Below are 57,671 nucleotides of genomic sequence, written 5' to 3'. Positions count from 1 at the left end.
GAGAGCCCAATTATCTTTTCTAATACAATGACACGGCAAATACCCGCAAGAAATTCCAGCACTACGTAAGCCCACATCACGTATTCGAGGTTCCGACGGAAATTCAGCATCAGTATAGCGCACGGAACTATCAGCAATTTTATAAGGCCTACTGTGAGCATGTAAATCTTTATCTTCCCGCTTGCCTGAGCCGCGGAATCTAATCCTATAGTTGCTTGGTTAACCATTACTGCAATCAGCACCAGAGAACAGAACAGCACCGCATTATCCGGAACATTCCCTAACCAGAGCGCAAGAATTTTTGGCATTTCTAACAGACTTGGAATACCAACGAAGGCTAAGAGAACGAATCCAAATTTGCTGGCCGTTATAGATAGCCGGATCATCCTCGAACGATCATTACTTCCTTCACTTTTCATTATCTGCGGATTGATTGCCCGCAACATAGTGGAGGAGAAAAAATTCAGCTGACCTGAAACCTGGTTCGCAATACCGTAGGAAGCATTTATAGCGGCGCCAAACCGTGTGTTCAAAACAACCGCCAAACCTTGCGTTTTTCCGATTCCACACAAGGCACCCACTAAGTTCCATCCCGCAAATGAACTCAGGCTTTTAAGAACCTCTTTTTCGACCTTACTTTTATTTAAGGGAAAGATGGAGCACTCTTCATATTTAAGAAAACAAAAGCTTGCATACAAAATAAGCGTAATGATACTAATTCCGGCAGTTAACAGTCCGTACAAAACTAATTTATCGACGGAAACGACAATAAAAAGAAGTAACGCAATGCCTAGCTTCAATAAAGTTTCAACGATATTGACGATGGCTATCCATAGCATGTTTTCATGCGCTACCAAACTACCATTGAAAGGAACGGCTAATATTGTAAAGAATACGGTTCCTCCCATAAAGTGGTAAATAATTCTGGCTTCTGCTGTTCGATCAGTTGGAATGTTAAGCGCGCCATCAAAAAGGAAAAATCCCATGATCTCTAATACCAAAACTATCAGAAGCCCTAACATGACGTGAAGCGCCAAGGAGTTGAAAAAAACCTTTTTCTGCATAGGAAGATCATTTTTCCCTTGATAGAAGGATAAATATCGCTGCGTTGAAGTTGCCATAGCTGAATTAAGAAATGACAACATTAAAATCAGGCCGGATACGAGATTGAAAATTCCGTAATCAACACTTCCTAAAGCATTCAGTACAAGGCGCGTTGAATACAGGGTAATTCCCATAGTGATCACCATACGGGCATATAGAACAAATGTATTTGCAACAACGCGTTTACCAGGGTTCATCTTACTATTACAAATTTTTGATTAAGGGATAGTTGCCTTTAAAATCGACCTTGATCGAAGTGGCTGACCCTTTGATTTCCAAAGTGGAATTGACCAGAGTTATGGGGTTACTTTCAATAATTCCCCATTCGCGATAGGGTTTCTCTTCCAGATCATTAACTGTGAAACGAGGAATAGCATTTGACAAGCCATCATCGTCAATAGGCAGGCCTTTATTAAATTTCATGTCTAACTTATTTCCCGCTAAAGACCGGTAAACTACATGTCCCAAATCACGTTCATACAGAAACTTCGAATTTACAAGCCGCTTTTGGAAGGTCGGAAAATCACCTGTAGCCGCTTCGTCGCTGACTTCGAATATGAAACCTCCCTTATGGTCATCACTTCTGAGAACCCGGAATCCATCTAAACCCCATCCGCCTTTACTTTCTTCCCACGTATAATTTTTTAATGGACGAATGCCTATGTAGACATCCTTAGCTCTTATGAAAATCCATCCACCTGACTCGGTAATTTCATCTACAGAGTCAGGGATGCGGACCATATTTCTACCCAATAAGGCATCGCCTCTCTGATCTCGCCAAGCCCAAACTTTTGGAGACGGTTTCCCCGCCCAGGGGTCTTTTTTTGGAATATCAAATAATACGATAGCTGCATTTTCATAATGCCCTATCTGCTGAAAAGGTGAACTATTACCCTTATACCAGGTGTCCGGATCGCGACTTGAATCGGATCCACCGCCGTACCAATACGGCGACATTATACTGATGTAATTAAACCGGTGATCACTATGCCACGCTAAACTGAACGTATTGATATTAAAATCTGCGTAATCGCCCCCGGGATACCATCTCAGATTTGCTGTTCCCAAACAGTAAAGAGGACTACGGAATACTTTGCCTAAAAGCATGTGCTTTCGTGCACGTGGGCCACCGTACTGACCGAAGGAACACGTGGAGAATAAGGAAGTAGAATTTTTGCCCTTACCCGAAGCAATGGTGAAGAACTCTTTCGGAGGATCTATGTTAGACAGTGCTGCATAAATCGTATACGTGCTTTCTTGCTGCTTCTCGAACAAATCGGATGTCACATATCTGTTTTTAGCCCCCCATCCCCATAAGAGCCAGTTATAGATCGATGTGGCGGCAATGAACTCGATATCTGGGCTAGCGGGTCTGAAATCTTGCTGCGTATTCATCCTGCAATAAGGAGCGCTTATGAGACCTTCAAAATTGTTCAAAGAAAGTAATGACCATTTATATAACAGGTAGGCGTGGGCCAGATCCTTAATCTCCTGGTCCGCTGCCAATTCATAAAGGAAAAGTACAGGAACGTCCATCACGACTTCGTATGTGGTGGACAGATATTCAGCATAACCTTTCGCATATACGTTCTTTATGGTCTTTCGTAATCTCTCTTTCATGTCCCGCCGCAATGCCGAACTGCTCATTCCGTTTTTCCACCTCGCATTTGGCAATTCCTGCGCAAATAAATAGGCACTGCACCACATTATCAATGCCTGATTTTCGGTACCATGACCTAAGAAGCCTTCTCCTTTTCCTTCTTTATCGCCTACCTTCGCCAACCGTTCTAAGTGGTGTTGAATTACCTCGACTTGATCGGCGCTAAAACTTAATCTATAGCGGGAAATTGCAAGCGCTATGCCTGGAAAATCGAAAAGCGACTGTCCTTTATGACCTAAGGCATTGGTAATGTAGTTGATTGCAATACTGTCTTTAGGATTGTTGTACAGGCGTGCAAGAGCGCGCGGCAAGCCATGTTTACCGCTCCCGTTTACATGGATATCAGCAAGACTAGATAAAAGCCATTTCTTCCTTTCTACGTAGTCTTCGAATGACTGTGCGGCTGCGCAGTGGCATACAAAAAAAATGACTCCGAAGAAAAAGCTATACCTGATTACTGACATTTTCGGAAATTATTAAGTCCTGGCAGAAGCGCATTTATCTACCCTGCCAAATGTTCCCACTGCGTTTTATTATCTTTTTTAAATATTTCCACATCGCATGCCACCATCTCTTTACAGAGTGCCGCTAAATCGTATTCAGGCTCCCAGCCTAATTTGGTCTTGGATTTAGTAGGGTCCCCGATCAATAGCTCCACCTCGGTAGGACGGAAATAGGCAGGATCTACGGACACGACTTCTTGGCCAACGCGCAAATTCTCAAACTCCGGATTGGAAACGGATTTGATAAAGCCTTTTTCCTCTACACCTTCGCCTCTAAATTCAATTTCCGCGCCGACCTCCGCAAAAGCCATCTTCACAAAATCGCGGACGGGCGTTGTGATCCCGGTTGCAATCACGTAGTCTTCTGCCTGCTCTTGTTGCAATATAAGCCACATCGCTTTTACATAATCCTTGGCATGCCCCCAATCCCGTCTAGCCTCCAAGTTTCCTAAAAACATCTTTTCCTGCAAGCCCAAGGCAATCGCTGCGACCGCCCGTGTGATTTTTCTAGTCACAAAGGTCTCCCCGCGTAAAGGGCTTTCATGGTTGAAGAGAATACCATTGCAGGCGTACATATTATAAGCTTCCCGGTAGTTCACCGTAATCCAGTAAGCATATAACTTCGCAACTGCATAGGGACTACGTGGGTAAAAAGGAGTGGTTTCGCTTTGTGGTACCGCCTGTACCAAACCGTATAATTCGGAGGTAGAGGCTTGATAAATCCGCGTTTTTTTCTCCATGCCTAAAATGCGGATCGCTTCCAACAGACGTAACGTGCCGATGCCATCCGCATTGGCAGTATACTCTGGCGTGTCGAAACTCACCTTTACGTGGCTCATAGCCGCTAAATTATAGATTTCATCCGGCTGTGTCTCCTGAATGATGCGGATTAGATTGGTGCTGTCGGTCATATCGCCATAATGTAAGCGGAAACGTACATTTTCACTGTGGGGATCTTGATAGAGATGGTCGATGCGGTCGGTGTTGATCAAGGACGAACGCCGCTTAATGCCATGGACCATATAGCCTTTCTCTAATAAAAGTTCTGCAAGATACGCTCCATCTTGCCCATTTACACCGGTTATCAATGCTGTTTTCATACGTTACATTATATATTTTTATTCTGCTGGAGTGATTGAACCAATTTGAAGATAGCGCTGGATAACATACGCGGCCTGACCTTCATCACTTAACAAACCACTTTCCCAACTTGGAGATTGGTCCATCGATGTGATGCGATAACCCGGTGCTGTAAATTTCGAGGTAATCTTGTCGGAAAAGTTTGCTTTATCAGAAATACGCATAAGTTCAGCACTAAGTTCAAAAATCACCTAATTTGCGCTAAAATACATATTCCATGTGGTATTTTTGTGCACATTTTTATGAATTTTTGTTAAAAAATCAATCCTTTTGTTAACCGAACGTTAACGAGAACCCGTTCTAGTTGATTTTTATCGAATATAAATGCAAAAAAGGAGTTTGACAAAAGTATTCGTTTCTCTTGTGTACAAACTACACAATATTGTGTAAATACGAATGCAAGATCAGATTAAACAAAGGAAATTATCTGATATTAGGAATAAATCTATTGCAGAAAATATAATCAGCCTTAGAAGTTGCGAGAAACAATTCCTAAGGCTGAAGCGGGAAAGCCACTGTGCAAACAAAGGCTTTTACAACTCTTTCGTGATTAACGTCATGTATTCTCCGTCAATCTCAAAGTCGTCAAACTGAGTCAAATGCCTCAACACGAAAAAGTGTTCGGAATTTCCCCTGTTCCTATGTTGTATTCGCTGGCGGTTCTTTGAGTTGCAGGATGACCTAGGCCCCTGCCTTAATAAGGCGGGCGTGTTTAACTTCGCTTTCATTTACAAAACAATTAGGTGCTTACTGTATTTCGCTTCAAATGTACGTTTTAATTCGTCTTTTGTTTCTTACGGCAACTATAATAATGTTCTTGATCTCCTCATTTTAACATTTTTTAACGTACAGATGATATTAGTTTAATTGGTAAGCACTGGTTCTTAATTTCTTCAGGCTTTTAACGCAAATATGAGTAAAAGGATGGCAGTCAACGAGATAGAAAGGAATAAATGTGTATCAATGGTTTAATTGTGAGTATGATGATGTTTCAACTGATCTCTCCAGTCCCCGAAGTTTCGGGGTCGGTAGAGAGAACGTAGGGGTACGGATCTCTCCACTTCACTACGTTTCGGTCGAGAGGACGAGGAGTGGTATAGTATAGGTCGAGAAGGGATATAGTACAGGTCGAGAGAACGTAGGGGTACAGGTCATATAGGGAAGTTGATAGAACACAGAAACGTCTAATAACCTAGCAACCAACGTCGTACTGACCTCGAGTGCTCGGGAAGGCATCTATTGTGTTAATCATATATGGATCTCTCCACTTCACTATGTTCCGGTCGAGAGGACGAGGAGGGGTATAGTATAGGTCGAGAGGACGTAGGGGTATAGGACATATACGGAGGTCGACAGATCACAGGAACGTCTAATAACCTAGCAACCAACGTCGTACTGACCTCGAGTGCTCGGGAAGGCATCTGTTGTGTTAATCATATATGGGTCTCTCCACTTCACTACGTTTCGGTCGAGAGGACGAGAAGGGCTATAGTACAGATCGAGAGAACGTAGGGGTACAGGACATATACGGAGGTCGACAGATCACAGGGAACGTCTAACAACTAATAAGCCTGCTTGTCGCCAATGATCATTCGCCAAAAGGTGAGAAAGATAATTTTAAGATCAAGAAGGAAGCTCCAGTGCTCAATATACCAGATATCATGCTCGATACGGGCTTTTAAAAGGTTCGGATTGCTCGATTCGCCCCGTAGTCCGTTCACCTGAGCCCAACCTGTTATGCCGGGTTTGGCCTGATGCCGAACGAGGTAATTTTTCACGACATAGGCGGCCTCTACATTCATTAAGGACGCATGCGGCCTGGGGCCTACAACCGACATCTCTCCCGAAAGTACATTCAAAAACTGTGGAAATTCGTCTAAGCTTGTTTTTCGCAAAATACGTCCGATAGGCGTAATACGGGGGTCGTTCTTTTTCGCCTGCTGAAATTTGCCCTCCTGATTCGTATCGGGCGCTTTCACATACATCGACCGAAACTTGTAACACAAAAATGGTCGGTTCCGTTTACCCCAACGTTCCTGCTTATAAAATACCGGTCCTTTGGAGCCCAACTTAATAAGCAGCGCAATGATGGGAAACAACCAAGAACAAACAAAAACCAATACGAACAGACTGAAAAAAATGTCAAAGGCCCGTTTGGCAGCCCGGTTATAGATATCTTCCAAAGGTTCATTACGCACGCTCAACAGCGGAAAACCACCGATCATGCTGAAGGCATAGGAACCGGGACTATTCATTTGAAAAACATCGGGAATAACACGTAAGCGAACCGCGTATTCGCTTAAAACAGAAGCAATCTCCTTGGTGCTATAAGGCGTATCGGGGCCATCCGCAATGAACACTTCGTCAATATCATGAATATCGCCCAAGGGCTGATCGCCCACCATTAATACACGCCTGCCCATAGCACTGTCGGACTCGGCAAAACTGAGCGCCCCCTTTATATGCCGGACCACCTCGTACCCATAATACTTGTTTTCTTTGATGTATTTACAGAATTGTTGTCCGTGCTCCCCTCCGCCGATTACCAATGCTCTTCTACGCAAATAGCCGTGACGAAACACCATGAGGTATACGCGCTTTAATGCGATCTTGCTGAGTGGGATGAAAAAAGCAATGAGGCAACCGTAAACGACAACAAAGCGCCGGGAATAATCGTCCTCTTTAACGGCAAAGATGAATAAAACGACCAGCATGATTTGCCATAAAATGGTATTGGCAGTCTTAAACAGCTCGCGCATCTGGTTTTCCTGTATCTTATCTTCGTATAGGCGATTCGACCGGGCAGTAACGTACCAACCGCAAAGCAAAAACAACAAAAAGCCGGCGTCATATAAACCGAGCTCATAAAAATACGCGTAGTTACTAAATCGTACGGCCAGAAGGAAGGAAAGGATAATAAAGAAAAAATCACTTACCACATGGGTAAAGTGGAATAGGTAACGGCTACTTAAATCCATATGATCATCGCGAGAAAAAATGAACAGTTCTGTATATTTACGTGAAAGCGCCCTACAAATACCGTACCATTCGATGATTTTCAAAAAAACAACAACTTCCTCTTGAATCTGTTAGAAAATTGTGCTATTACCCGCCCAATCCTTAAAAAATGCTCGTTTTCGCACGATTTACACTAAATTACTCCTCAATAAATTATCGGTTTAACAATGTTTAAAGCTTAAATACTCAATTTTTCTATTTTTTTCCACAATCCGTGAAAAAATGGCATGATTTTTCGCTATACCTATTGTTTTCGCAGTGGACTTTGAAAAACAGGACGCTGTCTTAAAAGCTCCACCATGCTGAACGATGATTTTTGACTCTATTTCATGCTGCCTGCAACGATGAAAATTAAATGCTTTTTAAACAGCTTAACAAGTAAATGGCTTTTTATTTAACAAAGATTTTGTTGATTTCAAACATGATAAACGGATTTTCCAGTTCCACATTTGCCTTTAGTCTTTCTGGAAGCGCGGTATGGCTCAATTGGGATGCCCCTTGGATTGTTTGTGCATTTCTTGTGCTGCTAGTCGCCCTGTTTATAGGCCATCGGAATAACAAATTACGCATTAAAAAATTAACAGAAGTTCACAAACAGCTGGAAGAAAAATATACAGCGCTCATTCAGGAACGTCATTCGAGTTCCCTTTTACCGGACGAATCGTATCACCGCGTTAAAAACAACCTGCAATTTGTGTCCTCTTTACTGAACATGTACCGTCGCTCGAGCGATCATCCGGATGTGAAATTAGCGCTTCAAGACGCTGTAATGCGCTTACAGTCAATGTCGCTGGTGCATCAAAAACTATACACTGACCATCGCGAAGGCCTTATTGATTTAGCACACTATACCAATGATCTGGTAGATTACATCCTTAAAAGTTACGCCGAACATGGACGCGAAGTGCGCAATGAAATCGACGTCTGTACGGCGCTTATGACAGCGGAGACGGTGATCCCTTATGGGCTTCTCATCACAGAATTGATAACCAACTCGATCAAATATGCCAAACCCACAGAAGAGCAATTAAAACTACACATCCAGTTATCGTCCGAAGAGGGAGGGCGCTACCACTTGCTTTATAGGGATAACGGCAAGGGGATAAGCTCCGACGTAAACTGGCAAAGCCCGGGCACGATGGGCCTACGGTTGCTAACCAACCTGACTAAACAACTACAAGGAACAATCGATTACGAATTTAACGATGCCTCCATTTTTAACATTAAATTTATTGGAACATAGATGCAAAATTTACGAATTCTTATAGTTGAAGACGAGCTTATCATTGCGATGGATACGCAAGCTATGCTCGAAGAAATTGGCTACACCGTTTGTGGCATTGCCTCCAGTTACGAAGAGGCTGTTTGTGCGATCAGGGAAAAAAGACCGGATCTTTTGCTGCTAGACATCGGACTTCGGAATAGCCGGACGGGCATCGACATTGCGAAGGTTGCGCGCGCAAAAGAGATTCCTTTTATTTTCACCACCTCTTACGCCGATCCGGCCATGATTGAACAGGCAAAAGAAACACGCCCTTATGGATATTTGATTAAGCCTTGCACAAAAATAGACCTGTACGCGGCGATAGAGATGGCCATCAGTCACTTTCAAAAAGAGGAAGAACCGGGATTATTCTTACCCATGGGCAGGAACAAGCATCGTGTATCGCTAAAAGATCTCGTCTTCATAAAGGCGAACGGGAATTACGTAGAACTTAAAATCGGTGATCGCCGCGTAGCCCTCCGGAAGAATTTAAAAGAGTTTGAAGCAAAGCTTCCTTTGGGACATCCTTTTATGCGAGTACATAAATCGTATCTGGTAAATCGCGATCACATCCAGTCCTTCAATCAGTTAGAACTGCTGCTCCTGGATGGAACGCATCTCCCTATCGGAAGAACTTTTTTCCCCGATTTGAAGGCTAGTATGCTGATTGTTTGAGGCTTTTATAATAAATCAAACCATTTACTACCATTTACATACCGAAAACAGCGTTTTAAACACAAAGTCACGATTAAAAAAGTATCACAGCAAGAATTATCGTAAATTTGGGTAAACACAGAGGTTAAACATTTTAAAATCGTATGGACATGTTTTCAATATTACCTAAGCACTCGGCAACGTATCCGGCCAACGGGATTGGAAGCATACTCTTTGCCGATATACATGTCGATCTGCTGAAACCAGGTTTCGGCTATTTCAACACCAATGAAGTGACGGAAGAACTGCGCAATTCGGGCTATGACTACATCATAGGCGCAGTGAATAAAGAAACGATAGATGCCTCTACGTTCAACATGGCGCTGCCGCTTCGTACAGTACGGCTTTATCACTTGCAGGAGGACGGCTCGGAGCTGAACGGACCAAAACTGGAGTCGGTAAGAGGTAAATACATCTTCATAGAAGCCGATAACGACATCTTAAGCAGCGATCTGGAAGATGCTGTTGCTTTCTTGGTGAATAAAAATCTTATACCGGTGCTCACCAAAGCGGAAACTTACAGCTGCCTGCTGGACAATTACCGGAACATTCATCGGATCAGCACCCTGGGCTGCTTGTTGCAGACAGATATGAACTCGCTCCTGGGAACGAACGGAGCGGAGGCAAAACGCTTGGCCCAAAAACTATTAAAAGACGAAGACGTCAGTTTTATCGGATCGGGCGCCCGGAATGCAGATGAGCAGATGATGATTAACGAGCTTTTTCTTTCGAAAAGATTGCAGAAACTGCTGAGCTCATCCCAGATAAAAAACAAAGAGATTCTTTAACCAATACCCTAAATAATGAGGCGTCCTCGAGACTGCCGCCACCCACCGTCAGATTTCTCCCTGCATAGGCAGGGAGGTATTTGGAGGTATGGCACCTTCTTACTTCCTCATAGCAAAGAAGTGCTGCTGTCGTCATGTCGACCAGCGCCCGGGACATCTGTAATCTCCAGTATTAAAGAAGTACTAAAGTATAGTAAGATAGTACTAAACCAGTATCAACTCCAATCTCAGCGCGTTTCCTTTTTACTTGGAGCCTTTTCTTTTTTAAAAAGAATGAGTTTTCCATTTCTTAGCTCGTACTTAAAATCAGTTCCGTCGAGCTGCTCTTCAAGTACGTCCTTTACAGCCGCCGCTTGGTAGTCCGCCGGCTTGGCCTTTAACGAGGCAAAGTCGAGGACGTTAAACTCGAGCCTGGCGCCCATATGGGATTCTAACCTAAAGAACACACTTTCTAAGCGCTCGGCGGCATAAACCTTGAAAGTCACCTTCTTGTCCAATGGATTTGGCGCCTGAGCGCTCGTTGCGGCACTGCATAAAAGAACCAGGCCGATGACGGCATAGCATGGTAATTTGTTGAATTTAAACATCGCTTTCGTGGTTGAACACGTGAAGGTAACATTTTTTTTACGCTAAAGCAAAAATATTTACACATCATCCGTTCAGCCAATTTTTTGTGCTCCTTCCATATATCTCGCATACAGAGCAGCTAAGATCTCTGCAGGCAAAGGCTGGAATTCAACAGCGGCGCATTTTCCAGCATCCGCCGCATTTTGCGATCAATTTTATAATTAAGCAATTTTTGTAGGTGACGATCATGATGTAAATCGGTACCGATTAAATCTACCAGCCCTGCTTCTAAAAGGCTTAAAGCCGTTTGCTTTTCGTATTTACCGTAATAACCGGTAAGCGAGAGGGCATTGACCTGTAAAAGGGCACCTCTACTTTTTAAATCTTCCGCCTTTGCGAGGTTACCAAACATAAAGTGATAGCGTTCGGGATGGGCAATTACCGGCTTATAGCCTGCCGTCTGTATCTTGAAAAGGACATTCGAGAAGTTGGGAAGCTCTGAAAAAAACATGGTTTCGACCAGTACCAAATCGCCCTGCAGTGGTAAAAGTGCTTCATTCCCCAGCTTAGCCTCAAACTGCTCGTCCAGCATATACTCCGCAGCATAGCGGATTGGCACTTCCAGCTGCTGCCGTTCCACCTCCTCTTTCAACCGCTCATAGGCAGCGCTAATACTTGCGGCCGTATTGGGATGGACTTCGGCATAGATATGTGGCGTCGCGATAAATTGTTGATACCCGATACTTTTCAAACCGCCTATAAGCTTCAGGGAGCTTTCAAGATCCTTCGCACCATCGTCAATGCCTGGAAGGATATGGGAATGCATATCAGTATGGAGCAGTTCGCCTAAAGGAAAATGGACGGGAGCAGACTTAAATATAGAAAACATAGCATTCACATTTATCAGGATACCAAAGTTTTAAGAGAACCTTAAATTTGGCGCAACACATTTTTATGTAAAAATACATAATTTTCGCGGTCATCGTACCATTGAACTGATTCTCTTACTACCATAAGACAGCGTTCTTGTGCATACTTTATGGATCCATTAAGCGCTGGAGCGAGCAGCTATAAACGTGCATCCACCAACGACTTATCTAACACGCTTTTACAATCAAAAAGAATACCGTTTTGACTTTTCAGCCTGCGATAATTCAGCTCATTAAATTCGTCATGGGCTACGGCCAGAATAATTACATCATAACACTCATTATCCTCCGGCTTCGCCCGTAGCGAGATCCCGTATTCCGTTTTGGCAATCTCCTTCGACGCCCAGGGATCATAGACATCAACCTGTAAGCCGAACTGTTTCAATTCGATATAAATATCGACAATACGGGTATTACGAATATCCGAGCAGTTCTCCTTGAAGGTAAGCCCTAGGATTAAGGCCCGCGCATGCTTAATCGGTCGATCCTTTGCTATCATCATCTTCACAACCTTATTGGCAACGAAAGCCCCCATTTGATCGTTCACCCGACGTCCGGACAAAATAACCTGCGGACTGTAGCCTACTTGTTCTGCTTTGTACGAAAGGTAATAAGGATCTACACCGATACAATGCCCTCCAACCAAACCCGGAGTAAATCGTAAGAAATTCCATTTAGTAGACGCCGCTTCGATTACATCCTGCGTATCGATATTTAACTTGTCGAAAATCAGCGCTAACTCATTCATAAACGAAATATTAACATCTCGCTGTGCATTCTCTATGGCTTTGGCCGCTTCTGCCACTTTTATTGAGGGCGCTAAATGGGTGCCCGCTTCAATAATGGAAGCGTATAAATCGTTAATGTAAGCAGCGATCTCAGGCGTTGATCCGCTGACCACTTTTTTAATTTTGGTGATGGTATTAACCTTGTCACCGGGATTGATGCGCTCGGGGGAATAGCCAACGAAGAAGTCCTCATTGTATTTGAGTTTCGAATACTTTTCTAAAACGGGTACACAATCCTCTTCTGTGCATCCCGGATAAACGGTGGACTCATAAACAACCACATCGCCCTTTTTCAACACCCTGCCCAACATCTTACTGGCCGTCAATAACGGACCTAAATCCGGCTTTTTGAAAGCATCTATGGGAGTCGGAACGGTGACAATGTAGATGTTGCAATCGGCTATACTAGCGACGTCGGAACTGAAGGCCAGCATCTTTTTGGCTTTTAAATCCAATATATTGGTTTCTCCGGTGCGGTCGCAACCTTGCTTTAATTCTTCTATCCTTGATGTATCGATATCAAAACCGAGCACGTTAAATTTTCTCGCAAAAGCCAAAGCCAAGGGAAGGCCGACATAGCCGAGGCCTATTATCGCAATCTTCGAAGTTTCCGTGAGCTTCTGTACCATTTATAATACTTCACTTTCCTCATCCAGCTCTTCAAAAGGAGAATTCTTACTCACAAATTCAGGAACAATAACCTTCATCTGTTTCACAACCGCCATATTATCTAATTTCTTAGCCAGTTCCAGCAAGTTCTCTATCGCCATACAAGCGTCGACATAATCGTGATTAATAACCTTGGCAATACTGATCTTTTCGTGATGAGTAGGTAAGGTCAACTCGTCAGAATTTAACAGCTCTTCATATAATTTCTCACCGGGCCGTAAACCGGTATAAACGATATCGATATCAACACCTGGATGTAAACCGGCAAGCTTAATCATCTTTTTAGCAAGATTTACGATCTTAACCGGTTGCCCCATATCAAAGACAAATATCTCCCCGCCGTTACCCATCGTTCCGGCCTCCAATACCAACTGCACCGCCTCAGGAATTGTCATAAAATACCGAGTAATTTCAGGATGGGTTACGGTAACCGGGCCACCCTTTTCGATTTGCGAACGAAACCTTGGTATCACGGATCCATTGGAGCCCAACACATTGCCAAAACGCGTAGTGATAAACCGGGTATTTTTGTTAAAATGGCAGTTATTTAAACTCTGTGTATAAATCTCCGCGATACGCTTAGAAGATCCCATTACATTGGTAGGATTCACAGCCTTGTCGGTTGATATCATCACGAACTTTTCCGTACCGTATTGCACCGCCAGATCCGCAACGATTTTCGTCCCCCCCACGTTGGTGCTAATGGCTTCGCATGGATTATTCTCCATCAAGGGGACGTGCTTATACGCAGCAGCATGATAAACCAACTGCGGTCTTAATTGTTGGAACAGCTCTTCCATACGTCCGTGATTGCGAACGTCGGCAATCACGATTGCACAGTTTATATCCGGGAAGGATTCCTCTACTTCCAGCTGCATCTCGTGTAAAGGAGATTCGGCCTGATCGCAGAGTATCAATAATTTCGGCCGATAAGCGAGCACCTGCCGCACAATTTCGGATCCAATGGATCCCGCCGCGCCCGTAATCAGCACCCGCTTATTAAATAAATCTGCTTTTACACGGGCGTTATCAATTTTTATCGGCTCCCTTTGCAATAAATCTTCAATGCGGAGGTCTTTGATCTGGGATTCAATAATGGTACCGGACAGCCATTTATCCGGGGTTGGCGCCGTTACCACCTGTATTTCCGCTCGCAAGCATCGCTCGATGACCACTTGCTTATCGCGCTCATTAAGTCGATCGTTCAACAGAAGCAGCTTATCAACGTTCTTTGTACGCTTCAAATGTGCCAGATCTTTAATATGGTACACCTTGCGTTGTTCCAAGGAATTATTCAACCGTGCCCGTTTAATATCGATAAAACCCACCACTTTGTAACGGGAGGTAACACTTCTTTCAAGGGCTTGCTTTACCAGCACCGCCTTATCATCCGAACCATAGACAAGCACATTGATCTTATCCTTCTTTTCAACGCGGTCGCTCAAGTACCGAAAGGTGCCTTTCGCAGCCATACGTAAAAAAATCAATAGTGACGAGCCTATAAAAAAGTTTACCAATAGCACCTGTTTAATACGCAAGGAATGGATCCCGAAATACGGCTGTACAACGGTAATCAATAAGAGGTAATAGAAAATGCTCGTGAACAACATGGCCAGAAATATGCGGAGTATATCCGACATATTTGAATAGCGAATCAGTCCGGTATGCGTTTTCAACAAGTAAAACACCGGAATGCAGGCAAAAACAAATGAATTGGTATAAATGAAAAAATGACCTCTCAATATTTCAGGAAACCTAAACTCCTCCGATATAAAATAGGCTAACACAAAGGCCCAGCTCGCCAAAATTAAATCGGCCAAAAAAATGACCCATCTGGGAAGTACTTTGTCATCGGTTAAAATTTTCCTCATTCGATATACTGTTTACTTTGCATACAGGTTAAAGAGCCAACTTTTTATAGAAATCTTTTACACCATCACCATAATTATGAAACTCAATGCACCAAGATACAAAATTAAACAAAATTAACCACTTCCTGCCACATTTGAATCAAGCGATTTGTAATCAACCTAAATTTCCAGTGCTAAATAGCTCTTAAGAATACGTATTCTATATCAAATGCCTTTACCTTGGATCCGCTTTAACACCTGGCCCTTAATCGCTATATAGGCTGCACTCAATAGAAGTAACAGCACCAAGGAAAAAACTACCTGAACACCAAGCTCTTTACCTGCAAACTCTATAACAAGTAAGCCAATCAAAAGTTGCAATAAGCCATAAGAAAAGGCGATTAAGAGCCTATTCCCCTTGGCTTCGTTGCTTAGGTACTGATATAAATGGCTTCTGTGTGGCTCGAAGATGTTTTCCCTTTTCAATAGCCGATGTACTATTGTTAAGACGCTATCTATGCCATAAACCGCCAAAAATAATATGTATATGAAGTTTTGTGTATATAAAATTAGACACCATAAAATGAAAACGAGCATGAAGGACATTCCCACGCTGCCTACATCTCCGGCAAAACATTTTGCTTTCGTCCGAAAATTAAACAATGTAAAAACTAGGTTACCGAGTGCAATACAGTATAGAAACCGCTCGTCGATGTAATTTATTTTGGTATCCATATACCAAAGTAAAAACAACACCGCAAAACTGTACATGGCCGTAATGCCATTAATACCATCCATGAAATTATAGGCATTCAGCATACCGATAACGACTACCAAAATGAGTAATAGAACCCACCAGGGAAACGTGCCCAGCTCCAATTGATAACACAACAAACTGACAGCAACAAAATGCACCGCAATCCTTAACTTACTGGAGAGGGTAAAGAGGTCATCCAAAAAACTGATCAGACAGACCAGGGTTAATCCTAGAAAAAAATAGGGATACTGAAAGCCCGACCAAAAAAAATAAAAAAGTGCGGCAAAGTAGAATACAATCCCGCCGCCACGGATGGTAAGGGCGGTGTGGGAACTTCTTTCATTTGGTTTATCGATGATATTAAAATGATCGGCAAGTCGGAAATAGATCCGGATCAGCAAAAACAACAGCAGAAATATAAGTAAATAGATCATGTGCTTTTAAATGTCGAAACTTTTAATCGTGTTCTTTAAACCCTCCCTAGATGAAATCGGAAGGCTTTCTATATCGATAGCACGCTTAATTTTTTCATTACTTACTATATAACTTTCTGTCATCTTTTTTAATCTTTCTGAATTGAATGGCAAATGTAAAATATCGCCTATTCTGGCCAATGCTCTTATTAAACCTTTGTTAGGGGAATAAATCCGTACTTTTTTGCCGCTGACTTCCCCAATGACCTTTATCACCTCCGTTGTAGACAATGGGGTATCATCAGCGACATTATAAACGCCGCTTGGAATCTCCGACTTGTTAATGATCGATTCGATAACAAATAAAAGATTCCCTATCGAAAGAAACGATCGCAAATTGGTAAACGCGCCAAGCGGATAAGGTATTCCTTTTTTGACGACGCTGTATAGTAGGTTCAAATTGCCCTTGTTTCCTGGGCCGTGAATCATGCAAGGACGTAGAATAAACAAACGCTTATCTGGTGGCAGGGCTTTACTTAATAAGTACTCTTCAGCCTGTAATTTAGAACGACCGTATGGCGTAAGCGGCCTTGGAGGAGCTTCCTCGGTAAGAGGCGAATTCTCCACCGTGTCAGCAATAGCTTTGACACTACTCAAAAAAATAAAGTCTCTAGCTGAGCTTGCTAGAAATTCCGTAAACACGCGTTTCGTTAAATTGGTATTTATTTCAATATAGTCTTCCGGCCGTGCCACTTTCTTTACGTCGTGAGCCTTACCGGCCAGATGGACAACTACATCTACATCATTGGGCCATTTACCAGTCCAATCGTCTCTGTTAAGCGAAAAGGGAAACAGTTCATACCTCCCCGCAAATACTTCAGCAAGATTTCTTCCTACAAATCCGGATGGACCGGTATATAACAATCGCATACCACTAATTAATAATATTATATATTCCTCTTTCTTAAAAAGCTATTATAAAGAAACAAGACCATCTTAGGAGGAAGCAAACGAATTGGTATTTTGGTTATGACATAAGTAGCTGCCTGCAGAAGACTGAAAGCCTGAATCCTTAGCGCGTACGAAACAAACTTCAACTCCTTTTTAGCATAGTGTAATCCACTGCGCCTCTTGATAGTCTCAAGACCATCGCCTATACGAAAGTACAGCAAAACCTCTTGAAGATTGTGAAATCTGCAGCCAGCTTTCATCATTCTAAGGAACAATGTATAATCTTCAAAAAGCAAAATCTCTCCAGAATAGCTGCCGGCAGCGAGAACTGCCTCTTTACGAAACATAATAGTGGGATGATTAAACGGACTTCGGAATTGAATATTTTTAATCAATGCCTCATGGGTTTCTGGATTAACTTTATAACGCTTCAAATCTCCAGGTACACGATTAAATTCTTCAATGTTAGTCCCCAAAATGTCAACAGTTCTGTTCTTTGTTAGAAATTGGACTTGCTTCTCAAACCGAGTCGGAAACGCTATATCGTCAGAATCCATCCTTGCGACCCATTCATAACTACACTTCGTTAAGCCTATAGATAAAGCTGATCCCAAGCCTTGATTCTCTTTCAGTGCAACCACCTTCATTAGATCCGGATATCGTCGAACGAAACCCTCTATGGTGCGCTCTAATGCGTCGCCTAGCGGACCATCCTTCACTAAAACAATCTCTTTAGGCCTGTAAGTCTGATTTATAACGGATTCTAGGGCGAGATTTAACTGTTCACTTTTTTCTTTATGATAAACCGACATCAACACGGAAACCGCCATTTCTCAATGCTATTTTATTAGATCTGACAAAGAAACAGCTTTTTTGTTGATTTTCATATTCTCGACTCCTAGAGTTTTTGCCGTCCGCAAAAACCGCTCTTTTCTTCCATTCGCTGAAACTTTCTTTAAAATAGTACTCACGAGTCCTTTTGTAGGCTGATCGGAAGTCAGCAAACAATAGTCTACACCGATGCGCGTGCGGTCAACTCGCTCTTGTAAAACCGAGTCCCCTGCAACGGCTTTCGCAGCTTTATCTAATATTCTATCGTATTGCTCGAGGTATTGCGGTTTCAAATACCCTTGTTGTCCGCCCCAAAAACGGAGAGCAGATTTTTCTTTAGCCACATTCGCTTTCAGGGCATTCAAATATTCTAACACATGCTTTCCTGCTTTCCCATAATATGCCTCAGTAAAATTCTTCTCCAGATCTTCTTGACTTAAACTTGGGTCCCATAAAAGTTTTGCCAGAACATACGTTTTAAGCTCATGCAGATCGCCTCCTTTAAGCTTTTCAAAACCCTCTTCATACACGTATTTTATACCGTTGTCCTTAAAATAGTTGATATTCGCTTTAAAAGTGGGGAGCGTTGGATACGGCAGTAGGACATTTGAGTAAAAATCTGTATAATCCCAGATCATCAGATTATTGGTTATCGCTTTCCAGCCCTGCAAATGTTTATCCACAGTACTATTGGCTGAGGACGCATACGAAACGTTATGAAAGGCACCACTTGGAGCGTAACAAATTAGGACATTCGATGCTGGTTTGACGCCGGGCTTTGGAGCGAATCGTGTTTGGTCGTATGCTAGGGTCACTATGGTTTCGCTCGGAAAAGCGGCGGCCACGTTATTAACAAAACGCACTAATTGCCCACTTACTCCATAAACATCGTGCTCCTTCTTACAATTATCACATTGACAAACCTTATCAACATCTTCCATAGCAACAAACCAGTACTTTGCCTTCGGTTTGCTTTTAACTTGCCTTTCTAAAGCTTGTTTTAATACGCTCAATACTTCAGGATTACTGTAACATAACTGCACTGCCTGTCTTTTACCGTTGATAAGAGAATAATACTCGGGATGCTTTGAAAAATATGTCGTAGGGGGAACGAGTCGAAAAGATGTATGAGCAAAAGCTCCCCACTCCGAATAACCTGCACCCCGATCTAGGGCATGTGTGATCTTATGCCAATCCATATATAAGGGATCATAAGCTATTTCATTATATATATCCCTGAATATAAATGTCGGGTTCTCGATTAACGAAAAGTTTTCGTCAACGAAAACATCGCGCGATTTAGGCGTTTGCCACACATTGGGCGCAAGATATTCTACTCCGACTATCTTTTGAAAAAACGAATAAACTGCATATACTGGGGCTTTACGACTATTTCCTCCAATAAACAAATCACCATTCCGCACTGCGATTTTGATGCCGTCATTTTTGACTCCAGCGAATATATCGCTTTTCCTCGCTTTTTCAGAATTGCCGATATAAATAGCTTTCTGCGTTCCCACGGCCCCTTCTTGATTAATTACAAGTTGCGCACCTGTAAATTTTTGAAGATATTTTTGAAGTTCCTCCGCTCCTTTTTTTTCTTCTGAGGAAGCATCTTTCGGAAGGGCAATGCAATAAGATGACTGCCCCCCTTTAACGAGAAAAAACTGGTTCTGCGCATTTAACTCAAAGCAGGCAAAGAATAGAAAAAAAAATAAGCAAAGTGTTTTAGTCGTCTTGTTCAAATGCATAAAACTTTCTTTAATTGTAAAACTTTTCAGAATTTTGATCATAAATCATACCAGTATCCCTAATAGCTATTCTTCCAGTTTGCAAGATAAACGTTCTCATATTTGCTTGCCATAATTTTTGGCGTAAACCGATTATCATAAGCCTCTTTGATAACTACGGAAAGTTTCGATTTTGATTCATTTGCCGACAATATAGCTTTTTGCAGTGACATTAGGTCGGTTACATTGAAAAACCTTACTTCATTATCATTAAACATCTCCCGGTGCACAGGTATATCCGAACAAACGGCCGGTAGGCCAATACTTGCCGCTTCTAATAAAGCGAGCGGCACGCCTTCTGCGTAAGACACCATTGCATAAATATCAAAGTAAGACAAATAAGGTAATACCTCTCGTCTTGAACCAAGAAATAAACACCTATCATCCACCTTCAACTGGCTTGCCAACCGTCTTAAATTTTCTAAATACGGACCATCCCCCACTAAAACGAAAGCATACCCGGGTAAACTAGGAAGAGCTCTGATCACCTGGCTAAGGCCTTTGCGTCTAGTAACAAAGCAAGTTGATCCGATCAAAATATTGCTTTCCTTGAGTGTTTTGAGTTTTGAATCGTCTTCCTTGCTAATCTTGTTATAGGAAGCCGGCAATGCTCGACCATTATGGATAACTACAGTTTTGATCTTTGGCAATAGCGCTTTATAGTAGCGTTCCATATAGTGGGTGAGCGTGACGATGGAATCATGTTTTTTCAATGCATATACCCACAATTTCTCAACAAAAGATGCAAGCAAGAAATTATGGCTAACGCTATACTCTTCTTTGACAATATTGTGGGTTGTTGACAGACAAAAGCATTTTATGAACCGCCGATTTTTCCGCACATACAAATCAGGTCGAAGGCCGTGGGTATGTATAACATTAAACTCTGAAAATGACTCTTTCCCAAAAAAGGAAATTCGCCTCTTTTGTGCGGGCACTTCTATAGGCTCTTCAATTTCGTCAAAATAGAAAACAACAATCTCTTGGAACAGTTCTCTATTTAAATTTGAAATGATATCCCTTACAACCAAAATAGGTCCTTTGTTAGCCAAAGAAGGAACTACAAATGCCAACTTACACATCATTATCTAACTCGTTTGTTTTTATTAATGGCGACGCCCCTTGAGCAAGCATTATACCTACAAACAATAATATAAAAATATCAATCTTATACAAAAGCGGACGTTGATAATAGGTTAAAAAGATCACGCCCAAAGAGATTAGGCTGAAAAGAAACTGTTTGCGCCAAGGGTGAATAACAATAAAAAATGACAATATATATATTGTAAAAAGCATTCCTTTTTCGAAGATTGCAACTCTGTATGATAAACTTCCGGTACCAGTTTCTTCTCGATAAGATCCTTTGCCATTCCCAAGCCAGTATTGCATCCCTCCTTCCGTTACAAATTTTTCATACCCTTCTGTCATGACCTCCCTATTATTCTCCAAACCTACAATAAAATCGCCCTTCCATATCAAGCGATCATTCAGTGCACGTTGAATGATTGGATTTGATGCACTAATTATTGGAATAGTAAAACATAACAGAAGATAAGAGGCTCCCAGAAAGAAAAATGTAAAGAATATCTTTTTTATCTTTTCTTGCATAGTAGCGACGCCTATCCTCGAAAAATACGCTAAGGGTAAACAAAGTACGACGAAAAACATTGAAAAGGATAAAACTCCTGCCACTAAATAAAGTCGATATTGCCATTTTGGCAAGACGTTTCTATAATAAAAGACAACCATGGCGGCAAAGGTCCCCACGACGCCAGGCTCATCAAAAACGGCAAAAAATCTGTAGCGCACAAACTCTAAAGAATAAAGAAGATGATAAAACACGATATAAGACCTAGAATCGGAAGGTCGTATCCACACGCCACTTCTAAGATCAATTCCAAACTGAAACAAAATATAAAAGAAAAGTCCAGGCACCATTAAAATAGCTATCCATTTAAGAAGGAGCCTTGCAATAAACACCTTTTCATCATTTCTAAGTAGCAGGAAAGTCCAAACAGGCATAGCCATAGAAACTATGTACATAACCGATTTGAAGACGTTTTCTTCGTCTACTGTCGCCCACAAAAGAGGTATTGAGATTAAGAACAAAACATAGTTTTGCTTTGAATTTCGAGACAACAAGAAAAGTAACCAAACAACGTTGACAATTTTTAATGAGTAGTGAACAGCCATTCCCAAATGGGTCTGGCTCCAGAGTATATATGAATCCAAAAGTGTAACTACAGTCAAAAGTATACAAATAAGTTTCCTCAAGTTAAGATCATTGAGAAGCTTTCTTGTATTAGAGAATTCGTATGGGACTGAGTTTACTTTCAATTTTAACTGATAATGGTTTCTATTTGCGTTTCCCAGCTATAATTGCGTACACCGACATCCTTAATTTGCTGAGGCGAAGACGAAATTCTGCTATACCACTGCAATAAACTAAAAATAGGCAAAGGTGTGTCGTCACTTGGAAGTTCGTATACAAAATCGTAAGCGGTCAATTCCAAATCGTCATGAGCTATCACAAACGGCAAGCCAAAATCCATATACTCAAAGACCTTCAAGGCACTTCGGCTACTCATACCTACACGATGCAAACCTAGTAATCCCAATCCGATATGACTTTGGTTATATAACTCATTTAAAGCCTCGCCGGATTTGAAACCATGAAAGACTACAAAGTCTTGAAGATTAAGCTCATTCACCAAAACCTTTAAGTTCTCAATTTCATGTCCACCGCCTACTAAGTGTAGGAGAACCTTGACTTTCGAATCAATTTCTTCTCGTAAATATTCTGCTATCCCACGTATAGCTCGGTCCGCGCCGTGCCACATAGCAAAGTTGGCTACCATTATCAAATTAAACACATTACCGACCGTTTTCAACGAAAAGCCTAGATTCTGCGCTGAAAACGAGTATCCGTTACTTATTCGAAGAGTTTGTACCCCATTTATAGTCCAAAAGTCTTGCGTTGTAACAGCGTTTGTAATTAATGGTGCTATCTTTTTATGCGTGAGCCAATCGAGCCAAATCATTAAACTTTTGATCAACTTATGCTGCCTCATCTCAACTTGATATGGATATGTTGGATACTCAATGTAAATTTTATCTGAATGCGAGCGGAGGTACTTAAATATCTTAGCAAAATTAGGAGGCATCATTCGATACCGCATATAAATAACATCGTAATGGAGACTTTGACCTCTTAAAGCTGATACGATATAATTCGGCTGAGATATATATTTTTTCATTGGACCGTCGATGGTGCCTATTACCGAATCATTCAAAAATATCGTTCCCTTTCTATAATAAATGTGATGAACTTCAAATCCAAATTTTGCGAATGCATACTTCTGACCTTCTATTTTTTTTATCACTCCCAGCTCTGTCGGATCTAAATAGTCTACAAAAGATATGTATAAAATTTTTTTCATCATCAAATTTAAAAAATTTAAGCGCGCTGTGGCCGCTTCCCGAACGTCACACGTGTTGCTTCAAACCCAAATATAACCCTAAAATAATAATGCAAAAAGTATATTTGGATCTTGTTTAAAACTGATAAGCCCTTGCCATATATTTTAATCGGAACAATAGCATCTCGTGGGGAAGGCGGTAAAAAACTTCTCAGCAGCATGAATATAGCTGTCAACCTACTTTCATAACCCTTACCAGCGACCCGTTTAAACTTTTTTATAAGACTCAGCATTTCGCTTCGTGCTGGATGTCTTATCACAGTTTCAGACGCATAGGAAAGTTTAAAACCCTTTGCAGTTGCGCGGCGACACCAATCAAAGTCGCTACCTGAGTACAGTTGTGCATTGAAGGGACCTACTAAATCGAAGACATGCTTACGCGCCATCATATTGCCAGTAACACTCAACCCCTTACTGGCTGTGCGGTCTTGCTTGAAGGAAAACACCTCTTCGTACATTTCAGCCAACGTTTTCTTTTCATTCGCATATATCAATTCTATTTTCCCAGCGGCTATACCGACTTCATTATTTTCTTGTAAAAACAATAAGCCATTTGATAACCAATTTTTATCGGCAATACAGTCTGAATCGGTAAACGCAAAAATTTCACCCTCTGCCTTCTGTATACCGTAATTCCTTGCAGCATACGACCCGGGAATAGGTTCATGAAAAACCCGCGCATTAACCGGTAGAAAAAAATTGGAAGGCAAGTTGTGATACGGGTTATTATCAACAATGAGAATCTCAAATTCGCTTTTGTCTAGCGTCTGCCGTTCTAACGATCGTAAGCACAGCGACAACCGCTGCCAATCATTGTATGTAGGGATTATTACTGTAATCATAGATTATGGCGCTCACCTTGGCTTTATATCATTTTCTTTCTCGAACTAATTCATAGATATTCTTAATACCTCGAAAATTCAAAGCTAAGAATAAAGATACATATATAAGCCAGATAACAATATTGCGTAATATTGAATCTGCAAAATGCATTCTGTCAAATGTAAATATAACTATACAGATAATGCCGGCGCTAATCACTGCACCTTTAATAGACGCACTTAAATAAGCCTTAAGACCGAGCGTAGGCATTATTTTTCGGATGAGAATAAACCAATACAGCGGTAAGACAGACAACGCATAAAATGACTGTCCAATAACTACCCCGACAGCTCCCCATGTAGCGCCCACCAATACAAACAACGGATTATATATTATGCGAAAAAGAGTCCATCGAAAATTCAAGTCCGTTCTCCCGGTAACAGTGGCTATCACGCTAGACACGCTAGCAACTGAAAGTATCGCCCCCCATACACAAAAAATCTGCAACATGAAACTATATTCGGCGTAAGCGGCTCCATACATAATTGTCAGAATCTGTGTTGAGAATATAGCAACAGTTGCGTAGATCGGTACATTCATTAGCCCCACTGTTTGCAATAGCGTTAGATATTTCTCTTTTAAACGGACTATATCGCCTTGCAATTTAGCTAAAACGGGTGTGAATACACTTGTTAAAACCGGATTTAAAATATTATAAATTCTAAACGTAAATTGCTTTACAAGGTTATAAACTCCTAATTCGCCAACTGGCAAAATCTTACCAATTATGATAACATCCATTTGTGAAGCGATGTAGTCGCATATCTGCGCCCCAGTCTGATAAAGACCAATCCTATAAAAGCTCCTGCCTTCTTTCAAATTTATGTAAAAGAATAATGGATGAGTCTTTATTCCGGAAATAATAAGGACTAAAGAGGAAGAAAAAGACGCAAAAATCGTTGAATATACCAAGCTATAAACTCCAAATCCTTTTACTGCTAATACAATTGCAACGCCAATGGACACAATCGACGTCAAAATATCGGTAAAAGCTAAAAACTTAAACTGTAGACTTTTTTGCTGAAAGATTCTAAACTGTCTTCCCGCGCTTGTAAATATTAAATCGAGTCCCATAATCGGAATAAGCTGGACCAGGCTCGGTTGACTATAAAATCGGGCGATTAGGGGACAGAAGCAAATAAGTACAACATACAAGAAGATACTTAATATAATCCCTACCCAATATAGACTACTATATTCAGTCCGAGAAATCTTTTCCTTTGAAAAAAGCGAAACAGATACGCCTAAGTCAGCGAAAATACGGGTAAATCCCAAAACTAAAACAACTATAGCGACAAGACCAAAATCCGACTTGTCAAGGTATCGGGTTAAGATAGACAGGCGGAGTATTTGTGTAACAGCCTGAAAGCCGTAAGATATGCTGGTCCAAATCGTACCATTAACGGCACTCTTTCTTAAATTCATCCTCAAAAACTATTTCATAAGAATTTTAGAATAAAGAGACCATTCACCAATATCAATCCACGATTTTTCACTGATAGGGAATACTCCTACCTTTCCTTTTCTCGCTTTAATAGCTTCAATTAAATCTGTTATATGGAAAAAGGTGCCTTCTGGAATTTCGGCTAACAAATGAGGTTCCAGTATATAGAACCCGCAATTAATCATAAAAGTAAGCGTCGGCTTTTCTTGTAACGATAGAAGTTCGCCATTCTCACCAGTCTCTAAAGTTCCATATGGTATACTATAGTGTTTCAAAGAAGCAACCATCGTGAGTTCATTCTGCTGTTCCTTATGATAGTCATAAACCGCCGCGTAATCTTGATCGACTAGAATATCACAATTCGAAACAAAAAATGGCGATTTAATTCGATCTCTCAACAACCCCAAGCTCCCCGCCGTTCCTAACGGCTTATCCTCGGAAAATAGCGAGACGTCGTAGGTTTTATTATTAAGGCTGTCAAAATAATACTGTATGAGTTCGGCCTTGTAGTTTACCGAAAGATGAAATGTGTTGCACCCATATTGTTGAAAGCGAGCGATGATCGTCTCCAAGATAGTTTTTTCTCCATAAGGCAACAATGGTTTTGGCAATATATTAGTCAACGGTTTTAAACGTGTACCAAAGCCACCTGCCATAATAACTACAGGTAAATCTAACTGCCCACACGAAAAACTTGAAACATCTTCTTTGACTATATCTTCCCAAAAAATCACATCTGTAATCTCGTTGAGGTCTGAAAGCACCGGCATATACACCAACCGGTGTTTCAACATAATTGCCTTGATAGTGTCTATATCATCGCCTTTGCGCGCAGTTAATATGTCCTTCCTGAGAATATTGGATAATTCAATTGACAAGTCTCTATTGGCAATAATGGCTCGTTGAATATCACCAATGGAAATTAAACCAACAAAAAGGCCGTTATCGTCTATAACTATCAAAAGCTTCTGTCCTACTTCATCCATCCTCTTTAGTGCATCGATGATGGACATTCTTTGATTAATTAAAAGGATCTTTTTTTCCATCGTTTTTACTTTTGTATTCTGAAAATGCGTTATGCCATTCAGCAATGCAAATTGGCCACCGAGACATTTCAAACTTCTCGTGCGAATTTGCCAGTTGGACAACATCCCTGTAACTCTCTATGTTCTGTAAAACATGCCGTACTTTCTTTGAAACTGATTCGATATCATTTATTACTTCAAAGTAGATACCTTCATCAATTAACGATTGATATGGCAGCCACGCTCCTGTGATCACAATGTTTTTTGCAAATAAGTGCTCACGCATAGAACCAGAAAACGCATCAGACACCTGAAGTTGGATAAAAATATCTGTAGCTATTCTCAAATAAGCTATCTCTTGATCGGTCATATAGGTTTCAAGGACCCTATAATTTAAGCCGAAGCTACTTAATAAGGATTTGACTGACTCTTTGTAATTTGCTTCTACCGCGTACGTCATAGGAAACAAAAGCAATACGCGTTCCTTTTCGAGTATATCTTTAATTGTTGCAAGATATTTTATTACCTGCCTATGTTGTTGATGCGGCCGACCATTATATCCGCATGTAATTACCAAAGCATCTTGTTCAATATTAAGCGCAGCCCTTGCCTCAGAGCGGCTAACCCTTCGCATGCGATATAGTTCCTCCAAAGGAGCTAATCCAAAAATACAGTTTCGTATTTTTGAATCGGAAATGTTATAAACACTACGGATGTCGTGTGCCATTTCCTTAGTTGATATAACTATTCGATCACATCGATCAAGTACGCTCGCGACCTTTGAACCGAAAGTTCCTCTCTGATAAAAATCGGATCCCCAAAACGCGCCTATGGTGAATATATGCTTAGCATCAAGTTCTAGGAAAGCATTCATTACATCGAACCAAAAGCCCTGCAAGCACAACACGTCATATGAGAACAGCTGTTGATTAATATTCCTAATTACGCGCGCCCCCCTAAATTTTAAAATCCAAGAACGAATTTTTGGAAGCCTACGCTCTATTTTCCCCAGAACGCGATAGTGATATACATTATCATATTTGAATCTTAAATCACCCGAATTTGGATCGGTTACTACCCTTGTGTTTATGATATCAACGACTACCCTCCTATCATATAATTTTAAGTATTCAACCAGCGCAATATTGTATTGGTTGTAGGCATCGCCAATGATTAAAATTCTCATCTGTTTTCCTTATTCATACTCTTAGCTGGTATACCAACGACTATCTCATAATCATGCACGTCCTTGGTTACAACCGCGCCGGCCCCTACTACTGCCCCTCGACCAATCTTGAGCCCTGGCAATATCGTTGCATTAGCACCGATGTAAGCTTGGGACTCAATTGTAACTCTCCCGAGCAACACGGCATTAGGCGCAATAGTAGCAAATTCGCCTATACGGCAATCATGCATTATATTGGCATAGGTATTTATACGTACTCCTCTTGCAATAGTAACATTCGACGATATATTCACACCGTATTGTATATTCACCGATGCATCTTGGATTATCTTAGCCGAAGTAGAGATCTTACTATCCGCCGAAATTATATTAACGAATTTAAATCCTTTCGCCTTGTAAAGACTATACAGCTTATGCCTAACTTTCGGCGAATCAGGACACAAATGTATAGGTACTCTTAAATACCTTTGTACGAAGGTACTGTCGTTAAGAACATTATCGGTTCCGATGTAAGGTATATCTCCGTTACCGCAATCCTTTGCCCGGAAATCTCTCCCGTCGATGATTCCGCATATGCTTATCCCCAGCGAGTGGATCAATTCGATCGTTTCGGAAAAGAAACCGATAAGTATAATTTCCTCTTTCAACTTATTGCAGATATTAAGGTATTAACAACTTCAGCAACTTTACTTTTCGTAAGACCCGCATACATAGGTAACGTAATTTCTCTATCGGCGACGTACTCAGTAATCGAAAGATCGCTAGTGTTAACAAAATCCTGATAAATTGAAAAGCGATGGATGGCAGGATAATGAACACTTGTTTGAACACCACGTTTGTGCATTTCATCTCTTACCTCTTCTCGGCTCTTCGCTACTTCGTCTTTAAGAATGACAGGAAAAATATAATTGGAACAAAAATCTTTGTGATCACGAAAAGGGATGTAGAGAAGATGAGAATACTTGAGCAATTCTTCTAAATACCATCCACGCACTTCCGCTCGTCTATTCAGATCCTGTCTTATCTTTTTTAGCTGCTCTATTCCTAAAGCAGCTCTCATATCGTCCATTCTATAGTTATACCCTAAGGTGACGACATCGTAAGAAGTAGAATGACCAGAAGCACGCTGGTATGACATCGTTGTCATGCCGTGAGATCGTTTGAGCTTGAGCTTCTCGGACAGTTCACCGTTATTCGTGACAATCATCCCGCCTTCACCGGTACTTATATTTTTATTAGAAAAAAAGCTAAAGCAACCTACGTCTCCAATTGTCCCTAATTTCTTGCCCTCATACTCAGACAAAGGGCCATGGCAAGCGTCCTCTATAACCTTTAAATTATATCTTTTAGCTATATCCATAATCTCGTTCATTTTGCAAGGAAAACCAGCAAAATGCATCACGACTATGGCTGCGGTTTTAGGCGAGATTAATTTTTCGATCGTCAAGGGTGCCATATTTAAATCTTCACAACTAGATACATCGCAGAAAACAGGAATGGCCCCAACATATCGAATTGCATTTACCGTTGCAACGAAGGAAAGAGAAGGACAAATAACTTCATCACCTTCTTTAATATCGAGCGCATCAAACGCCAGGTGTAAAGCAGTAGTACAATTAGCAACACTTAAAGCGTGCTCAACTCCCAACATGTCTGCAAACATTCTTTCAAACTCGCCACATTGCGGTCCCGTCGAAATCCAACCGGATTTTATTGTTTGGACGACTGCATTGATTTCGGCATCGTCGAAGTTTAAATCAAAAAGAGGAATTTTATATGACATAATTCTGATATTATATATTATACAACCTCGGCTTATAAAGCTTTAGATTAGACTGTTCCCCAAACCATTCTATTGTTTTTGCAAGCCCTTCTTTTAGACTATAAATGGGTGTCCAATTAGTATACTGCTTTATTTTTTCATTCGACCCATATAACCGAAACACTTCCGACTTCTCTGGTCGAAGCCTCGCGTTATCAGTTATAATAGTTGCCTTCGGATTTATTTGGTCGATCAAACCCTTTGCAAGTTCTTGCATGGAAATTTCAGAGCAGGTCGCTATATTACAGTCCGTACCAATCAAATCGTCGCTTTTGCTTATTTCAACGAATCCGCGAACTGTATCTTTCACATAAAGCAGATCACGAGTGGGTTTCACATCACCTAGTTTAATTTCTTCGATGCCATCCAAAAGCTGCGTAATAATGGTTGGTATAATTGCTCTTGCCGATTGACGGGGTCCATATGTATTGAAGGGCCGTACAATAGTTAATGGAATATTAAAGCTTCTATAGAAAGATTCAGCGATACAATCAGCGCCGATTTTGGAAGCTGAATATGGAGATTGAGGCTGCCTAGGGTGGGCTTCGTCTATAGGTATGTAATTGGCTGTTCCATATACTTCTGACGTAGAGGTAACCAGAACTCGCTCGACACCCAAATCTTTAGCCGCCTGGACTACATTTAGAGTTCCTTTTACATTTGTATCAATGTAGCTGTCTGGTGAGTGATAGCTGAAGGGTATCGCAATGAGCGCAGCCAAATGAAAAACAATATCCGTATTTTTCATGGCTGTTCGAACGCCGTTGGGATCCCTAATATCTCCCATAAAGATTTCGATTGCTTCTTTTGTTTGCTGTGGTAAGCTATCAATCCAGCCCCAGCTATTGAATGAATTATAGTATACGAATGCCACTACATTACACCCCTCAGCTACCAATTCTTCCACAAGATGGGAACCTATAAAACCGTCTGCTCCGGTGACTAATACTCTTTTTCCTTTTAACACCATTGTCTTACTATCTGACTTAGAACTTAAGAAATTAATTTTTAATTGTTATGTTGAATAACCGACTTACAAAAAGAAATGTTGCACATAAGCACCCAGCTAAAACAGCTCCTAATAAAGTTAGTAGCACTTTATTAGGCATGTTTTTTTCAAGTGGATATTTAGGCTTGTCCAAAATCTGTATTAAAGGTTTATCGTTCCGAAGATTCAACCTTGCAAGTTCTTTCTGTTTGACTAACTCATTCAAAATTGCTCCGTTTGCCTGTACATCGACCTCGCGTGTTTGAGAAGGTACTCTAAGCGCTTTGAAAGCTGCATTCGGGTTTGGATTTGCGTCGGAAGCGTGCGCTACCCCTCCTATAGCGTTATTCAACTCCCGTCGAATTGAATCTACTTGCTTTGTTAAAATCAACAAATTCTCCAACGATTTTTTAGTTCGAGTAGTAATATAGAACTCAGTAACATTGTCTATAAGTACCTCAGTAAATACTTTTGCAAACTGCTCATCGCTGCTCGTTACGTCTAGCTGCATTATTGAACTACCTTTGTTGGGCTTGTCAATAACTAGGTCATTCTCGACTATCGCTTTAAAAACTTTTGATAATATTGAGTCCTGAATTACATTTTCCGCGCCACCTGGCTCAAAATGAAAATTTATCAATCTTGGATTACGATTCCAATCTTTATCCAACTCATTTATCTTAATATAACGATCTACAAGAAGTTCGCCACCGCTCTCCCTATCTATTTTAGATAGCAACGTCTTTTCAACCATACGTCTGGACTTAATAAAGTCCATTATATTATCGCTTGAAAACAATCCCGCACCTTCCATTCCTCCCAGACTAACACCTATAAGTGAGGCTAAACTAGACATAGAGCCATTTGACGATCCACCCCTTTGTTCTTCTAACACAAATGATAATGAAGCTGTATAGGTAGTCCCTTTTAAAATGCTATATCCGAATCCGAAAATACCGCCAAGAATTGCGGCCACAGTAATGATCTTAGCTTTTGAAATAAAATAGTGCCACCATTCCAATAATACCAATACAAATTGCTTTATATCTATTTCATTATCTGCTTTGCCCAGAGCACGACTATGATTTTGCATAATCTATTTTTGTATAAATGTTTATTACCGCAATAAGGAAACAATAATAGCAGCTAAGGAAGCTAAGCCCGTCCCTAAGCCGACGATTTGTGCTGCTCCAAGACGCTCTCTAGGTAGCCTTTGCGGCACAAAGATCTCCGAACCTGGTTTAATACGCGGATAATTATTGAAAAATAAGACTTTAGTTGTACTACGCGCAGAACCGTTGGCATACACCACGAAGCTCCGCCTCTTTAATGCGCGTTGACTAAATCCGCCTGCCTGTGAGATATAATCCTTAAAGCGATGTTTTTTTCTATATAGGGCGGTAACCGGGGATAGAACCTCACCGCTAATTTTCACCGTCTGCAACTGTTTCGGTACCCGGATGACATCACCGCCTTCCAATAAGAGATCGTCATCTTTACCGGGGTCTTCAATAATTTCCGCTAAATTAATCCCAACGTAGTAGTTCTGCTTCGCCGGCAAATTGCTTGATGCATCTGGATTGATGGTGGCTGCCTGTAAATTTTGAAGACGACTCATTCGTTCAGCTTCTAGTTCCTCAAGCGCCAATCTTTCCTCTTTATCTAACTTACTGGTGCTGTCACGAATGGTGTCTTGAAGAGGCTTGCGCTTTAATGAAGCGCCTTCAATATACGCATAGGCGGTAAGCCCGCCGGCCCGCTTGATGATATCAGATACGCGTTCATCTTTACGGCTCAGCGTGTATTCTCCCGGATACAACACTTCCCCTTCCACTCGAACCGTACGCTGACGCTCATAACCAGCAGATGATCGTACATTGACTAAGTCAAAGGGCGCTAATTCAAAGGCATGATCATCCGTGTTCAAACTTCGATCAACATCTACATTAAACACCTCGGCAGTCTTCGCTGAAGTACTTATGGCGTCTTTATCCTGATTATGCACCCGACGCGAAATTTCGATCCGTTCGGCACTACCGGCTTCGGTAAAACCTCCGGCCTGCAAAATCAGTTCTTGGACGGTCATCCCTTCCGAAAACAAATAGCGGCCCGGTTTACGTACTTCACCATTAATTTCTACCATATATTCTTCACGCAAATCGAACAGGGACGGTATAAACACCATATCTTCCCGCTTCAATACAATATCTTCTTGCGTGCCGGCCAATACTTCTGCGACGTTAAAGCTTAGTTGTTCTCTTTGAAAATCATCTTTCAATCGAACAATATACCCTCTCTTTAAATAGGCATCTTCTTTTACACCATCTGCTTTCTTTAAAAGCATGGATAAAGTTAGGCCCGAGCTTAATTCATAAGAGCCGGGTCTGAACACGGCTCCTTCTAAAATAACCCGGTTGGCAAAGCGATTGAGCGTTTTTTCGACCGTATACTTGTCGCCCGATTTAGTTTCGAACTGAGCAAACTGGCTTTCCAATAAATCTTCGAGTCGGTATTCCCTCCCCGTATTACGAATAACGCTTAATCGAGCGGTATAGGCATTTTCTGTAAACCCTCCGGCATATTTTAAAAGCTGATCAAAGGTCTCACCCGGCTTGGTTTCAAACAGAAGGGGCCTTTTGACCTCGCCAATCATTTCAACACGGGAAAGATAGGGAGAAACCTGAATGACATCTTGATCATGAAGGTTGACATTTCCTATCATATTGCCGGTCTGTAAAAAGTCGTACAAGTCTAGCTCTGCTATTAATTCGCCACCCCGCACTACTTTTATACTGCGTAGCGAACCGTTAGAGGTTGGCCCGCCAGCACTATACAATGCATTGAACACGGAAGCAACAGATGGCAAGGTATACGTACCGGGTTTTACTACCTCGCCGGTAATAATCACCTTGATGCTTCGAATATTGCCTAAACTGATATTCACTTTTGTTGCGCCACTCGACATGGCGGAGTATACCTGGGCCATTTTTGCTTTGATGCGGCTTGTGGCTTGCTGTATAGTTGCTCCGCCCACCTGAACCACACCTACGTAAGGAATGTTAATATTACCATCCGGACTGACCTTAAGCGTATGACTGGCTTCCGAATTCCCATAAATGTCTACCTGCAATTCATCCCCGGCGCCAATGACATAGCTTTGCGGAGTAGCTATGTTAAGATTCGGTTCAAAAACGGGGTTAACGTTTAAGAACAAACTAGCACCGTAAATACGGGCACGAAGCGAATCCTCTCGTAGTTGCTCGGGAGTTTTATCGGATAGGTTACCATTCAGGAACCGTATGCTGTCGGCATTCTCATAGCTTCGAGCGCCGGTTTGCTGCGCATTAGTGTCGAGGGGCTTCGTTTGACTTTGTCCGCCCAACATTTCCACCCGTTGCCTCAATTTATCGATTTCACTTTGGCTCATACCCCTTTGCTGGGCCATTTGAATCATCTGCGATTCGCTCAATCCCGCGGATTGCGCTTGGCTCATCAGTTCCCGAATTTGACTATCGGTCATATCATCAACCCGCAGCGTACTCAGATCTTGCGTGTTAATATTCTGCGCTAGAATGACTGTGCTAAAACAAAGAAAACCCAAAAACACCAAAAAACACCTAATCCGAGATTTAAATTGCATAGAGTTTAATAATTTTTAAATATAATCTGCAAAGAAACACTTTTTTTCCTAAAAAATATATTCCTGACCGAAGTATCAGCCTAACTTAAACAGCAATAGATCATTAGAAGCGGTACAACATACCGACTTGAAAATGAACATTACCACTATCTTTTTTACCAAAGCTCCATAAATTTGTACTTTCACCAATTTGATATTGGTAATTATAAGCTTTGGTAAAAATTAATTTACTCATAAAAATAAAGTTCTTATAGTCGTATTCGCCGTAGACACCAACATTCAGGTCTACCCAGTTTCTCCTTCGATCAGCGATCAAATCGTAAAACAAGGCGTTGTTGTGCACTAGACGTTCGAGCTGAAATCCAGCTCGCTTTAAGCCTCTCAGCCAATTGACATGAAGCGACTGAACATTATTTCCATAGCCAATGCCCGCGCCCATTATTTGGCCAAGATTGGTATAGCCACTTCTAACGATGTAATGATAGTACATAGGTTCAGTGGGACGGATATCGGCGTTTTTTGATTGTTCCAGTTGTGTCATTTCGAAGGCAACCTCAAACATATCCTGATGATCGATGATTTGAACCGGGAATAACTTTCGCAAACCGAACATGTAGGATCTCGAATGGTTTAATTGAACAGCCAAATCCCGCAGGTCATAAGAGCGATCGTTTCTTGCATATTCTCCATATATCTCAAATTGCGCCTCTGGTATTAGCCACCGAAAAAAAAGGGATACATTTACGTCTTGTGCACCTAAATCGGCTATATTGTTTATATCGTTTGGATCTAAAACCGGGCTACTTGAATTCGAGGAAAAGAAGGGTAAGTAATCGCCTAATTTATTACCCATATCTTTACTGTTTACCGTGAATACCGTATTGAAGCCTAGACTTAGCCCGGGCAGCCATTTCGGTTGATAAGAAAAGGTCAGACCGGAGAAATAACGCCAATCATCCGGTTTAGGCGTATATAGATCATCATAATGATTGGGATTGCCTAATGGTGTCGGTGGAAACCCCGAATCCTCCAGTCGCCCAGCCACTAACTGTCCTTCAAATGAACCAATAGCTGTCTGAATAGGCCTTGTAGTATTAACCGTGGCATGCAAAAAGCCCGGGGCGTTATTACTCATCAACAAACTATTCCTTATGCCGGGCCCCCACCATAAATTTTCCGTAGAAACGCCGATTGAAATGGGGTGAAAGTTTAAACGAATGCTGCTTTGACCCGGGAAAAAACGCGTATAGGAGCCGGTACCAAAACGTTCTGGTGCGTCTATCCCATTCATATAACGATACCATTTTGCCCACCAATTTCTATCTGAGCCCTCGAAACCTTGAAAATTACTATTTTGAGCGAATACAAACTCGGGCCGCAGTTGAATGCTTAAAAATTTATATTCACCGTAAATACCGGCAGCTACCTGGGTTTGGTAACCCGCGGCGGGGATCATACCTCCGTCATTCCAGCCGTATGGAAAGTTGCTATTAATTTGATTTTGCCACGAGAGGGGCATCAGCTGTATCATCCCTTTGCCGTCGGCGCTTCGATGAATACTATTGCTGCTTACTTGCGTCCCCTCGGGATCATATATATTCTCCTGTTTTAACGCTTCGTTGCTGAGCGGCCTCACGTTAAAGGAAATAGTTGAATCGAGCTTCCCCAATAATTGCAAGCGACGGTAATAGTCTTCGAGCATGGGCGTACCGACCGGTAGAACCTGGGCTTTCAAGTCCAGCGCCGCGAGTAAAAGAAAAGCGATGAAAAGTATATCTTGTTTCTTCATTTGTGTTCTTGCTAGTTGTTCTTAATCCTTTGCAAAAGCAATCTGCAATTGCCAAATTAGAAGCGGTACATCATACCAAGCTGCCCTTGGAAGTTAAACTTGTCCTGAGGAATAAAGTCCCAAAAGCCGCCGCCAGGCTCCTGTTCTATATCATAATTGAAGTTCAGGCCGTTCATAAATTTCATACGGGCAATGAAGAGAAAGTTCTTATAATCCCATTCTCCATTTAAAGTAGCCGACAAATTGACCCAATTGCGGCGATAATCCTCGCTATAAGAAAGCAGTCCGTAGAACAAATCCGTTTGCTGTTCTTGCCGTTCAAGCAACAAGCCTATTTGCTTAAGGCCTTTCAACCAACTGACCGTTAACGATTGTACATTACTGCCCGGGCCTATCCCGGCTCCTAAAAGCTGTCCTAAATGTGTATAGCCATGCCGAACCATCGAATTGCTGTACCAGCTTTCGTAAGGGCGCACCCGATACGTTCTTGTTTTATCAAGCTGGGTCAATTCAAACCCGACTTGCAAATGTTCCGTACCGGCCCTCATAGGTACTAACTTACGGAAGCCCAACACATAAGCCCTCGAGTGGTCCATTTCTACCATTTTATCCCGGCCATTCCAAGCGGGTTCATTACGCCCATACTCGGCATAAAACTCGGCTTTACCGCTTGGCAATACCCAGCGGGCAAAAAAGGAGGAATAGCGGTCACGGTTTCTGCGTTCTTCGCGACTGACCGGCCCTTGGCTGCTGCTGTTTCTGGACGATGGGCCTAAAAACGGAAGAAAATCGTTCAGACCACTTCCCATGGAATCTCGGTACACCACAAAGCTTTGGGAAACACCCAAAGATAAGCCTGGCACCCATTTAGGCTGATAAGAGAAGATAGCGCCACCTATATATCGTGAATCGTCTGGCTTGGGTTCATATAGATAATCGAACGCAGTAGCCTGATCCGACTGTCTTGGTGCAAAACCCGAACCCGTCAGTCCTCCGGCAATTACCTGCCCTTCGAACGACCCGATGTTACTGCGTATCGGTTTACTGCTGTTAACGGTAATATGAGGAAAACCGGGCGCCGTATTGCTCATTAAAAGGGAATTATGGATACCTGGGCCCCACCATAAATTTTCGGTACTGAAACCTACCGATACCGGATCGAACGTGGCTCTTATACTACTCTGCCCCGGCAGAAAACGAAAGTATCCGTTTTCGCCGAAACGGGTGGGCATGTCGATATTATTGTAGAAATCGTACCAAACGCGCATGGCATTTTCACTCCCTCCGGTAAAAATGGGATAGGATTTATTTTGTGCATATACGATTTCGGGTCTAAACTGAATACTCAAAAATTTATATTGTGCGTAAAAACCGGCACTAAAAAGTGTCTGATATCCCACATTGGGAATCATAGGCCCATCGTTATACCCAGTCGGAAAGCCGCTGGTATATTGATTTTGCCAGATAACCGGTAACAGTTGCACGATACCCTCACCTTCTTTTTGCCAAACAACACTATGGGAGCGCCCGCTAGCACTGTCGGGCCAATAAAGGTCGCCGACACCCAACGCACTAGCTGTTATGGGTCGAATATTAAAAGATAAGGTGGAGTCAACCTGTCCTAATAACTGTAAACGGCGATAATAATCGTCGAGAACGGGTGTTCCCAGCGGCAGTCCCTGCGCACGCGACCGCTCACTAAAGCTACCTAGAAAAAAAAGTGAGAAAATAAGGATATATAGAGCTGTTCTCATTTAGTGTTTGCTTGTTAACCATAAAGCGGCCATTTTTCGTGACAAAAATATACTAATTTGCTCACCTTATGTAAACGAAAAATACAATAATATCTGCTACAAATAAAATTTTTATATTTTTATCTTGTTGCCCCTAGCATAAGACAAAAAAAAGCCGTCCCATATCGCCCGGAGCAAAACGGTTCGCTGCTTGTTTTGGTAGTGCTTAAACAGACGCAAAAAGTCAATACAGGCTTTCATAATTGCCTTCACCTTCCTCAACCCACGCATGTGTTTACGAATAAAAAAGAGACGGTTTCGGTTAATATAGTAAACAAAAAAAGCAGAGCGCTGCCCCCCGGTCAGGGAGCTCTCCTTATGCAGAATCACCAAACTGGGCATATAATAAATCCTATATCCCAATTGGGTAGCCCGGTAAATCAAATCGGTATCTTCATAGTAAGCAAAAAAACGTTCATCCATCGGCCCTGTTTTTTCGAGGACTTCCCTTGCCAGGAGCATAAAGGTCGTCGGACCGTAATTGACGTAGATGGGCTGATCGTATTGCCCCCGGTCTTCTTCTCCTGCTCCGATATGTTCGGTCACGGCTGTAGCAGTATTTAAATAGGCACCGGCCATGCAGATTTTCCGACTGTCATAATAGAGCATTTTCGGGATAATGATCGCTTCCTGATCCATTACTGCTTTTTGAATAAGTTCATCTAAAAGGGTGTTAGTAGTAAACTCGATATCGTTGTTCAGCAGTAAGACATGGGTATAGTCTTCCTGCAGCGCCAAGGCGATGCCTTGGTTGTTTCCTTTAGCAGCGCCGTAATTAGCAGGGTTTTTTATATGACTGTAGGAAGGGACGGGCCACCTGGCCAATAATGTTTCAAGGAGTAAGTCGGTTTCCTTACTTGGGGCATTATCGATAAGATATAAATGAAAATGCTGGAACGTTTGCTGCGAAAGCGTTTTAAAAAAGCCTGCCAATACCGCATCGCTTTTATATAAAACGGTAATAAGCGCCAATTTAATCATGACTGGAATTCATCGACCGCAACAGCACCTTCAACATAAAAAATGCGATAGTAAGAAAGGTAAACAATAACGCTCCTAGCACGGCACCTTTTATAGGACCGATTGCATTGTTCTGCAAGGGCAATAGGGGTGCATCGATCACCTGAATAATCGGCATCTCCTTGCGCAAGCTGATCCGAGCTAACTCCTGATTCTTGACCAGCTCTTCTAATATTTTTCCGTTTACTTGGGCATCTACCCGCTTTCGCTGCGATAAAACCTGTAACTTCTGCCGCGCCTGATTCGGATTTGGATTGTTATCATTCGCTTCGGCAGCTCCCCCTAAGGCATCATATAACTTCTTACGCACAGAGTCGACCTGGTGGGTGAGTATGTCGAGATTTTCTTGCTCCTTTTTTGTTTTGGTATTGACATAAAACGTCATCACATTATGGATCAATTCATCTGTAAAGGCTTTCGCAAACAACTCGTCAGTGCTTCTCGTCGTCACTTTAATGATGTTTAGCTTTTTATCTGGTTTGGCAACAACCAGCGCCTTTTTTAAAATATGCAGGTAAAGAACCTGAATTAAGCTATCTTGCAAACCATGTTGGTCTTTACGGAAATAAAAGCTTTTTGTTTCTGGCTCTTTGTCCCAATCCCGTCTAAAGCCCGCCGCTTCGGCATATCGGTTGGCCAACAGCTCGCTTTTCCCATTGATGGTCACATCGCTAAGCAAGGCCTCACTTATAATACGACGCGACTTGATAAACTCCAAGATATTGTCGCCCTTAAACAAGCCGTTGCTCTCGCCTATTCCGCCCAGATCGATGCCGAACTGAGAAGCTATCCCTGCATAAGCACTGAGGCCACCCCCGCTGCCCCCATTATCCGCCAGCACGAAACTCAATTCAGCCTTGTATTCTTTGTCTTTCAGAAGTGAATAAGCAAGCCCTGCGACACAACCTATAACAAATGCCGCAATAATTATTTTATAACGACTTTTAAGGTAATGGGCGATCTCGCCTACTTTGTTCGTTAGTTCGTTCAGCGTGATTTGGTGATTTGCTTGGTCTTGCTCCATTTATTATAAATCTATCGTATAGGCTTTAGACCCGCTATTATAGGGCCTGCCGATATCAATCGCCAATAACGATCAAGTTCTCTTTTCTTAATTGATATTCACGGCGAAGATAAAGCTTTTTAATTTTTTCTCATCAATTTCTTTAAGGTGTTTTGGTTGATCTTCTCGCGATCGCGGTCGAAAAACCAGCCCCATTTATTAAAATACTGAATAGCTGATTTCATATGCAGACGAAGTATTTTGCGATTATGATAGGATTCCTTCTGATAACCGTGCGTGATGGAAACATGTGGATAATATACCGTACGGGCTAAACGCCCTATGCGCCGTATTAAATCTACGTCCTCCAAATATAGAAAAAAGCGGGTATCAAATCCATTTAATTGCTGTAATATGTTATTACGGGTAAACATAAAACAGCCGGAAAGACAGGGGATATCAGCTATTTGACTGTAATCAAAGAAGGCTAATTCGTATTGCTCGTTCAGTTTCCGTGCCCAAGCCCAATTTGACGCAAAACGACGACCAAATAAATTGAAAGGCCCCGGCAATAATTTGCAGAGACGTTGGAGCTTTCCGTCCTTATAAAAGACTTTAGGCATGACCGACCCGACATCGGGATGCTGATCCATAAAAGTAGCCAGCGCTTCCAGCACGCCTTCTGGAAAAGCGATGTCCGGATTTACCATCACATGGTAGTCGGAATCGGAACAGGACTGAATGGCCCGATTATGTGCAGCACCAAAACCGAGGTTTTCAGGATAATGCAAATACCTTACGCGCTCGTCCTTAGCAAGGCACCGAAGCGTGTCGTTCGACGAATTGTCAATAAGGTATACTCTCTCTACTAATGTAGAGGAAAGGCAACTACGCAAGGCGTCTCCTACTTCCGACAAATCGTTATGGTAAAGGACAATGGAAACGGTTATTCTCATTATAGGCTTTTTCAGATTGGATTAAGCCAGTTCCCACTGACCAGAATGGAAATTGAACTTCTTATATAACCTCGCTGGGTTTCCGATAAGCAGGGAATAGGAAGGAAACGATTTCGTGACCACCGAACCCGCCCCCACAACACAGCCTTCTCCCAAGGTTACACCCGGCAAGATGATCACATTTTCTCCCAACCAACAGCGATTGCCGATATGCACCGGTTTCGACTTAAGCGATCGGTTGATCGGTGCTGCCATCACTTCCTGTTTATCGCAAGCGCTGTCAAACGAACCGTGATTGTGATCGGTAATAAAAACCTTACTGGCAACCAATACTTCATCCCCGATAGAAACCCGTTCGATGGCTCCGATATGAACGTAATCGTTGATCTGCACTTGCTTACCCAACTGAATGCAGACCCTAGCGTCTTTCTTTATAGGTAGCGCCTCCAACCTACAACCTACACCGGTGGTAAGCCCTTCGCCGAGCTCAATAAAGCGCGCATTCCGGATCTCAAACGGAAAACGTATGATACGGGCCTTTGGATAAAAGATTTTTGTACGAATCAAGTGGGTTAGCAGCTTGATACTGCCCCTAAAACCGTATTTCCTCAGCATGCTATCTTCTTAACTTTACGATCACTAATCGACGAATATACTTCATTAAGGAGTAAAACACCAAAAATATGTATTCTAAAAAGCCCACGATACCCAGCTTGTAGCCTAAGCGCATATTTCTAAGCTCTCCTTTCTCCATCTCTTTCAGGTTGGACGACAGGCCCGAAAAGCCGAAATTGGGTTTACCGTCACCCGTAATGACCAAACTTTCGTTTAATAAAACGCAATGGTGCTGCTTACATACGCGTATCCAAAAATTGCCCTCTTCTGCATAACGTTGTTGCTCATCGAAATAACCGGTTTTTTCGAGTATTTCTCGCTTGAAAAGTACCGTAGGTGTAACGAAAAAGGTTTTATATAGTAATAGCCGAGCGGATATGGGGGTCAAGTGCTGAAACTCTTTAAATATCCACCTCTTCCAATGCTCCCCGTTCCGGGTGGTCCCTAAAAAATCGATTGCCGGATTTGCCTGCAAAACGGCCATTTGTCTTTCCAACTTACTCGGCAACCATTCATCGTCAGCATCCAGCAAAGCGATAAAAGCACCTTTCGCTTTACGCATGCCGAGATTCCGAGCGGCCGACACTCCCCTATTCTCCTGATTGAGTAGCTGAAAAGAAATTGCTGTAGCGCTTTGCGTTTCTATAAAACTTTGTACTTCTTGAACCGATTTATCTCGACATCCATCGTTTACGATGATCACTTCCAGCGGCCGATACCGCTGATTCACGACGGATGCAAGCGTCTTCCGAATACTGCGTTCGGCCTGATACATTGGAATAACGACGCTGACCAATGGTGACGGCCATCTAGTGCCCACTTGCTCTTGTTCTTGATTTGCTAGCATGAAATCCCTTTTAATTGTTTGCCAAGTTCTCTGGCGACATTGTCAACGCTGAAATGCGCTTGCAGCGCCACAAACGCAGCAGCTCCATTTTCATGGAAATGCTTTTGTTGATAAATGATGGATCGAACAGTCTGCTCCATTTCCTCTAAACTATCAAATAATTGCCCCGGCGCACGTTCAACAAGGGAGAACAGCTCTGAAAAGGAAGTGTTCCGTAAGGCCAAGATAGGCTTGTGCGCAGCAATTGCATCCATGACTGCGCCGCTGCTGGTAAGCTCGTAACTATCCGACGCATAGCAGAACAGCGCATAATCGGCATCATGGAGGGCTGCCAAGTAGTCTGCTGTCGGCAACATGTCACCACGCCCTGCGTAAACGACGTAGGGGTTGAGGTAGTTGTCCATCTCGGGTAACACCTGACCTACCACTTGGAAAATCGCCTTACCTTGCACGACTTCTTCTTTAAACTTCTCGGCCAGCTTAAAAAAATGATGCGACCCCTTCGACAAACGGGCTACGCCAAGGTGAACAAAGATAGGAATATGGTGCTGCACCTGTTTCATATCCCGCTTCTTAAAAAGATAAGGGTGCGGTATACATAGCAAATGTGAGGAAGGGATCAGATCGTGGTCTTGCAGGTAGCGCTGCGCGCCCTTTTCCATGGTAATATAGTACAAGCGACTCCGCTTCCGTCGAAAAGCGCTTCGAAGGAGCGACGCGTAAACACGATCGACGAATTTGCCTTGCCGCGAAACTTTTAACAGCTCCAAGCCATGCAACTGTACCAATATGTTAAGCTTTTTAAAAAAAAAGACGCGATAACAGCTTAACAACCATTGGGCGGGCGGCGATAAAAAGGCAAAATACACCAAAGACACCTGATGCCTACGGGCCCGTATTAACAGCTTGGTTAAAGCCCAACATTCCGCCAAATGTTTATAAACCCACCGAAGCTTATCGGCATTACGTAGCCTTGGTACCCTTAAAGGCTGGTGAATGATCCGCCGACTCATCTGACCTTGCTCTTTTAAAGCAAGCAAATGGTCTGAAGAACACCACAACCGAATGGTAGCCATTGGATAAATAGCCTGAAACACCTGCAACATGGCCGCGTTGAAGGGTGCATGCTGGTTGCCGCGCATAAAGGGCTCGATATAGAACAATTGTTGCTTATTCACGAACTATATCTGTTGGTGCAAAAATCGTTTCAAAGGGTACGTATAAATCATAGTACACCGAAATTAAGTTATAAAGACGAAAGGCGCCAAATAACAACAGTAATAAAAAGGCCAGCAAGCGCAATCCTTTATCCTTTAAATAGAAAATAAGATAAGCCAGGACAAAAATTTCAAACAGTAGAAAACCTGTGGAGAGGCGCGCCATAACCGGCAAACTTACCATGAACAGAAAATAAATAAGATTCCCAAATACCAGCAAGTTAAGATAGCCGGTGTATTTGGCCCGATCAACCGGTGCAATATGAGGTTGAAAGGCGATAAAAATAGGCAGAAAAATCGCCCGCTTAGCGACTCCGATGGCGAACGCCACATAGGGATTACCCGTCATATCGAGCGTTTCCTCGTTGTAAAATAACAGCTTTTCCCCTATTCTGGAATCGATGCCCGCCACATGCATGGCCAAGCGCGCTAAGAGTCCGCCAATATCTATAAAACCTAAAAAAAGGGCTACCAGTAGCGATATATAGATCAGTTTGGGTGAAAACTGCATAGGATAAACCCAGTAAGCGAAAATAAAAAAGATGGCCGTTACATGAATGAGCGACGCTAAAAGGATCACTAGCAAAAAAGGAAGGAAACGCCGCTTGATAATAAAGGGAATAGACCATAGCGTAATAGAAATCGCCAGGTATTGCCGAACAGCAAAAATATCGGCCAGGTAATAACAGAAGTACAAAAAAAGGCCCAGCAGCATGATCTGCTCATGCTTATAGATAAAAGCAGCTTTCAAACCGATGGTAAGAATTGCCGTTAAGGCGAGCAATACCGAGTAATTGTCGGTCAATACCTTTACTACATAATTTAAATAGGTAAAACCGCGTTCCATCATATTAGTCTCCGGATTCTCCACGTAGCTTTCTACCTTGTTGAAGTAATCGGTATAGGAATACCAATCGGTACCGACATTCCAACGGATGGAACTTATAAAAATAAGGACGGATACGAAGAACCAAAATAAAAGACGCTTGATATTCTCTGCGTTTTTAACAAGATCTAACAGCGCAAAGGCGCCAAGAACCATATATAATATAATATAAATCAAGATCTGACTTTATTGATAGTTTGGTCAACAGAAACGAAGTCCGTTAAAATCCGGGTTGCCGTTTCTTTATTTTTTTCCATTTTCTTTGCCAGCGCCCTTTGTGCCTCAGCAAGTGCCCTTATTTGATGGGTAACTTCTTCCGGATAGGATTCGATTCTCCTTCTAAATCCGGCCATATCGCTAACAACGAAATAGTCGGCTATCCCTTCGTATCCCTGTGCGCTGGACTGATGTAACAGCAAGGGTATCCCTTTTTGAATGGCCTCCATCACCTTCACTTTCACGCCTCCTCCTAACGAGACAGGCACAACCATCAAATCACATTTCTTAATGTAGACGTCTACATCTTCAACGGCACCCGTTACGTGAATATGGGTCGAATTTAATTCCAGAATCTCCGCTACCGGATTTTTTCCGACAATATAAAAATGATACGATGGGTCTTGCTTAAGCAATGGTTCAAATACCTGTTTCACAAATTGCAATACACCTTGTATATTGGGATACCAATCCATCATGCCGACAAAAAGAAGATGTCGACATTGTTGTTCATATTGCTCTTTTACCCGTTTCAATGGTAATGCCGGCGACAACAGATAGCTGTGTTGATCATCCTGCCGGATATGGTCAAACAAACGTTTATCCTCTTCTGAAATAGCGATAAGTCCGTCGGCCTCTTTTATTAATTGATGTTCGGTTTGCCGATAGCGAAAATTTGCCCAGCGGTAAAGCCTTCTCTTGAATGCATGACGAATACGATAATTCATATATTCGAGGTGGTTCGCATACTCGTAATTATGCTGATTGAGCAAAATTTTGCAGGAAGGGCGCACGCTTCGAATCGTCGGTATGAGATACGCTGAATAAAGTTCCAATACGATAAAGGCGTAATCCTTTTCCTTCAGCTTTTTACGAACCATGTGACGTAAAGCGGAAGATTCACGAAAAATATTATGTCCTCTTTGCAAGAGCCTGATGCGTTCGCGGGTAGGATGGATAGCCTCGGCAGGAACCTCGTAAACACGACAGGGTAACTGGCTAAGTAACGCGCGCCCATAGGACGTGCGAGGCCCTTGGAGCGTAACAACATCTGTTGGTGCAATGGACGTAAAAGTCAACACGTTATTCATTGCATACATGGAAGCGCCATCACCGGTTACATCGAGGCGTAAAGCGATATATAATAGTTCTGTTGCCATTACCTGCTTCAAAATTACAATTATTAATGCTTTAATCCGTTTTTTGCACCTCCGACTTTTGCCTTTACTAGGTCAAACAAGGCGAATATATGGCGATTCCGAAATATAATAGCCTGCATACAGACATAGACGATCGTCGTAGCAGCCAATACGAGGAACAATTGCAGGACCATTGAATCCACGGTCTTTTCTACAAGTTGATAAATTGGAATGGCCGGCAAACTGGCCAACACGGCTTGCCATAGGAGCTTCCAAGCGGGGCGGAAGCGCACTTTAACTAAAGCGTAACGGATGAGTAGGACTAAAACACAAAACTCGGTGACAACAGATGAAAGTGCCGCCCCGATATGACCCAAAACGGGAATAAGGCTAAAGTTCATTAGCAAGCTAATGAGCATGCCTATAACAGCTGCCCTAAAAAAAAGTCGTTCATTATGGGTTGGGTTGAGGATCTGCATGCCGAAAACATTACTTAAACCAATAAAAAGAATAGAGGGCGCCAGTACTTGCAAGGAGGTGATCGCTTCGCTGAAATCCGCACCCGCATACATTGTTATAAGGAGCGGTGCCACGACGTAAAGGCCAATGCTCGCTGGCACGCTCAATAAAATAGTGTAAGCAAATGACTTTTGTAACAGAAGAAATGCATGCTGTTCTTCATCCTCATGAAATGCTTTCGATAAAGGCGGAATGAATACCGTTGAAAAGGCAATAAAAATCATGATCACTAATTTTACAAGACGTGCGGAGGTAGCGTAATAGCCGACTTGCTCCGGTGTCGATAACAAGCCTAATAAGGCGGTATCCAACACAGTATAAACGCTGGTTACCAAGCCTAGCGAAAAGATATAAAGCAGCGCTTTGCCGTGCTTTTTGAATATCCTTCTCGAAGGAACAAAACGAACGAAGCGCCTCGCATAAGCGACATTGAAAAGCGCGTTTACCAGTACAGCCAAGCAAGAAATCCCGTAATACCACAGCTCATCCCCAGCTTCCTTTACGAACAGGAAAATGGCCAATACCGAACCGATACGCACTAATAAGGTCCGCTTTGTAATATAGGGAAACTCCTCCATACCCTGGAACAACCATTCGATTATAAATAGTTGAAAAAGCAACACCAGGGCTCCCAAGTAAAATAACGGCCTATAGGCCGCGAAATAGGGTAGCGTAAAAAAAATGCTGATGTAAATGGCCACCGCCATGCCTGTTGTTGATAGGTGTATAAGCAACAATTCGCTAAAAACCTCAGATCGCTTTTGAGGCTGATCTTTCAATTTGGCGATTTCCCTGATGCCGTATACCGGAATGCCCAAAGCAGCTACTAAAAGAAAATACTGTGTAACACTATCGACAAAACTAACGTTTCCAATTCCGACAGGCCCTAGCACACGTGAAATATAAGGAAAAGTAATAAGGGGAAACAGAATCTGACTAACAGATAAAAGAATATTGTATAGCGCATTCTTTTTTATGGTTCCCATTGTGGTGACAAACTTAGATAATTGCTTTTATATACAACAATATTAGTTTAGATATAAAGCAGATTATTATTCCTTCTTAGCAATACGCAGTACCTTTTTTTGGTACGTCGGCTAAATAGAGCGGAATTGCAGAGAAATATAGGCTTTTTATTGAATATGCTTTGACAATAGACAGCAAAAGAAATACTTAAAAAAACTACCTTTGCCTTCTCGGCATGTATCTTGCCAGGAGAATTTATTATTCGAAACATGAGAAAATACTTATTTATTTTTTTAATCTCCTTCTTTTCCCTGAATATTTTTAATACCGTCGCAAATGCGCAGGCTCAATACGTGCCATTTTCTCATCAGTTATATCAGAAGTTCGATCGAACACTTTATAGCAAAGACACCCGGCTGCATACCAGCATTAAACCATTGATTATCGATTCGACCCTGCAACCAGCCTATGACTCACTCATGAATTTGGGCGTAAAGGACCGGAACACTTGGCTAGGACGAAAGCTTTTTAATGAGCACCTGATTGACATTAAAAAAGAAGATTATACTTTTTACGCAGATTTTCTCCCGGACTTTCAAATTGCGCGTTCTTTCAATGAAAAACGAAACCCTTGGACTAACACGCGTGGCTTTCAGGCAGGTGTGACGATTGGAAATAATTTTTCATTCTACACAAGCTTTTATGAAAACCAGGCTTTATTTCCTGATTATGTAACGGATTATATCGAAAAGAATAAAGTAATCCCGGGCCAATTCGGCAAGCTTTACGATCAACGCACCGGCCGTGATCAAGATTGGGCATACGTCACCGCGAATATCTCTTATACGCCGATTAAATACCTCAACATTACCCTGGGCTATGACAAAAACTTCATCGGCGATGGCTATCGCTCCCTGTTGCTGTCAGATGTTTCTTCTCCTTACACCTTTTTAAAGTTGACCGGCACGCTGGGAAATGTAAAGTACATGAGCATGTGGACCTACATGCTCGATCCTTTTGCCTCCAGAGACAGTAGTACCGTTACCGACATTTACAATCGCGACAACATGGGCGATTTAGGAAAATGGGGCGCCTTTCAATATTTAAGCTGGAATGTAAACAACCGCCTTTCCCTTGGCCTATTTCAGTCCATTTTATGGGCACCGAAAAACGCGGGAGGTAATCGGGGCTTTGATGTCAATTACATTAATCCAATTATTTTTTTACGCCCTATCGAAACAGCCAACAGCAATTCGCCTGATAAAGTGCACATCGGTGCCACTGCAAAATATAAGGTGTTAGATAATATGTCGGTTTATGGCCAATTATTATTGGGAGAACTGTACGTAAAAGAATTATTTAGTTCCAGCGGCTACATCAATAATAAGAATGCATTTCAACTAGGCTTCCGCGGTTTTGACGCCTTCGGGATCGAAAACTTAAATTTCCTTGGCGAATACAACAGTGCCAGACCCTATACCTATCAGCATTTCACACCGATAACAGCCTACACCAATTACAATCAACCACTGGCCCACATTTTAGGGGCCAACTTTCGGGAATTTGTCGGGCGCTTAAACTACTCCTATCGGAAGTTCGATTTCTCATTTCACGGAAATTTTGCCAGATATGGATCTGACCCGAGCGATGAGATCAATTACGGAGGGAATATTTTTAAATCATACGAAAACTACGTTGAGCTTTATGGCAACCACATCGGTCAGGGTCTTGCCACCGATCTGACATACCTCGATCTTCGTGCTGCTTATTTAATTAATCCTAAATATAATTTACGGTTTGAAATTGGAGGGGTTTTTAGGCATGAAAAAAACGAAATAGCAACCAATAAGACAACGCTGCTTAATATAGGCTTAAGAGCTTCGTTCAGAAACTGGTATCAGGACTTTTAGGCCATTGCAATAAGGTCAACCAGTTTTATTTTATTGCTGCCATTGCAAGAAAATGAATTTTATTGACTAATTTGGCAGCATTGTTGTAGCAAAACAACTTGAAAGGCCGTTATTAGTAAACCTTTTATTTACAGATATCTTTGACAAAATGACTTTAAAAACTAATTCGTGTTTTCTGCGTAGTGGTTAAAATACATATTGGGGCCAGCTTTTTATGGATGGTGCGCTCCAATATACTAAATCATGGTTCACAGAATATATTGCATATTAGGCAATTTATTTAATAAGAGCATTATTGATTTCATCTTCTATCTTTGGTAGAATATATAAATTCACTTACCTTTGGTATTGAATGGTTAACTAAAGCGATTTGTATGCTAACATCACTACTTCCTTTTTCTCTTGCATTCCTGACTGCCTTAATCGCGATTCCGGCTATTATAAAAATCGCTTATTCCAAACGGTTAGTGGATGACCCTTCTCTGGAATCAAGGAAGATACATAAACATTCGGTACCTAATTTAGGCGGTGTTGCCGTATTTAGCGCTTTCGCATTAATCAGCTGCCTGTTCGTTAATGACAACATGTTGCCGAAAGCGAATTTTATATTTGCTGCCGGCATTATTATATTCACGATCGGTCTGAAGGATGACTTGGTAGCACTCGATCCCTATAAGAAATTTGTTGCTCAGTTCATTACGGCTTTTATTGTAGTCTATTTCGCCGATATCCGCTTTACTAATTTTTACGGCGTAATGGGTATCCACGAAATTGGCCCAATATTAAGTTACACCTTCACCAGCTTCGTTGTAGTGTTTATCATCAATGCCTTCAATTTGATTGACGGAATTAACGGCTTATTGGGGTCAATTTCACTGTTTGTGAGCTTAATTTATGGAGCATTGTTCTATTTTGTAGACGAACAGGGATTGTGCATTCTCAGTTTTAGTCTGGCAGGCGCCATTCTGGGCTTTTTAAAATATAATATGCGAAAACGAGCACGGATATTTATGGGCGATGCCGGAGCTTATTCTATCGGTTTCATTGTAGCCATCTTAACAATCCGGTTTGTGGAGATTTATAAATTCGATGCCGTAACAAATCCGGCTCCTTGGGTTCACGCCGCGCCCGCAGTGGCAATTGCGTTATTGATCATGCCGATATTTGACACATTCCGTGTTTTTACCCTCCGAGTACTAAGAGGCAAATCGCCTTTTATGGCCGACCGAAACCACCTGCATCACCGATTACTCGACCTAGGATTAACGCATTTGCAGGCTTCCGGTATTATAGTGACCGCCAACATCATGATCGTTTCTTTAGCCCTCTCTATCCAACATCAAATGCAAACCGCCGAATTGATGATGCTGATCTTATTAGCTACTGTATTCTTCAATATGATGTTATGGATATACGAGGTAAGAAATGTAAACAGAATCCATGTTATTCAGCGTGCTCGTGCCATCGCGGTTAAAAGCTCTAGAAGACTCAGTTCCGATCTCGAAAAAGTAAACAACACTTCCATTGATTCGAGTTTAGCCGAGGTGCGTGTGCTAGCAACCAAGGAACAACTTCACCATCCAAAGGAAATTGAAGCCGCCAAACGTTTCACGCAGGAAGTGTTGGAAAATTTGGAAAAAAGCAAGAATTAAACACTATTTATTTACAGTCTTTAAATTACTGGAATCGACAGAGGAACTCTCAAAGGATGCAGGAGGCATAGCCATCCAGTTTTCTTGTTCTATTTCTTCTTCTGCCGTTAAAGGTATAGCGCGGCTATATTCGAATGCTAGCCATGCCCAAAGAGCGACGAATAAAAGTACGGATAAAAAAACGAGCGTAGTCATGTGTTTGGTTCTGTTTGATAAAAGTTTAATAAAATAGTTAGCTATAAACGAGGTAAATACTTCCACCTCAAAATACCCCCACAGTCCGCAAAATTGTTGTGCTTGTTAGCCCCTCATTGGTTTATCTTACATCTTGTTAGGTAATAACAAACTTAATTTTTTGTTTTGACTTTTGCAACAGCTATTTCGTTTTTTATGCAACCTACCATGCCTACGGAAATAACCCTGTGCCATCGGTAAGTACGTACATGATGAATACTCCAGAGCGAGAAAAGCGGAGAGGCTACTTCTACACAGAATAACACGATTTTGTTCACAAAAATTCCCATTAATAAAACAAAAAGTCACACATCTCCGTTTTCATCATAACGAGGGTTACGCTGTTTTTTTGAACATACGAACCATGCCTATTATCCGCTTCCTAAAAGCTGGCCCTCAACATTCCTTTATTATGTAAACCTATGAAAACAAAACGAAACAGCATCTACATGCTTACTTTGTTAGGCGCCATAGTGGCGTGCTCAAAAGATTCGGTGCAAAACCCGGAAAAAGAAATCATTGTTGAATTGCCCAAAGATACAACAAAGGTGGAATCAGCGTTAATGTTGGGCGTGAATGGACATCCCCTCAATCAGGAAGCGTATCTCGCACTAACCCCTGCGAAACAGATCGAGCTAATAGCCAACCTAGGAATGAAAATCTACCGTATTGATGTGACAGTCGATCCCTCTACGGGATACATGAAAATGCATGACAACTTTTTGGAACTGTACCGATTGGCCGACTCGGCAGGGATTATTCTTTTACCGATGCTGCCAATTGACGACTTAACCTTTGAAGAGACGGAGCAAGAAGCCCGGGAAAGCGGCTACCGCCGAGGGATTAATTTTGCTACGACTTATAAGGATTATTTCGATTATTACAATGTGGGTAATGAATTGGATATCGACTGTATTCTCCCCGACAGCGTCGGAACTTCAGAAGAGCATTACGACGCAAAAAAATTCGCCGTTATTGCCGCTAACCTGCGTGGCATAATAGAGGGCATTCGGGCCGTAGACAACGCGGCCAAGACAATGGTAAATACCACGTGGCTGCATTATGGCTATTTATTTATGCTTGAAAATTACGGTGTGGAGTTCGACATCATTGCCTATCACTGGTATGATGATATGGAGGAAACAGCAGCCAAACATTATGACATTCCGGACATCACCAAATTGCTGACCGAGATGTTCACCAAGCAGATATGGTTTACGGAATTTAATATCAGAAATGCGGACGGTAAGGAATCGGATTTAAAGCAACGGGATTTCCTCAACACTTTCATTCAAAAATGTAGAAACAACCCCGGTGTGGCAGCTGCAGTTATTTATGAGCTGTTGGACCAACCGGTTTTCAACAATATTGAATCGCACTATGGCCTGTATAGATGGAGCATGCTGGGCAATAGTGTAGAGCCTAAACTTTGGGCGCTCGAACATGCTATATTAAGATAACCGGATAACTGCTCTATTCGATTAAAAAGCAGTTGGATCATCTCTTGATGACTATTATTTAGCGAATGTTTCTTGTCAACATCAGTACAATAGCTTCGACTGCCTCAAAGCACTTTGGGGCAGTTTTTACTTTTTTCGCCACACGATGAAAATAGCCACTAAAGCAGCGCATACGGAAAAGTCAATTAGCCCCGCTCCATTAATCTTCCCAGCCTTCTTTAGCGGGCGGCGGCAGGTATTTTCCATCGACTTTTTGGAGTGACCGGTGGAACTTCCGACGGGTCCGCATCGTATGAAGGAGAAATAATATATTAAAAACCGCTCCCAGCAACATGGCTGCAGCGGCAAGCGAAAGCCCCTCCCTTACCGATGTTATCAGCGCCAATATTACAATCAGCAACCAAAACGCGATGATCACGGAGATCAGTTTTTCTTGGAAAAGGAACTTGAATTTGAAACGTAGCGGTTTTATCATAAATAGGCGTTTGGGTAAAACTATAAAACGCAACTAAAATACAAATTATCAAGCACTTAACAAAAAAAACATCCACATTATTAAAATCAGGCGCTTTTATTAACAGGAAAGGCACAACGGCTTCTTGCCGTCATGCCTTTTTATTGCGTTTAATATAGGGTTTATACCGGCTTCGTCGCCAGACTTCAAATTAAAGACAAAGCTTTAATATTTTGGAATAAGGTGTCGATTCGTATCCCCATCCTTCATAAGAATGGAAAGGTAACTGGATGTAGGCGTTTTGACATTGTATTCAAGCGCCCCGCCATCTGGGCAAATCCGCTTAATCGTTATGACGTCGCCATCCACTACCTGGAGTGTGGTTGAACCCTGTTTCTTCGTCAAGGTATCAATCTTATTAGGCATATAGTGTATCTCCAAGATCCCGCTTTTACTGACAATGGTGATTTCTACGGGCATAAGTGGAGGCGTCTCTTTTGTACAGCCAAACAAGCTGACGCATGCTAAAAAAAGTAAAACTTTTAATTTCATCGGGTTGATTTAAAATGTAAAAATAAGTTTAGTAAACGTCGCAACGATATCCATGTTGCGATACAAACTTAAAAGGATTATACGTCGCTTGTATACACAACTTCTCACCATAAAATGAACCCTTTATCACGCGTGTTTGTAAAAAAAACGAGATAAGCACTAAACAGCAGGTATTTAAACAGCCGATGTGATCACAAATTGGCACAAGTGGGAAACCGGTTGCTTATTCCAGCACGCCTTCTAATTTATACACCCAAGCGTATTGACACAATCCATTATTGGGATCGAACGCGGGCGTTTTGATGGTGACTTGCCGCTTATTGTAACTCGACTGAATGGTGCCCTGATAACCCAACAAACTTACCTGACCCGGCTTTTTGGGCAACGGAAGACGGATGGATCCGGCTTTCCATTCCGTGCAGATCAGATACAGATCTTTGCCTTTTGCGGTGAAGTAGAGATGCGTTTCCTGGCTGTTTTTCGGGCGCGAAGCCCAGGCCTGTGTACCATAGATAGCTTCGCCGTTTACGGCTAACCATTGCCCCATATCGAGTAGACGCTCCTGCATGATAACGGGAATCATCCCATCGGCCGTAGGGCCAACGTTGAGCAATAAATTGCCGCCATTGCTTACTTTCTCTATCAACAGATCAATAAGCTGCTTGGAAGTGAAATAATCTTCGGTAGTTTCGAAACGGTTGTATCCATAAGAGGTGCCAATACCGCGACTCTCTTCCCAAGGATGTGAAGCTTGGTCGCCAATTCCCTCTTGATCGTGTACTAAGTCGTACTCGGTCGTATAATACCCGCCATGCTTGCTGCGGGTTTCCTTGCCCCAACGGTCATTGACCACCACCGTTTTGCTTACCGGTGATTCGTTATAGAGCCACGACAAAAAGGCAGTGCTCTTGAGCGTTTCGCTGGGATAATCCCACTCGCCATCGGCAAAGATAAGCTCGGGTTGATAGGCCTGCACAAGTTCTTGCATCTGTGGAATCATATGCCGGTCGACCCACTCCCCGATGCTTTCCTTTTGGTAAAGTGGATGGCTCCATTCAAGCAGGGAGTAGTAAAAGCCCATGCGTAACCCGGATTTTCGGACGGCTTTCGTTAGATCGCCTGCCAAATCGCGGTGGGCACCAATGTCGACGCTGTTCCAATTCGGACTGAATTTACTGGGCCACAGGCAGAATCCGTCGTGGTGCTTTGATGTTAACACCACATATTTAGCGCCTGCCTTTTTAAATAACTCGGCCCATTGGTCGGGATTGAAATGTTCTGCTTTAAAAAGTGGTGCAAAATCCTGATAAGTAAAGTTCGGCCCATAGGTTCTATTGTGGTAATCGACGAAAAGTTTGTTGTTACTTTTCAAGCGATTTTCGTAGTGCTCTGCATATTTCTCATAAATACCTTCCACTTCTTTTATGGGCGCGTATGCCGGCACCGAATAAGGACCCCAATGGATAAAAATCCCAAATTTGGCGTCCTGCCACCATTGCGGCACGGCACGCTGATCGATCGATTCCCAAGTAGGCTGGTACTGCTGAGCTTGTAGGGATTGAGTGAGTATGACGATGCTAAAAAGCAGATATTGAATTGTTCTCTTCATTTGACGACTTATTTTTAATCAGGGTATCTTATTGGAAGTTACTTTTACCAACCTTCATTTTGAGCTAATTTACGGTTTTTTGTTAGTTCTGACCTCGGTATGGGCATATAGTACATTTTTTCGGTAAACACATTAGGTTGCGGATCCACCGGCTGATAGTCGTAAGAAAAGCTACCGTCATCGTTTTTTGTAATAACAACGCCCATTCCGCGTTGACCATTAAGTATGGAGGTTGCTAATTTCCATCGCCTTAAGTCCCAATACCGTTTATGCTCTAGGCACAATTCAACATATCGCTCATTCCGAATAATCGTGCGCATCTGATCTTTTGTAAAGGTTCCTACTTCTAAATCCTGGGTGATACCAGCCCTGCGTCTGATGAGATTCAAGACTTCATAAATAGTAGGATCAGGAGCTGAGAGGTATTCGTTCTGGGCTTCCGCAAAATTTAATAGTACTTCAGCATAACGCAATTCAATCCAGGGCTGATCGCTACCAAAGCCACCTCTATAAATGGTATTTTCTTGATTGACTGCTTTTATCGTATAGTAACCGGTGGTAGTATTGTAAATAATGGTAGATGGGTCTTGATCATAGTCACGACCACCGCGATAAATCTCTAATGTTATTTCCTTTAGTGGTGGCCCACTCGTCGTTCCCTTCATCTTTGCGCCATTGTAAGCTACGAAAGCATAGAATCGCTTATCGCGTCCGACATAAGGGTTTTGAGCGTCATAACCAGAACCTTCTTCATGAATAGATTTGCCATTAACCATGGGAAAGGCATCTACTAAATTTTGCAAAATAGACCCGTATCCTGCGGTATTATTAGCCAATACAAGCGGTTTAACAACAGCGTCCCAATCATGATATTTCTCCGGCAATTTGTATTCTATCTGAAAGATCGATTCGGTATTCGACGTATTCAACCAAAGATCATTTAAATTATCATACAAGGAATATTCTCCCAAATCAATCAACTGCTTGTTAACTTCAGCTGCCTGCTGCCAGCGTTCTTGCTCATTTTCAGGATTAAATAAAGGGCTGGCCCAATACAAAAGCACTCGACCTTTCAAAGCGAGCACAGTGGCCTTTGATGCTTTAGACTTAGGAGCTGTATCCGGTAGCCGTTCATAGGCGCGGTCTAGATCGGCCAAAATAAATACGAAGGTTTCTTCTGTGGTAGCTCTCGCCACTTCCAGATCCTCATCTATGCCTTGAAAATGGTCAATTACAGGCACACCACCATAGCGTTTTACCAAATCGAAGTACATAAATGCCCTCAAAAAATAGACTTCGCCACTTAATTGTTCTTTTATTTCGGCCGCAAGCGGGGAGGTTTCCATCCGATAAAAAAACTCATTCATCCGACGTATGGAGGTATAAGCGGCGCCCCAAATGTCCATTGGATTATTTACATCATCCCATTGTCCAATAAGCAATTGATTCGGCTCGTTTCCCGGGTAAGTGCTACGCGATTCATCTGTAATATTATTATAGAAATGCTGCCCCCAGCCTTCGGTGCGGTCATTGTAAATTTTGTTTACATATAAACCGACAAGATCCGCATCATTCCAAACCTCATCCGCGCTAATGGCTTCTGGATTTTGCCTATTTAAAAAGTCCTTTTTACAACTCGCCGCTACGACAAGAGCAACGATTGAAAAGAAAAGAAATACGTTTTTATGTGTGTAACTCATAATATAAGACTTAATATGGTAAACGGATACATTGGATTTATAAGGTAAGGTTAACACCAACATTAAAAGAACTCTGTTGAGGATAGTAATCACCATTCGCATTTTCTACCTCTGGATCGAACTCTTTCAGTTGGCTTATGGTGAAAAGATTAAACCCGGATACGAAAACTTTTATGCGTTGTAAGCCCATACTTTTTAGCTTCTCAGCTGAAAAGGTATAGCCGATATCGACTGATTTTAAGCGTGCATAGCCCGCCTTCTTCAACCATAGATCTGAGTTACGGTTGTTCATGGCACGTTGGTCAATCCAGGCCTGTGGATATTGTGCCGCTGGATTATCAGGCGCCCAAGCGTCTAACAGATAGGCAAAGGAATTGGAGGAGCCACCATTATAAAACATAACACGCGCTGTTTCGGTTAACAAGATATTACGCTGTGCTGCTCCCTGTACGAGAAAATTGAAGTCGAAATGTTTCCATCGGAAGCTCCCGTGGAATCCGTACATGATGCGCGGCGTGCTATTGTAGTACGACAAAATGCTCTCGTCGATATTTGATATCTGCCCATCTCCGTTGACATCTTCGTAGCGTATATCCCCGGGCAACGATTTTTGTCCAAACTGGTATCCTCCATACCAGGCGTCAGCCTCTTCTTGACTTTGGAATAACCCCAATGACCTATAACCTGTTCTGAATTGAAAGGGCCTATTGAGTTGAATTTGATAATCGAGTGCGTTGGAAGGATCGTCTATATTAGTTACTTTGTTGGTAGTATAGCTGCCGGTTAATCGCAAATTATAAGTAAAATCTCCTTTCGCCTTTCGGTGGGAAAGCGTTAATTCTACACCTCTGCTTTTCATATACTCTAATAAATTACAAGTTTCTAGGCCACTATTTTTTCGGAGCCGTTTACATTTTTGTTAATTTCTCTTG

48 protein-coding genes (1 of these 48 running past the window's edge) are annotated in these 57,671 nt (G+C 42.1%); 6 read left to right on the top strand and 42 right to left on the bottom strand.

Annotated features, from left to right (window positions below):
- The 5 genes from EPX21_RS12535 to EPX21_RS12515 all read right to left on the bottom strand — a co-directional run.
- On the bottom strand, positions 1-1,301 hold the 5' portion of the coding sequence (locus EPX21_RS12535) for a hypothetical protein (protein WP_206106059.1). Its footprint begins 265 nt before the window's first position; only the first 1,301 of its 1,566 coding nucleotides appear in the window; it begins with the start codon at positions 1,299-1,301; its stop codon lies off the left edge, out of view.
- Between the two features lie 7 nt (positions 1,302-1,308).
- A complete protein-coding gene (locus tag EPX21_RS12530; protein WP_134090037.1) occupies positions 1,309-3,228 on the bottom strand; it encodes a hypothetical protein in 1,920 nt (639 codons plus the stop codon).
- Between the two features lie 38 nt (positions 3,229-3,266).
- Complete coding sequence (gene gmd / locus EPX21_RS12525; RefSeq protein WP_134090036.1) at positions 3,267-4,367, bottom strand: GDP-mannose 4,6-dehydratase; 1,101 nt, start codon at positions 4,365-4,367, stop codon at positions 3,267-3,269.
- Positions 4,368-4,385: 18 nt separating this feature from the next.
- On the bottom strand, positions 4,386-4,598 hold the full coding sequence (locus EPX21_RS12520) for a hypothetical protein (protein WP_134090035.1): 213 nt from the start codon (positions 4,596-4,598) through the stop codon (positions 4,386-4,388).
- A gap of 1,371 nt (positions 4,599-5,969) precedes the next feature.
- Positions 5,970-7,385: an undecaprenyl-phosphate glucose phosphotransferase gene (locus EPX21_RS12515; RefSeq protein WP_134090034.1), complete on the bottom strand. Its 1,416-nt coding sequence runs from the start codon at positions 7,383-7,385 to the stop codon at positions 5,970-5,972.
- Positions 7,386-7,846: 461 nt separating this feature from the next.
- Here EPX21_RS12515 and EPX21_RS12510 point away from each other — a divergent pair, with 461 nt between their 5' ends.
- The 3 genes from EPX21_RS12510 (at position 7,847) to EPX21_RS12500 (ending at position 10,191) form a co-directional block, all read left to right on the top strand.
- A complete protein-coding gene (locus EPX21_RS12510) occupies positions 7,847-8,668 on the top strand; it encodes a sensor histidine kinase (RefSeq protein ID WP_166670749.1) in 822 nt (273 codons plus the stop codon).
- Positions 8,669-9,364, top strand: a complete 696-nt coding sequence (locus EPX21_RS12505; RefSeq protein ID WP_134090032.1) for a LytTR family DNA-binding domain-containing protein — start codon at positions 8,669-8,671, stop codon at positions 9,362-9,364. It abuts the gene before it with no gap.
- Positions 9,365-9,513: 149 nt separating this feature from the next.
- Entirely contained in the window at positions 9,514-10,191 is a 678-nt protein-coding gene (locus EPX21_RS12500) for a CpsB/CapC family capsule biosynthesis tyrosine phosphatase (protein ID WP_134090031.1), read from the top strand.
- A gap of 227 nt (positions 10,192-10,418) precedes the next feature.
- On the opposite strand, the gene EPX21_RS12495 is transcribed toward EPX21_RS12500, so the two are convergent.
- The 31 genes from EPX21_RS12495 to EPX21_RS12345 form a co-directional block, all read right to left on the bottom strand.
- Positions 10,419-10,778, bottom strand: coding sequence for a hypothetical protein (locus tag EPX21_RS12495; RefSeq protein WP_134090030.1), 360 nt, complete (start codon positions 10,776-10,778; stop codon positions 10,419-10,421).
- A 119-nt stretch (positions 10,779-10,897) separates the two neighbouring features.
- A complete protein-coding gene (locus tag EPX21_RS12490; RefSeq protein ID WP_134090029.1) occupies positions 10,898-11,647 on the bottom strand; it encodes a tyrosine-protein phosphatase in 750 nt (249 codons plus the stop codon).
- 179 nt (positions 11,648-11,826) lie between these two features.
- Entirely contained in the window at positions 11,827-13,104 is a 1,278-nt protein-coding gene (locus tag EPX21_RS12485; RefSeq protein WP_134090028.1) for a nucleotide sugar dehydrogenase, read from the bottom strand.
- Complete coding sequence (locus tag EPX21_RS12480; protein ID WP_134090027.1) at positions 13,105-15,015, bottom strand: nucleoside-diphosphate sugar epimerase/dehydratase; 1,911 nt, start codon at positions 15,013-15,015, stop codon at positions 13,105-13,107.
- Positions 15,016-15,219: 204 nt separating this feature from the next.
- The gene (locus EPX21_RS12475) at positions 15,220-16,185 is read right to left on the bottom strand and encodes a glycosyltransferase family 4 protein (protein ID WP_134090026.1); all 966 of its coding nucleotides are present in this window, start codon (positions 16,183-16,185) and stop codon (positions 15,220-15,222) included.
- A 6-nt stretch (positions 16,186-16,191) separates the two neighbouring features.
- Positions 16,192-17,094, bottom strand: coding sequence for an NAD-dependent epimerase/dehydratase family protein (locus EPX21_RS12470; protein WP_134090025.1), 903 nt, complete (start codon positions 17,092-17,094; stop codon positions 16,192-16,194).
- A 17-nt stretch (positions 17,095-17,111) separates the two neighbouring features.
- The gene (locus EPX21_RS12465; protein WP_134090024.1) at positions 17,112-17,945 is read right to left on the bottom strand and encodes a glycosyltransferase; all 834 of its coding nucleotides are present in this window, start codon (positions 17,943-17,945) and stop codon (positions 17,112-17,114) included.
- 9 nt (positions 17,946-17,954) lie between these two features.
- On the bottom strand, positions 17,955-19,697 hold the full coding sequence (locus EPX21_RS12460; RefSeq protein WP_166670748.1) for a DUF4838 domain-containing protein: 1,743 nt from the start codon (positions 19,695-19,697) through the stop codon (positions 17,955-17,957).
- 59 nt (positions 19,698-19,756) lie between these two features.
- Entirely contained in the window at positions 19,757-20,821 is a 1,065-nt protein-coding gene (locus EPX21_RS12455) for a glycosyltransferase family 4 protein (protein ID WP_134090022.1), read from the bottom strand.
- The gene (locus tag EPX21_RS12450; RefSeq protein ID WP_134090021.1) at positions 20,811-21,929 is read right to left on the bottom strand and encodes a hypothetical protein; all 1,119 of its coding nucleotides are present in this window, start codon (positions 21,927-21,929) and stop codon (positions 20,811-20,813) included. The genes EPX21_RS12455 and EPX21_RS12450 overlap by 11 nt, the downstream gene beginning before the upstream one ends.
- A gap of 146 nt (positions 21,930-22,075) precedes the next feature.
- Entirely contained in the window at positions 22,076-23,179 is a 1,104-nt protein-coding gene (locus tag EPX21_RS12445; RefSeq protein WP_134090020.1) for a glycosyltransferase, read from the bottom strand.
- A 14-nt stretch (positions 23,180-23,193) separates the two neighbouring features.
- Positions 23,194-24,057, bottom strand: a complete 864-nt coding sequence (locus tag EPX21_RS12440) for a glycosyltransferase family 2 protein (RefSeq protein ID WP_134090019.1) — start codon at positions 24,055-24,057, stop codon at positions 23,194-23,196.
- A gap of 28 nt (positions 24,058-24,085) precedes the next feature.
- Positions 24,086-25,522: an MOP flippase family protein gene (locus tag EPX21_RS12435; RefSeq protein WP_134090018.1), complete on the bottom strand. Its 1,437-nt coding sequence runs from the start codon at positions 25,520-25,522 to the stop codon at positions 24,086-24,088.
- A 9-nt stretch (positions 25,523-25,531) separates the two neighbouring features.
- Positions 25,532-26,587, bottom strand: coding sequence for a nucleotidyltransferase family protein (locus EPX21_RS12430; RefSeq protein ID WP_134090017.1), 1,056 nt, complete (start codon positions 26,585-26,587; stop codon positions 25,532-25,534).
- Complete coding sequence (locus EPX21_RS12425; protein WP_134090016.1) at positions 26,562-27,752, bottom strand: hypothetical protein; 1,191 nt, start codon at positions 27,750-27,752, stop codon at positions 26,562-26,564. Before EPX21_RS12425 ends, EPX21_RS12430 begins: the two co-directional genes overlap by 26 nt.
- A complete protein-coding gene (locus tag EPX21_RS23480) occupies positions 27,749-28,045 on the bottom strand; it encodes a DapH/DapD/GlmU-related protein (RefSeq protein WP_370450984.1) in 297 nt (98 codons plus the stop codon). The genes EPX21_RS12425 and EPX21_RS23480 overlap by 4 nt, the downstream gene beginning before the upstream one ends.
- 350 nt (positions 28,046-28,395) lie before the next feature.
- Positions 28,396-29,535, bottom strand: coding sequence for a DegT/DnrJ/EryC1/StrS aminotransferase family protein (locus EPX21_RS12415; protein ID WP_134090014.1), 1,140 nt, complete (start codon positions 29,533-29,535; stop codon positions 28,396-28,398).
- A 10-nt stretch (positions 29,536-29,545) separates the two neighbouring features.
- On the bottom strand, positions 29,546-30,544 hold the full coding sequence (locus tag EPX21_RS12410; RefSeq protein ID WP_134090013.1) for an NAD-dependent 4,6-dehydratase LegB: 999 nt from the start codon (positions 30,542-30,544) through the stop codon (positions 29,546-29,548).
- Between the two features lie 31 nt (positions 30,545-30,575).
- Positions 30,576-31,655, bottom strand: coding sequence for a lipopolysaccharide biosynthesis protein (locus EPX21_RS12405; protein ID WP_134090012.1), 1,080 nt, complete (start codon positions 31,653-31,655; stop codon positions 30,576-30,578).
- 24 nt (positions 31,656-31,679) lie between these two features.
- Positions 31,680-34,202, bottom strand: a complete 2,523-nt coding sequence (locus EPX21_RS12400) for an SLBB domain-containing protein (RefSeq protein ID WP_134090011.1) — start codon at positions 34,200-34,202, stop codon at positions 31,680-31,682.
- 103 nt (positions 34,203-34,305) lie between these two features.
- Complete coding sequence (locus EPX21_RS12395) at positions 34,306-35,991, bottom strand: capsule assembly Wzi family protein (RefSeq protein ID WP_134090010.1); 1,686 nt, start codon at positions 35,989-35,991, stop codon at positions 34,306-34,308.
- Between the two features lie 56 nt (positions 35,992-36,047).
- Positions 36,048-37,745 carry a capsule assembly Wzi family protein gene (locus EPX21_RS12390; protein WP_134090009.1) on the bottom strand — a complete coding sequence of 566 codons (1,698 nt, stop codon included), beginning with the start codon at positions 37,743-37,745 and terminating at the stop codon, positions 36,048-36,050.
- Between the two features lie 111 nt (positions 37,746-37,856).
- Positions 37,857-38,765 carry a glycosyltransferase family 2 protein gene (locus tag EPX21_RS12385; protein ID WP_134090008.1) on the bottom strand — a complete coding sequence of 303 codons (909 nt, stop codon included), beginning with the start codon at positions 38,763-38,765 and terminating at the stop codon, positions 37,857-37,859.
- The gene (locus tag EPX21_RS12380; RefSeq protein WP_134090007.1) at positions 38,758-39,828 is read right to left on the bottom strand and encodes a lipopolysaccharide biosynthesis protein; all 1,071 of its coding nucleotides are present in this window, start codon (positions 39,826-39,828) and stop codon (positions 38,758-38,760) included. Before EPX21_RS12380 ends, EPX21_RS12385 begins: the two co-directional genes overlap by 8 nt.
- A 119-nt stretch (positions 39,829-39,947) precedes the next feature.
- Positions 39,948-40,763 carry a glycosyltransferase family 2 protein gene (locus tag EPX21_RS12375; protein ID WP_134090006.1) on the bottom strand — a complete coding sequence of 272 codons (816 nt, stop codon included), beginning with the start codon at positions 40,761-40,763 and terminating at the stop codon, positions 39,948-39,950.
- A 21-nt stretch (positions 40,764-40,784) separates the two neighbouring features.
- Positions 40,785-41,378 carry a DapH/DapD/GlmU-related protein gene (locus EPX21_RS12370; protein ID WP_134090005.1) on the bottom strand — a complete coding sequence of 198 codons (594 nt, stop codon included), beginning with the start codon at positions 41,376-41,378 and terminating at the stop codon, positions 40,785-40,787.
- 1 nt (position 41,379) lies between these two features.
- On the bottom strand, positions 41,380-42,225 hold the full coding sequence (locus EPX21_RS12365) for a glycosyltransferase family A protein (protein WP_134090004.1): 846 nt from the start codon (positions 42,223-42,225) through the stop codon (positions 41,380-41,382).
- Entirely contained in the window at positions 42,219-43,403 is a 1,185-nt protein-coding gene (locus tag EPX21_RS12360; protein WP_134090003.1) for a glycosyltransferase, read from the bottom strand. The genes EPX21_RS12365 and EPX21_RS12360 overlap by 7 nt, the downstream gene beginning before the upstream one ends.
- Positions 43,396-44,505 carry an EpsG family protein gene (locus EPX21_RS12355; protein WP_134090002.1) on the bottom strand — a complete coding sequence of 370 codons (1,110 nt, stop codon included), beginning with the start codon at positions 44,503-44,505 and terminating at the stop codon, positions 43,396-43,398. Before EPX21_RS12355 ends, EPX21_RS12360 begins: the two co-directional genes overlap by 8 nt.
- Complete coding sequence (locus EPX21_RS12350) at positions 44,502-45,704, bottom strand: glycosyltransferase (protein WP_134090001.1); 1,203 nt, start codon at positions 45,702-45,704, stop codon at positions 44,502-44,504. The genes EPX21_RS12355 and EPX21_RS12350 overlap by 4 nt, the downstream gene beginning before the upstream one ends.
- A 23-nt stretch (positions 45,705-45,727) precedes the next feature.
- Entirely contained in the window at positions 45,728-47,188 is a 1,461-nt protein-coding gene (locus tag EPX21_RS12345) for a flippase (protein ID WP_134090000.1), read from the bottom strand.
- 249 nt (positions 47,189-47,437) lie between these two features.
- Here EPX21_RS12345 and EPX21_RS12340 point away from each other — a divergent pair, with 249 nt between their 5' ends.
- Positions 47,438-49,078: a gliding motility protein RemB gene (locus EPX21_RS12340; RefSeq protein WP_240768675.1), complete on the top strand. Its 1,641-nt coding sequence runs from the start codon at positions 47,438-47,440 to the stop codon at positions 49,076-49,078.
- A gap of 374 nt (positions 49,079-49,452) precedes the next feature.
- Positions 49,453-50,730, top strand: a complete 1,278-nt coding sequence (locus EPX21_RS12335; protein ID WP_134089999.1) for an MraY family glycosyltransferase — start codon at positions 49,453-49,455, stop codon at positions 50,728-50,730.
- A 3-nt stretch (positions 50,731-50,733) separates the two neighbouring features.
- Here EPX21_RS12335 and EPX21_RS12330 read toward each other — a convergent pair whose 3' ends face one another.
- The gene (locus EPX21_RS12330) at positions 50,734-50,925 is read right to left on the bottom strand and encodes a hypothetical protein (RefSeq protein ID WP_134089998.1); all 192 of its coding nucleotides are present in this window, start codon (positions 50,923-50,925) and stop codon (positions 50,734-50,736) included.
- Between the two features lie 461 nt (positions 50,926-51,386).
- Between EPX21_RS12330 and EPX21_RS12325 the strand changes: the two genes are divergently transcribed.
- Complete coding sequence (locus EPX21_RS12325) at positions 51,387-52,424, top strand: glycosyl hydrolase (RefSeq protein WP_134089997.1); 1,038 nt, start codon at positions 51,387-51,389, stop codon at positions 52,422-52,424.
- A 199-nt stretch (positions 52,425-52,623) separates the two neighbouring features.
- Here the strand turns inward: EPX21_RS12325 and EPX21_RS12320 are convergent, their stop codons facing one another.
- From EPX21_RS12320 to EPX21_RS12300, 5 genes are all read right to left on the bottom strand, one after another.
- Entirely contained in the window at positions 52,624-52,899 is a 276-nt protein-coding gene (locus tag EPX21_RS12320) for a hypothetical protein (RefSeq protein WP_134089996.1), read from the bottom strand.
- Positions 52,900-53,103: 204 nt separating this feature from the next.
- Positions 53,104-53,430 (bottom strand): hypothetical protein, encoded by a 327-nt coding sequence (locus tag EPX21_RS12315; protein ID WP_134089995.1) that lies wholly within the window; start codon positions 53,428-53,430, stop codon positions 53,104-53,106.
- A 223-nt stretch (positions 53,431-53,653) separates the two neighbouring features.
- Positions 53,654-55,039 (bottom strand): alpha-L-fucosidase, encoded by a 1,386-nt coding sequence (locus EPX21_RS12310; protein ID WP_134089994.1) that lies wholly within the window; start codon positions 55,037-55,039, stop codon positions 53,654-53,656.
- 44 nt (positions 55,040-55,083) lie between these two features.
- The gene (locus tag EPX21_RS12305; RefSeq protein WP_166670747.1) at positions 55,084-56,739 is read right to left on the bottom strand and encodes a RagB/SusD family nutrient uptake outer membrane protein; all 1,656 of its coding nucleotides are present in this window, start codon (positions 56,737-56,739) and stop codon (positions 55,084-55,086) included.
- Between the two features lie 37 nt (positions 56,740-56,776).
- A complete protein-coding gene (locus EPX21_RS12300) occupies positions 56,777-57,598 on the bottom strand; it encodes a hypothetical protein (RefSeq protein WP_134089992.1) in 822 nt (273 codons plus the stop codon).
- Positions 57,599-57,671 lie beyond the last annotated feature (73 nt).

The organism is Olivibacter sp. XZL3 (assembly GCF_004368405.1).
Taxonomy (GTDB): domain Bacteria; phylum Bacteroidota; class Bacteroidia; order Sphingobacteriales; family Sphingobacteriaceae; genus Olivibacter.
The sequence above is the reverse complement of the archived record's forward strand: the minus strand, read 5'-3'. Positions and strand labels throughout refer to the sequence as shown.

Bases quoted from the DNA above. Each gene is read 5' to 3' on its own strand.
- EPX21_RS12515 (WP_134090034.1), bottom strand. From the start codon at position 7,385: ATGGATTTAAGTAGCCGTTACCTATTCCACTTTACCCATGTGGTAAGT.
- EPX21_RS12505 (WP_134090032.1), top strand. From the start codon at position 8,669: ATGCAAAATTTACGAATTCTTATAGTTGAAGACGAGCTTATCATTGCG.
- EPX21_RS12320 (WP_134089996.1), bottom strand. From the start codon at position 52,899: ATGATAAAACCGCTACGTTTCAAATTCAAGTTCCTTTTCCAAGAAAAA.
- EPX21_RS12435 (WP_134090018.1), bottom strand. From the start codon at position 25,522: ATGAATTTAAGAAAGAGTGCCGTTAATGGTACGATTTGGACCAGCATA.
- EPX21_RS12385 (WP_134090008.1), bottom strand. From the start codon at position 38,765: ATGATTAAATTGGCGCTTATTACCGTTTTATATAAAAGCGATGCGGTA.
- EPX21_RS12495 (WP_134090030.1), bottom strand. From the start codon at position 10,778: ATGTTTAAATTCAACAAATTACCATGCTATGCCGTCATCGGCCTGGTT.
- EPX21_RS12450 (WP_134090021.1), bottom strand. From the start codon at position 21,929: ATGGCTGTTCACTACTCATTAAAAATTGTCAACGTTGTTTGGTTACTT.
- EPX21_RS12405 (WP_134090012.1), bottom strand. From the start codon at position 31,655: ATGCAAAATCATAGTCGTGCTCTGGGCAAAGCAGATAATGAAATAGAT.
- EPX21_RS12305 (WP_166670747.1), bottom strand. From the start codon at position 56,739: ATGAGTTACACACATAAAAACGTATTTCTTTTCTTTTCAATCGTTGCT.
- EPX21_RS12315 (WP_134089995.1), bottom strand. From the start codon at position 53,430: ATGAAATTAAAAGTTTTACTTTTTTTAGCATGCGTCAGCTTGTTTGGC.
- EPX21_RS12455 (WP_134090022.1), bottom strand. From the start codon at position 20,821: ATGATGTGTAAGTTGGCATTTGTAGTTCCTTCTTTGGCTAACAAAGGA.
- EPX21_RS12400 (WP_134090011.1), bottom strand. From the start codon at position 34,202: ATGCAATTTAAATCTCGGATTAGGTGTTTTTTGGTGTTTTTGGGTTTT.
- EPX21_RS12410 (WP_134090013.1), bottom strand. From the start codon at position 30,544: ATGGTGTTAAAAGGAAAAAGAGTATTAGTCACCGGAGCAGACGGTTTT.
- EPX21_RS12395 (WP_134090010.1), bottom strand. From the start codon at position 35,991: ATGAAGAAACAAGATATACTTTTCATCGCTTTTCTTTTACTCGCGGCG.
- EPX21_RS12365 (WP_134090004.1), bottom strand. From the start codon at position 42,225: ATGCTAGCAAATCAAGAACAAGAGCAAGTGGGCACTAGATGGCCGTCA.
- EPX21_RS12330 (WP_134089998.1), bottom strand. From the start codon at position 50,925: ATGACTACGCTCGTTTTTTTATCCGTACTTTTATTCGTCGCTCTTTGG.
- EPX21_RS12390 (WP_134090009.1), bottom strand. From the start codon at position 37,745: ATGAGAACAGCTCTATATATCCTTATTTTCTCACTTTTTTTTCTAGGT.
- EPX21_RS12465 (WP_134090024.1), bottom strand. From the start codon at position 17,945: ATGGCGGTTTCCGTGTTGATGTCGGTTTATCATAAAGAAAAAAGTGAA.
- EPX21_RS12415 (WP_134090014.1), bottom strand. From the start codon at position 29,535: ATGTCATATAAAATTCCTCTTTTTGATTTAAACTTCGACGATGCCGAA.
- gmd (WP_134090036.1), bottom strand. From the start codon at position 4,367: ATGAAAACAGCATTGATAACCGGTGTAAATGGGCAAGATGGAGCGTAT.
- EPX21_RS12380 (WP_134090007.1), bottom strand. From the start codon at position 39,828: ATGGAGCAAGACCAAGCAAATCACCAAATCACGCTGAACGAACTAACG.
- EPX21_RS12350 (WP_134090001.1), bottom strand. From the start codon at position 45,704: ATGGCAACAGAACTATTATATATCGCTTTACGCCTCGATGTAACCGGT.
- EPX21_RS12460 (WP_166670748.1), bottom strand. From the start codon at position 19,697: ATGCATTTGAACAAGACGACTAAAACACTTTGCTTATTTTTTTTTCTA.
- EPX21_RS12445 (WP_134090020.1), bottom strand. From the start codon at position 23,179: ATGATGAAAAAAATTTTATACATATCTTTTGTAGACTATTTAGATCCG.
- EPX21_RS12310 (WP_134089994.1), bottom strand. From the start codon at position 55,039: ATGAAGAGAACAATTCAATATCTGCTTTTTAGCATCGTCATACTCACT.
- EPX21_RS12335 (WP_134089999.1), top strand. From the start codon at position 49,453: ATGCTAACATCACTACTTCCTTTTTCTCTTGCATTCCTGACTGCCTTA.
- EPX21_RS12325 (WP_134089997.1), top strand. From the start codon at position 51,387: ATGAAAACAAAACGAAACAGCATCTACATGCTTACTTTGTTAGGCGCC.
- EPX21_RS12300 (WP_134089992.1), bottom strand. From the start codon at position 57,598: ATGAAAAGCAGAGGTGTAGAATTAACGCTTTCCCACCGAAAGGCGAAA.
- EPX21_RS12440 (WP_134090019.1), bottom strand. From the start codon at position 24,057: ATGATTACAGTAATAATCCCTACATACAATGATTGGCAGCGGTTGTCG.
- EPX21_RS12370 (WP_134090005.1), bottom strand. From the start codon at position 41,378: ATGCTGAGGAAATACGGTTTTAGGGGCAGTATCAAGCTGCTAACCCAC.
- EPX21_RS12510 (WP_166670749.1), top strand. From the start codon at position 7,847: ATGATAAACGGATTTTCCAGTTCCACATTTGCCTTTAGTCTTTCTGGA.
- EPX21_RS12375 (WP_134090006.1), bottom strand. From the start codon at position 40,763: ATGAGAATAACCGTTTCCATTGTCCTTTACCATAACGATTTGTCGGAA.
- EPX21_RS12490 (WP_134090029.1), bottom strand. From the start codon at position 11,647: ATGTTTTCTATATTTAAGTCTGCTCCCGTCCATTTTCCTTTAGGCGAA.
- EPX21_RS12340 (WP_240768675.1), top strand. From the start codon at position 47,438: ATGAGAAAATACTTATTTATTTTTTTAATCTCCTTCTTTTCCCTGAAT.
- EPX21_RS12530 (WP_134090037.1), bottom strand. From the start codon at position 3,228: ATGTCAGTAATCAGGTATAGCTTTTTCTTCGGAGTCATTTTTTTTGTA.
- EPX21_RS12470 (WP_134090025.1), bottom strand. From the start codon at position 17,094: ATGCGATTGTTATATACCGGTCCATCCGGATTTGTAGGAAGAAATCTT.
- EPX21_RS12485 (WP_134090028.1), bottom strand. From the start codon at position 13,104: ATGGTACAGAAGCTCACGGAAACTTCGAAGATTGCGATAATAGGCCTC.
- EPX21_RS12425 (WP_134090016.1), bottom strand. From the start codon at position 27,752: ATGAGAATTTTAATCATTGGCGATGCCTACAACCAATACAATATTGCG.
- EPX21_RS12500 (WP_134090031.1), top strand. From the start codon at position 9,514: ATGTTTTCAATATTACCTAAGCACTCGGCAACGTATCCGGCCAACGGG.
- EPX21_RS12345 (WP_134090000.1), bottom strand. From the start codon at position 47,188: ATGGGAACCATAAAAAAGAATGCGCTATACAATATTCTTTTATCTGTT.
- EPX21_RS12430 (WP_134090017.1), bottom strand. From the start codon at position 26,587: ATGGAAAAAAAGATCCTTTTAATTAATCAAAGAATGTCCATCATCGAT.
- EPX21_RS12480 (WP_134090027.1), bottom strand. From the start codon at position 15,015: ATGAGGAAAATTTTAACCGATGACAAAGTACTTCCCAGATGGGTCATT.
- EPX21_RS12475 (WP_134090026.1), bottom strand. From the start codon at position 16,185: ATGATCTATTTACTTATATTTCTGCTGTTGTTTTTGCTGATCCGGATC.